This is a genomic window from Bacillus cereus group sp. BfR-BA-01453, assembly GCF_022662915.1.
Taxonomy (GTDB): Bacteria; Bacillota; Bacilli; order Bacillales; family Bacillaceae_G; genus Bacillus_A; species Bacillus_A paranthracis.
On the sequence record NZ_JAKUEN010000004.1, the window covers coordinates 1 to 56,847 of the forward strand.

The following is a 56,847-nucleotide window of genomic DNA, read 5'->3' on the forward strand; positions in this document are numbered from 1 at the left end:
ATCAGTGGACATTAAAAAAGATGGCTCCGATCGAATATCGGAACCATCTTTTAAGTGCTTGATTTTTCAGGGCTTTTTTATTAAACTGTCCATTTTATAGGGTACAGTTCATTGGAGGTAGTATTTTTTATTTCTTGTCATTAACAAGCAGGCATGAAATTTGTATTTGTTTATCTTTCATAATGAACTTAACCACAAAATCGAATGTTTGACTGTTAATTAACTTTTTCTTCTCAATCAATTACATGAATTAATCTAGAAATGCTTGCTGCAATGCTTTCAGTCCATCGCTGTATATACCATGAAACAGATTTATTGCCTCTTCATCACTAACCTCAACAGGAGTGAACGTACCAGACCACTCTACTAAAGATGTATTACTTTCAGTACCTTCTTTCACCTGGATTGTAGATAGATAATTAGTGACTGGAAATGGAGCATTCATGATTGAATACGTGTAATATCGTTCTTTCTCATTGAATACTTCTAAACGTTCTATAATCGTATCACCATCTGGATTAGCTAGGTGACGTACACGACCGCCTTCAGTTAATTTACTGCTAGGTATATAAGGTAACCAGTCTGGAAGGGAGTTGAATCCTCCAATTAATTGCCATACTTGTTCAGGTGAACCGAAAATTTCCATAGATGTAGTAGTGTGTGCCATATTTGTTATGCTCCTTTTTAAACTAAATTTTTTATTTAGTATATAATTTATAAATTAAAACTATATACTTTTTATAACTAAACTATATAATAAATATAGAAACGAAAATTTATGAGCAAGGAAGTTGAAGAATATGACATTAACGATGGGCTTTATTGGATTTGGAAAATCAGCTAACCGCTACCACTTACCGTATGTAAATACACGTAAAAATATAAAAGTAAAAACGATTTTCGTAAGGCAAATTAATGAAGAATTAGCGGCTCCATATAAGAGTAAAGGTGTTTGTTTCACTACTGACTTGGACGAATTGTTGAATGATAAAGAAATTCAAGTGGTGACAATCTGTACGCCAGCACATACGCATTACGAATTAGCGAAAAAAGTTATACTTGCTGGAAAATCGGTTATCGTGGAAAAACCATTTTGCGATACAGTGGAACATGCGAAAGAATTATTAGCTTTAGGACGAGAAAAAGGTGTAGTAGTTATGCCATATCAAAACCGTCGTTTTGATGGTGATTTTTTAGCTGTGAAGCAAGTTGTGAAACAAGGATTCCTTGGTGATATTGTTGAGGTTGAATCACATATTGATTATTTCCGTCCGGGTTCCATCAATCACGAAGGTCCAAAAGAAGAAGGTTCATTTTACAGTTTAGGTATTCATACGATGGACCGTATGATTTCATTGTTTGGCCGTCCAGATACGGTGACATACGATATTCGTAATAATGAAGTGGAAGGTGCGGTTGATAATTATTTCGATGTTGGTCTACATTACGGAAATAGGCTGAAAATTAAACTGAAAACGAACCATGTTGTAGCAAAAGATTATCCACGCTTTATCGTTCATGGAACAAATGGATCGTTTATTAAATATGGTGAAGATCAGCAGGAAAATGATTTGAAAGCGGGTATTATGCCTGAGAGTGCAGGATTTGGTGAAGATTCGCCGATGTACTATGGAATTGCGAAATATCGAAATGCAAACGGTGATTGGATTGAAAAACAAATTAAAACGCCGCTTGGTGATTACGGTCGCTTCTATGATGCAGCGTATGAAACAATCGTAAACGGTGCACCAAAGCTTGTGAAAGATGAAGAAGCAGTAACGAATATTGAAATCTTAGAAAACGGATTTGCTGCACCTTCACCTTCAGTTTATAAACTTGAGGCTTTAAACTTGAATGAATAGAAGAGGGAATACAGCATAAAGGAGGTATAGAAATGGCAAGCGGATCAACACAAGTAAAATACCTCGGTATTTATCAAAAAATGAAACAGCAAATTTTAGACGGCGAATATAAAATTAATGAAAAAATTCCAAGTAGCCCCGTCCTTGCTGAAGAATTCGATGTTTCTGTCCTTACCATAAAAAAAGCGCTGGATCTGTTAGTGAGAGACGGCTACATCATTCGCCGGCGCGGAAGTGGAACTGTCGTTCAAGATTGGCGTCAACAGGAAAAAGCACGAATGATTCAAACTTTAACAGGTACAAAAGCTGTTTATGGTAGCGAGGTAGAAAGTAAAATTATTGAGTTTACGATTGTCGGTGCCGATGAAATTATTGCTGAAAAATTGGGAATTTCAGTAGGAGATTTTGTATATAAAATCATCCGCCTCCGCATCATTCACAGTATTCCAACGATTATGGAGCATACATGGATGCCTATTTCGGTCATACCGGGTGTTGAAGTTTCAGTTTTAGAGGGATCGATCTACTCGCACATTCAAAATAAACTTGGTCTTGAAGTGGGAACATCCGTTGTTAGGGTCAAAGGAGTTCGTCCAGATGATAAAGAAAGGCAGTTTATGAACTTAACAAATCAAGATTTCTTAATGAGAGTTGAACAAGTGGCCTACTTAACGGATGGACGAACTTTTGAATACTCTTACGCTGACCATCTGCCGGAAACTTTTGAATTCGAAACAGTCATTACCGCAAAAAGTTATAAAGAGGCATAAAAAATAGGTTGGGGCACGTATTGCTTCAACCTATTTTCTGTCTTTAATATGATAGGAATAATTATTATTCAGCTGTAATAAGCATGGACGTATTCCCGTTTTTTCAAGATGAACTTCTCCCTAAGTGCAGAGCGAATCAAGTATGGCTCCTAAAGATGAACCGTAATCTGTTAAAGAATACTCTAACAAAAAATGATTAATTAATCCAAGACTTAACATTTGATTAATAGAACTGTAAGGTTTAAAATTACAGTATAGATTTAAGAAGTGAGTTATCATCATCTGTAAAATGTAGTTTCAACTATTTTATAAAAGAAGCATGCAAAGAAACGAGTAGTAAAAATAAACGAAACATTGCCGAATAACTAACATTACGTGAATTTGATTCTAAACTGTAATTTTTTTTAATACATTTCAATAAACGATATTTAAAGTGTACATTTTATAAAGAACATTAAAGGAGTGAGTGAAATATGGTGGTTTTATATACAACAGCAAGCTGCGGTTCATGCCGAAAAGCGAAAGCATGGCTGGAGGAGAATCAAATTGATTATACTGAAAAAAACATCGTATCCAATTCTATGACAGTGGATGAACTTAAGTCCATTCTTCGTTTAACAGAAGAGGGTGCTACTGAAATTATTTCAACAAGATCCAAAACTTTTCAAGACTTAAATATAAATATAGAAGAGCTTTCGCTAAATGAATTTTATACATTAATAATTGAGCATCCACTAATGTTACGTCGCCCAATTATGCTGGACGAAAAAAGATTGCAAATTGGTTTTAACGAAGAAGAAATTCGTAAATTTTTACCACGTAGCGTCCGAACATTTTTAAACATTGAACTGCAAAAGTTGGCTAATTAATAAGTAATATTTTTTAGGGAAAGTGGTATGAAAGGAGGAAGCAGAAAATGATAGAAGTATGTGTTACAGTCAATTATAACGATAGAAATTATCAAACAAATGTTATTGTAAGTAAAGATACGATATGGACAAAAATTAAACAATTGGCAGAAGAACAAGTGAAGAAACAATGGAGTGTTTAATGTATTTTTAATTTAAAAAGCTAAATAAAGTTAAGGAATTTATTTCTTTATGCTAAGTGGTTCTTATATATTTTAACGTTCAACTAACCTATCTGTAATATTTATGGCTACAGTATGTTAATATAGGAGAAATAATATTTTTGATCGTAGGAGGAAAACAATGAGCAGCGACTTTACTTTGGCCATACACAGTTTAACTTATTTAGCTTTACAGCCAGACCGGATGTCAACAAGTAATGCGATTTCAGAAAGTGCGGGGGTTCACCCAGTGCGTATTCGCAAAGTGCTAAGTTTGTTAAAAAAACATAAGTTTATACAATCGAAAGAGGGGACTGGTGGCGGTTTTATTTTCGCTCGAGATTTAAGTGAAGTTAACCTTTGGCATATTTATCAAATAACCTCTGAAGGTGCTTTGCAGCCGAAGTGTCCAGAATCAAACAATCAGTGTGTTGTAGGTTCGAACATGCGAAAAGTTCTTTTCGCTATTTTCTTAGGTGCTGAAGAGCATCTAGGTGAATACTTAAAGAATTATACAATGAAAGAAGTTGTTGACCTTATCAATCAAGAGCGTTAAGCGGCTTACTTGTTATATAGAGCCGTAAGTTCTTTCTATTTAAATGTAATGAAAAATATTACAGTTTAATTTCGTTTTTATTTCTTTTTTATCAGCACAAAAAATATTTATAAGAAGGTGAAAAAGTATGATGTCAAATAATAATCATGTTTTAAAAGTAGGAGATTGGGTTCGTGGAATATCAAATGAAGGTGAATTAATAGTTGGTTATATTGTATCACTTGATGATGTAGAGGATATAGTTACAGTTAGTATTGTGAAACGTGACGGCCAGTACACAATAAACGAAGCGATTTTACTCTTTAGTAAACACGTTAACAAACTCCCTGAATCAAAGGTAATAAATAAGGAACAAATCCTCTATCTTATAGATCTTGCATTATTAACGGGGGATGAAGAATGGTTTATCGAGCTTTCTTCAAAATTAAACTCGATAAAAGAGCTGGTTAACGAGGGGTTTTAAAGATTACATGATTGGCTTTTAATAGTTTGAATCGTGCAATAAGCAATAATATCATCTCTTTTGTTGCACTTTAATAAAAGAGGTGATTGATGGTATGAAAATAAAAATAATTAGCATCATATGTTTTCTGAGTTTTTTATTACCCTGTATTTCCGCTCAAGCAATTGTAAAAATAGAAAAGAATAGAAATGAAAGCTTTGACATAGATTTAACCGGTTATGAACTTTATTCGTTTGGTGATTTTAATCAATTAGGTTATAAGATAACGCCACTTACTCAGCTGTTTTTAGGGATAATTCAAACAGAAGGTGAGTGGATTGATGAACCAAGATTATATATTAAGGGAAATAAAGGTTATTTTCATCTTTGGAAAGCAGACGGTACGAATGTTCTTTATACTGTTGAAAAGAGTGGTGATTTTTGGGGAATTATAGATGTAAAAAGGAAGGAAATTAACAGAATACCTGTACCAAAACAGTTTTTAAAAGAAGTAGTCATGAATCTCTTATTAGAGCCAATAAGTAAAGAAGTTGAAAACTATTATAAGGAACCAAAACTTTGGTATCGAGGTTCTGAAAAAATACTTGAAATAAAAACAGATAAAACGAACAATATTTTTTATGTAACTGTTCAAATTCAAACTTTTGAGGGTGCGCATAATCCACCTTATGGAGAGGACACAATTACTTTTCGTATAAAAGGAAACGATGTAAAAACGATTCGGTATAAACATAGAGATATTCCTGAAGAAGAGTTGAAAAAACTAGAATTAAGATGATATTGCATTGAGTTGTTTGTACACCCCTAATAACGATTATTATGTAAATAAGCTGTCCATATGGGCAGCTTATTATATTTTTGCGCTTAGTTTAGGTTTTACAAAATGTTAGCGATTTTCTCGTTACCATCAAGTTAAAATATGTATTTTCCTAAAAATGTATATCAATACAATTGGTATAATATATATCCTGAAAATTGGTTTGTATATTTAATGAGATATTTATTTTTAACCACATTAATTGTTTGTTAGAATATCTTTTTTGTTTAAAATAAATTTTTAAAACAAAGAAGAATGTAAGTATCTTTATAATGACTAACTTTAATAAGTAATATATGATTGTATTTTATGCTAATTCATTCAGTTTTAAGTGATAGGAATAAGGGTTTCGTGCTAACTGTAAATTATTATCCGTATAAAATTATACCTATTAAATATTTCTGAAAATATAAAAATATTAATTTTATAAATATACACGTTATAATGAGGGCGTCGAGAGAAATTTTATTATCTCTGGAGAAAATATAAAAAATGCGATTATTAGTAAGAAAGGTGTGTGATTTGAGGCGAAATGTATGTAATGTGCTTCAGTGGCTTGTGTAAGCAATATCATCAGTGCTACCGAAGTTATGAAAGTAATGTATAGAATTGAGAAAGAAACGCCTCGCAAATGAAGAGAGGCCGGTTTAGCTAAAATTACTTTTAAAAGTAAAAAAGAGAAACCATTAAAGTAATACACTGTTATTAGAAATGTTGCAACGTATTTATGAAGTCTATTCCATATTGTTCTCTTAAGGGGTCTTTATATAAAGAGCGGATATTACGAGTAAACTTTTTTGTGAACGCTAACAATTATATTAGGACGCTAATTAGCGAATGTTTCAATTTGGATTCATTATGATGAAGGACATACAATGTGGGGCAACTTGTAAGGAATTCATTTTCCAGAAAGGGAATATTTGTTAGGTGCAAAGAGAGATGCAGGAATAGATACAAGGGGGAGTTATTATATGAACGGGAATACTGCAAAGAAAATAGAAGTTCAAGCTGAAAATACCGCACGAAAAAATGAGCAATATGCAGATCCGAAAAAGTGGCATAAGCAGGATACTACATGGGCACTGAGTCTATTTGGAACTGCAATTGGAGCAGGGGTGCTCTTTTTACCGATTAATGCAGGTTCAGGTGGTTTATTATCTTTACTACTAATTACATTGCTTGCATATCCAGTTATGTACTACTCACATAGGGCGCTTGCTAAAATGATATACGCTTCTAATTCTGCTGATGAGGGGATCACAGGTACAATTAGAGAGTATTTCGGAAATAAAGCGAGTATCATTTTTAACATCGTATATTTCGGTTCAATTTATACAATCGTACTAATGTATTCGGTTGCGCTTACAAACACTGCAAGTAGTTTTATCGTGCATCAATTGCACATGCCAGAACCTCCAAGAGCTATTTTATCACTTGTATTAGTTCTTGGTCTTATCGCTATACTGAATTTTGGTCAAGATATTACTGTAAAGGTAATGAGTATGTTAGTGTATCCTTTCATAGTTTCTTTACTGTTTATCGCAATATCTTTAATTCCACAGTGGAATACGTCAATGCTTAGTTTTTCAGCTGTTTCAACTGCTTCAACAGGAACAGGCTATTTTGGGACGATATTGATGATTCTACCAATCATCGTATTCTCATTTAATCATTCACCTATGATTTCATCATTTGTTGTGAAACAGAGAGCTACGTATGGAATCGAAGCCACTGATGCGAAATGTGCGCAAATACAAAAGGTTTGTTATATTATGACATTCGCTGTTGTTATGTTCTTCGTTTGGAGTAGCGCATTGAGCTTGACTCCAGATGATATAAAAATGGCAAAAGAACAAAACTTATCAATTCTTTCATATCTTGCTAATGAGCTTAATTCGCCTGTAATCACGATTGCGGCTCCAATTATTGCTTTTGTGGCTATTACAAAGTCTTTCCTTGGCCATTATATAGGAGCATTTGAAGTAATGCGTGACATGATTATTAAGTTTGGTAAATCACGTGGAAAAGATATTGAAGAAAAAACAATTAAGACAATAATCCTTACTTTCGTTGTATTATCATGCTGGTTTGTTGCTTATACAAATCCAAGTATTCTTGGACTTATTGATTCTCTAAGCGGTCCTTTAGTTGCTGCTATCTTATGTCTATTACCGATGTATGCGATTCAAAAAGTACCGGTATTAGCTAAGTACAAAGGGAAAATGAGTAACGTATTTGTTATTATTGTAGGTGTGCTTACTGTTTTAGCAAGTATTAAGTCATTATTCTAATTCACGATTGTTAGTTCTAATATAAAATAGAACAATTTTGGGACAGGCTTCTCCGTTTGGAGAGTTTGTCCCTTTTTAAATGAGTGATAAAAGGTCATCTTTCACATAGGCTCTTTTTGTACAAAAGGTTGCTTTATTGCGTAATATTTTTATCTTATTGATTTTATGAGATTTTTACGCATAATTGTAACTAAGGGAGATGATTCCAAGTTGAGTAAGCCGAATATAAGTACAACAGTTTCAGGAGATATAATTGTTACCCGTCTTATTGGCAAGATTAAAACAGATGATGTTTATGAATGGTTTAATGACTTCGAGCAGGTATGTCAGCAATTCATTTCCGAGGGACGGAAATACAAATTGTTAGTGGATAGAAAAGGATATACGCCAGATCATTTTTCTGTTCAAAAAGCATGGAAAGATAAATTTTTCAATGAAACGATTTTGAATCACAGTAAGGCAATTGCCTTTCTCCTTGAAGAAGGGGAGATACTGAATTATTTACAACAATCCAATACAAAAGAATGTGTAAAATTTTTTGATGATTATGAACAAGCGGTAGTTTGGTTGAATGAATATCCCATATGACACTTTTAGCGAACCAGTTGCTTAATCAACTGGTATTTTTATGCATGTAATGCTTTCGTTGTCTCTGCACTCGGAATCAAGGAAGTAGAAAACTTCTATATGAAATGTTTCGTACTAAAGGACATACATTTTTAATGCGTTAAATATAATTCATATTAGCACCAAGAAGAAGAGAATACGCTTTACGCTATTAGTAATATTGAAAGGTCGTACGATAGAGTCACATAAATTTAAAAATATGAATGTGGCATAAAGTGATTAAGGAGGATAAAGATATGAGCGCTTCAAATTTGAATGAAATAAGTAAACAAATTTTAAAAGAGGAGGAAACACTTCAATTTTCCTCTTTTACAAATGAAGATGCACTGCAACTAGGTTTATGTATCGTTGAAACAGCAAAGCAAGAGGGAAAAGTGATTGCTGTTGATATAACGAAAAATGGTGTGCAATTATTTCATTTCAAGATGACAGGGACAAATGAGGAAAATACGAAATGGATTGAGCGTAAAAAACGAGTCGTTTCCCTGCATGATCGTAGCTCGTATTATATGCAGATACAAAGTGAAATAACTGGAATCTCATATAATGAAAAATATCTTTTAAATACTTCGGAATATGCTGCGTTTGGTGGGTGCTTTCCTATCAGAGTAAAAAACGTAGGGGTTATTGGAATGATAACAGTTTCAGGATTACCACCAGAAGAAGATCACGAATTGGTAGTAAGAGCGGTTAAAAATCATTTGAAGCAATAGTAAAAGTAAATGTGATGGTTAAGTAAAAGCCAAGAATGAACATATTATTGTTCGTTTTTGGCTTTTTATTATTTTTTCTTATAGTCGGCTAAGAGGGTTCTATTATAGGTGGTATTTGAATTATGCACTGTTCTTTGGATTACATCATCTTTTTCAAGTCTGCGAAATTTCTGTAATTGAAGGTGTTCCAAATTAAGAGGAAATTTTTGGGGAAAGTAGCTACATTTCATATTTGTGTAAATATGAAACACGCAGGATACATGAATAGAGAATGGGTAAAATAGTACCGAATGATCACTAGATTTTATTAATGATGTTATAAGATTTTTTAGAGCAACCGAAGGAAGTAGTGTGTTTAGATTCAGAATGACTGGCAATTGGTGTTATGGAGTTCAATGATTTAAAAATGGACTCATTTAAACGCATATTATCTTCGAGATGTATCATTTTGAAGAATATTAAAACTTGGGAGGAAATGAATTATGACAAAAGATTTTTATACTGCACTGAAAGAAAGACGTACTTACTATGGGATTAATAAAGAGGTACAAGTATCAGATGAAAAAATTAAAGAAATCGTGGAGTTTGCTGTGAAATATACTCCATCAGCTTTCAATTCTCAAACTGCGCGATTAGTTGTATTATTTGGTGAAGCTCATAATAAATTATGGGATATTACAACTGAAACATTAAGAAAAGTAGTTGGAGATGGAGATTTCTCAGGAACGCAACAAAAAATGGATTCCTTTAAAGCTGGTTATGGAACAGTACTATTCTTTGAAGATGAGGCTATCGTTAAATCGCTTCAAGAAAAATTTGCTGCATATGCTGAAAACTTCCCAATTTGGTCACACCAAGCATCAGGTATGCACCAATTAGTCGTGTGGACAGGTTTAGAAGCAGAGGGATTAGGGGCATCTTTACAACATTATAATCCATTAATTGACGATGAGGTAAAACAAGAATGGAATGTCCCTGCTAATTGGAAACTAATTGCACAAATGCCATTTGGTAATCCAACTGCTACTCCAGGTGAAAAAGAATTCCAACCGCTTGAAGAACGTGTGAAATTTCATAAGTAATATTCAAATGTAATAATACAATTTAGTTATAGTAGAGTTATTCGCTCTTTTTCGGGATAGGACTATGCTATTGATGAAATCGGAAAAATACTATTATATTTTTAAAAAGAACAAGGTGATCATTTTTGATCGCCTTGTTTGACATTTGTACAATTAATCTACGCATTACGCTTAATAAGCTAAACAGCATAAATTATTATGTATATTATCTAGTTATAGTTACCAAACATTTTTCAACACTATTTTACCTATTGCATTATTCGACTCCAAATACTCGTGTGCTTGTGCAACTTCATCAAACGTGAAAGTTTTCGAATCTAGCAATGGACGAAGTTTTCCTTTCACGAGTTTAACGAAAAATTAATTGAAGATTTCGATGAAACTGATATTTTTTATATCGATCATTATCTTTGAAAATGAGTGGTAACTAAGGATAAACTTAGAAAAGTATTACGAAATAAATAGTATGTAATGTAAGACATTTTTATTGACGATAATAATTTATGTGGTTAATATACTATACATAATATTATTTAATTACTAAAAGTAATTAAATATATGTTGTTTCGTAAAATATTATAAATAAGTAAGTCGTGGTAGAAACGCTTTGAATTTCCACTATTAATATTGGGGACAATTAGAAAGCGAAAGGTATAAAAAGAATTGGAATTTGATAACTCTTTGTTTTTTATAAAAACATGAGCTTCTGTACAATTCATTTTTAATATATTGACCAGGATTATACAACAAGAGGGGGACTGAAATTGGAATCAATGACCTTTGTTTTATTTGGAGCGACAGGGGACCTAGCGAAACGCAAAATTTACCCCGCACTATATAACTTATATAGAGATCAAAAGCTTCCAAAGCAAATATCCGTTATCGGGCTTGGGAGACGTGAAGTATCTCATGTAGATTTTCAAAAAAGAATAAAAGAATCAATAGAGACGTTTTCTCGTCATAGAGAAGAAGGTACTCCAGAACTCGAAGGTTTTTTAGATAATTTTCGTTATTGTCCATTAGATGTGAGTAAGCCGGAAGATTATGAGAGATTATTACAAGTCGTTCGTGAAAGGGAAGAAGAACTACATATAAAAGGGAATAGAATGTTCTATCTTTCCGTTGCTCCTGAATTTTTTGAGACAATCGCTTTAAATATTAAGGAAAGTGGACTTGATAAAACGGATGGATGGAAACGCCTAATGATTGAGAAACCGTTCGGGCACGACCTTACATCTGCTCGTGAGCTGAATGATAAGCTTAGTCGCACGTTTGAAGAAGACGAGATATACCGTATTGATCATTATTTAGGTAAGCCGATGATTCAAAACCTTGAAGCACTAGAGTTTGCAAATCCTGTTTTACAATCGATTTGGAATAAAGAACATATAGCGAATGTACAAATCACAGCGAGTGAAACAGTTGGGGTTGAAGAAAGGGCAGGATATTATGATCAGGCAGGAGCCATTCGAGATATGGTTCAAAATCATATGTTACAAATATTAATGATGACTGCTATGAATTTGCCGGAAAAGGTTAATGCATGTGAAATTCGAGAGGAAAAGCGAAAGGTAATGGAGGCGCTTCGTAAAGTGAAAAAAGAAGACGTTCAAAACCATATCATTCGCGGACAATATGGTGCAGGTGAGATAAATGGCGGGCAAGTTGTAGCATATAAAGAGGAGCCAGGAGTAAATCCTTCTTCTAATATAGACACATTTGTTGCTGCTCGCTTGTGGATCGATAATCCATTTTGGACTGGCGTTCCTTTTTATATACGAACAGGCAAACGAATGAAAGAAAAGTCTACTCGTATTGTAATCGAATTTAAAAATACGTTAAAACAGCAATATCAAGATAGTAATCCAAATGCAGCACCTAACTTGTTAATAATTGAAATTAGCCCAGGTGAGAACGTTTCATTACAGTTAAATAGTAAAAATCCATTGAAAAATGGAGAAATTGAACCGATCCGTATTAACTTTACTTGTGAGCAAGCGGATGTGGGAGTACCTGAAGCGTATGAAAGACTCATTCATGATGCTGTGAGTGGAGACGCTACATTCTTTGCACATTGGAGAGAAGTTGAATTGTCATGGGAATGGGTACAACCAATTCTTGAAGCATTCGAAGAAAACTTATTACCACTTCATGAATATGAGTCTGGTTCATATGGTCCAGAGGCATCTAATGAATTATTGCAAGAAAGTGGATTTAAATGGTGGTTAGATCAAGAAACGAAAAAATAAGTACTTTCTTTCATGAAAGCATGTAGGGGGACGATTACTATGACACAAAACATAAATCAATTAGCAGTGAATACAATTCGTACGTTATCAATTGATGCTATTAATGCGGCAAATTCAGGTCATCCAGGTCTTCCGATGGGAGCAGCGCCAATGGCTTATGCATTATGGGCGAATCATTTAAATCATAATCCTAATCATCCGAAATGGTTTAACCGTGATCGCTTCGTTTTATCGGCGGGACATGGATCTAGCTTATTATATAGCCTACTTCATTTAGCTGGATATGACGTTTCAATTGATGACTTGAAAAACTTCAGAAAGTTAAATAGTAAAACACCAGGACATCCTGAGTTTGGTCATACTTCTGGAGTTGAAGCGACGACAGGCCCGTTAGGACAAGGGATTGCCAATGCTGTCGGAATGGCAATGGCAGAAGCGCATTTAGCAGCGAAGTTTAATACGGATGGTCACTCTATTATTGATCACAATACGTACGCTTTAGTTGGAGACGGTGATTTAATGGAAGGTGTCGCTTATGAAGCGATGTCAATGGCAGGACATATGAAACTTGGCAAGTTAATTGTGCTGTATGATTCAAATGAAATTTCACTTGATGGTGAATTAAACATTGCTTTCTCTGAAGATATGCAGAAAAGGGTAGAATCTGCACATTGGCAATATGTAAGAGTTGAGGATGGAAACGATGTTGATGCGATTACAAAAGCGATTCAATTAGCGAAAGACAATACGGATCAACCTACTCTTATAGAAATTAGAACCGTTATAGGTTATGGAAGTCCAAAAGTTGCTGGAACGAACAAAGCACATGGTAATCCGCTTGGAGTAGAAGAAGCGACAGCAACAAAACAAGTGTATGGTTGGCATTATGAAGAAGACTTCTTTGTGCCTGAAGAAGTAACAGCTCATTTTAATGAACTGAAACAAAAAGGTATTGAAAAAGAAAATGGCTGGAATGAGCAGTTCAACTTATACAGAGAGTCAAACCCTACACTAGCAGATGAATTAGAAAAAGCGATTACAGGTGAAGTTTTAATTGAAGCGAAAGACATTTTGTCCTTCGATACTGAAAAAACGATTTCTACTCGTGTTGCAAGTGGGGCAGCTATTAACCATTATGTGAAATCGATTCCTTCTATTTTCGGTGGAAGTGCGGATCTTTCTCATTCTACGATGACAGATATAAAAGGTGAAGCAGTGTATGCAGTAGAATCGTATGCTGGTCGAAATATATACTTCGGTGTACGTGAACATGCAATGGGCGCAGCAGCGAATGGACTGGCTCTTCATGGAGGAGTAAAACCGTTCGTGAGTACATTCTTTGTATTTAATGACTATCTTCGTCCATCTATTCGACTGGCTGCATTGCAAAAGTTACCTGTTACGTACGTATTTACACATGATTCGATTGCTGTAGGAGAAGATGGTCCAACGCATGAACCTATTGAACATTTAGCAGCTCTTCGGGCAATTCCTGGTTTAACAGTTATCCGTCCGTCAGATGCAAATGAAACAGCAAGTGCGTGGGCGTATGCTTTACAGCAAACGGAAGGTCCAGTCGTTTTAGTACTGAGCCGTCAAAATTTACCGGTGTTTCATGAAACGAAAGCGAACATAGAGAATCTTTCTAAAGGAGCTTACGTATTAACACAAACGAATGAAAATCCAGATGTAATTTTCATTGCGACAGGTTCTGAAGTATCCTTAGCTGCTAGTGCGAAAGCGAAATTAGAAGAAGATCAAGTTTCTGTTCGTATCGTTGCAATGCCAAGCTGGGAGTTATTCGATCGCCAATCGAAAGAATATAAGGAATCCGTTCTTCCGTCTTCTGTAACGAAACGAGTATCTCTTGAGATGGGCGTATCTCTCGGCTGGGAGCGTTATGTAGGACAAGAAGGAAACATATTATCGATTGAAACATTTGGAGCTTCAGGAACTGGGGCTGAAGTCATGAATCTATTTGGATTTACGACAGAAAATGTTGTTCAAATTACAAAAAATGTATTGAATTCTTAAGCTATGACTGTGAATACCTTTCCGTACATATCAGTGCTGCAAGGTATTCCAGATTGTAGTGATATGAATTTGTAATAAAAGATGATTTGAGGAGGAATTATATTATGCAAGTAGGATTAATTGGTTTAGGTAAAATGGGATTAAACTTAGGGAAAAATTTAATGGATCATAAACATGAAGTAGCAGCATTTGACTTGAATGCAAGTGCAGTGGAAGAAATGAAAGAGTACGGGGCTACAGGTACATCTAGTTTAAGTGAACTTGTTCAGTCATTACAATCACCAAGAATTCTTTGGGTAATGGTACCACACGCTGTTGTAGATTCTGTTATCGATGAGGTTACACCACTTTTATCAAAAGGAGATATTTTAATTGAAGCGGGTAATTCACATTATAAAGAGTCTATTCGCCGATATGAGCAACTAAAGAAAGATGGTATTCACTTTATGGATGCAGGAACTTCTGGCGGAATGGAAGGCGCTCGTAATGGTGCTTGTTATATGATCGGAGGAGATCAAGAAGCTTGGGACATCGTTGAACCTATCTTCCGTGATACTGCTGTAGAAAATGGATACTTATATGCTGGAAAAGCTGGTAGTGGTCACTTCTTAAAAATGGTTCACAACGGAATTGAATACGGTATGATGGCTGCTATTGGTGAAGGATTTGAGATTCTAGAAAAAAGTGAATTTGACTACGATTATGAAAAAGTATCAAGAGTATGGAACAACGGTTCAGTAATCCGTTCATGGTTAATGGAATTAACAGAAAATGCATTTTCTAAAGATGCAAAACTAGATGAAATTAAGGGTGTTATGCATTCTTCTGGTGAAGGAAAATGGACAGTAGAAACAGCATTAGACCTTCAAACAGCAACTCCTGTTATCGCAATGTCGTTATTAATGCGCTACCGCTCATTAGACAATGATACATTTACAGGAAAAGTAGTAGCAGCTCTGCGCAATGAATTTGGCGGACATGCAGTAGAAAAGAAATAAACATCTTAAAAATTTAACTCATTAACGTTTAAAAAATGGAGGGAATTGATCATGAAATTTTTTATTGATACTGCAAATCTTGAGGACATAAAAAAAGCATATAAACTTGGAGTTTTAGCTGGTGTTACAACGAATCCTTCTTTAGTAGCAAAAGAGGGCATTAAATTTGAAGACCGTATCGCAGAAATTTGTCAGGCAGTTCCTAAAGTTGAATCTGTTTCGGCAGAAGTAACGCCAGATGCTGTTACAGCTGAAGAGATGATTGCCCAAGCAGAGGAACTGATTAAGATTAACGGCGGCGATGAAAAAGTTACAATTAAACTTCCGATGACGTTAGCAGGATTAGAAGCTTGTCGCTATCTTACTGAAAAAGGTGTGAAAACGAACGTTACACTTATTTTCACGGTGAACCAAGCACTTTTAGCTGCCAGGGCAGGTGCAACGTATGTTTCTCCATTTTTAGGACGTTTAGATGATATTTCTGAAGATGGTGTATTATTAGTTGCTAAAATTGCTGAATTATTCGATGTTCATCAATTAGATACACAAATTATTGCGGCGTCTGTTAGACATCCAGATCATGTAACTCGTGTAGCGATGGCAGGGGCTCACATCGCAACAATTCCTTATAAAGTAATTGAACAACTTGCTATGCATCCATTAACAGATCAAGGTATTGAAAAGTTCGCTGCAGATTGGGCGAAAGCACCTAAATTATAATGTATAAAAGTGAGAGGATTTCCGAAAATTGCTTTTCATGAGAGGAAAGATTCCTAGGTAACTTCATCGTTTAACTTGGATCCCGAGTTTGGAGTCTTACTATGTGAAAATAGCAAGAGAAGAAAGCGTCATTCACTTTTAAAAAAGGAAAATTTGCTTACGCGAAACGTTTATCACAATAACATTATAATGATGAAAGAGAAATCCTCTTATCAGAGAGATGAGTTAAAGTATATCTCTGATAAGGGAGATTCTTTTTATATAAATTATTATGTTGTGAAGATGAGTTGTATATCGATATATAAATTTTTACTCAAAAAAGAACTATATAGGTTCTTTTCATTGTACAGCATTTTTGAAAGGGTTTACATAAAGGGGGTGGAACTGCGTATGAATATGTACCTTTTAATGATTACATTATTATCAATTGTAATTGTTATTTTAGGGGTATCGTGGTGGAGATGGCATGCGTTTATTAGTTTAACGATTGCAAGTTTGTTTTTAGCAATTATGTCTGGAATGCCAATGGATAAAATAGTGAGTGCTTATGAAACGGGAGTCGGAAGTGTTCTTGGGCATTTAGTAGGTATTTTAGTATTAGGTACAATTTTAGGGAAAATGATGGCAGATTCAGGTGCTGGAATGCAGGTGGCAGAGTTCTTTATTAAATCCTTCGGAATAAAAAACTTACCATGGGCGATGTTAATTGCAGGTTTTATTATTGGAATTCCGGTGTTTTTTGAAGTAGGTATTTTAATATTGTTGCCGTTAGTAATTTCAATTCATAAAACTACGAAACAAAATATTTTATTGATAGCATTACCAGCAATTGCTGGGTTATCTGTCGTACACGGCCTTGTTCCTCCGCATCCAGGGGCAATCGTTGCAATAGGTATTTATAAAGCGAATCTTGGGAAGGTATTATTGTATTCACTCATTATTACATTTTTTGCAGCGATTATTGCAGGTCCTTTATTCGCTAAATGGATTCATAAACGTGTAATTCCTGAAAATGAGCCAGAATTGATTCGTGTAAATACAAAATCAACGAAATTACCAGGAATAGGAGTTTCATTTTTAGTCATATTGTTACCAGTTATGTTAATGGTGTTAGCTGCAGCAGCTCCTTATGTTCCGCTTTCTACTACTTTGATGAAGATGGTCACCTTAATCGGTAGTCCTATCATTGCGCTTTTGATTGCATGTTTTGCAGCTTTCTATTTTCTTGGATTTCGTCAAGGTATCGATAAAAAGGCTATTAAGAAGATAACAGAAGATAGTTTATTACCAATCGGTTCAATCGTTGCGATTATTGGTGCTGGCGGCGGATTTAAGCAAATTCTTATCGATAGTGGTGTAGGCGATGCTATTGCTCAAATGTCTGAGCATTTAGCGCTATCTCCAATTGTATTAGCATTTATGGTAGCTGGATTAATTCGAATTGCGACAGGTTCAGCGACAGTCGCCTTAACAACAGCAGCGGGTATCGTTTCGCCAATCGTTGAAAATACGACAGGTGTGAATGTAGAATTACTCGTCATTGCAACGGGTGCAGGAGCATTAATGTTTTCTCACGTAAACGATGCTGGGTTCTGGATGGTAAAAGAATACCTAGGTTTAACAGTGAAAGAAACATTTAAAACATGGACAGTATTAGAAACATTACTTTCATTTATCGCTTTTGGAGGAGTTTTACTACTCGATATGTTTATTTAAAATAAGGATGTTTTTATGGTGGGATACTGTAGTAATTTTTTGCTAGGAGGAAGAAATGGTGAGTTCAAAATATATGATTGGTGTAGACATTGGGACAACTAGTACAAAATCAGTTCTATTTTCTACAGATGGATCTGTTATTGCAAGTCATGGAATTGAATATCCTTTATATTCTCCTACGCCGGAAACAGCAGAACAAGACCCAGAAGAAATTGTTCGTGCAGTAATACATACGATTAAAGAAACTGTACAGACAAGTAGTGTACAGCCGCATGATATTCTTTGTGTTTCTTTTAGTTCGGCAATGCATAGTATCATTGCTGTAGATGAGAAGGGAAAACCGCTAACGAGATGTATCACTTGGGCAGATAATAGAAGTGCAAGCTGGGCAGAGAAAATAAAGAGTGATATGAATGGTCATGAAATTTATTTGCGTACTGGAACACCAATTCATCCGATGTCACCACTTTCGAAATTAGTTTGGCTACAGAATGAGCAGGCAGAATTGTTCGCAAAAACTTATAAATTTATTTCTATTAAAGAATATGTGTTTTATAAGTTATATAAGGAGTATGTAATTGATTATTCTATAGCATCAGCAACAGGGATGTTTAATTTGGAATCTTTAAAATGGGATGAAGAGGCTTTACATGTTGCGGGAATTACAGATGACAAGCTTTCTAAACTCGTTCCAACAACGCACAGTTTAACAGGATTAGATGAAGAGCTTGCCAAAGAGATGAATGTACTTGTTTCTACGCCTTTTGTAGTAGGAGCGAGTGATGGAGTCCTATCCAATTTAGGTGTAAATGCAATAGATCCTGGTGTTGTTGCTGTGACAATTGGTACAAGCGGTGCGATACGTGCTGTAACAAATCGTCCTGTAACAGATCCAAAAGGTAGAATTTTTTGTTACGCCTTAACTGAAGACCATTGGGTAATTGGTGGACCAGTTAATAACGGTGGTATGATTTTCAGATGGGCTCGTGATCAATTGGGCACTTCAGAGATTGAGCTTGCGAAGCGTTTAGGAAAAGATCCATATGAAGTGCTTACTGAAATAGCAGCAAAAGTGAGTCCGGGGTCCGACGGTTTATTATTTCACCCGTATTTAGCAGGAGAAAGAGCTCCTTTATGGAATGCAAATGCGCGAGGATCTTTCTTTGGACTTGGATTGCATCATAAGAAAGAACATCTTATCCGTGCTGTTTTAGAAGGAGTAATTTATAATTTATACACCGTTCTTCTTGCTTTAAAAGAGCTAATTGGTGAACCGAAAAAAATTCAAGCGACAGGTGGTTTTGCAAGATCGGAACTTTGGAGACAGATGATGGCAGATATTTTCCATCAAGACGTATATGTTCCGGAAAGTTTTGAAAGCTCTTGCTTAGGAGCTGCAATCCTCGGTTTATATAGTTTAGGTGAAGTAGATACGTTGCATGTAGTTTCTGAAATGGTAGGTGCGAATTTCCACCATGAACCAAACATGGAAAGTGTGGAAAAATATAAAGATTTAACACCAATCTATATTCGTCTGTCCCGTCAATTGGAAGAAGAATATGAAAGTATAGCAGCGTATCAAAAAAAGTGGGTTTAAAGGCTATTTTGCAAGAAAATATGGTAACGTATAAAGAGGTACTCCAATTTTTTTAGGATACTCTTTCAACATAAAATATGTTAAGAAGTACGATGAACGAAAAATATAGGGAGAGAGGGTTATGAAAATGAAGGATAACAAAGAGTTTATTGGATATGTTGGAACATACACGAAAGAAAATAGTGAAGGAATATATAAGTTTACGTTAGACACGGAAGCAAAGAAAATTAGTAATGTAACACTTGCGGCCAAGTTGGATAACCCTACATATGTAACGATTAATCGAAATAATGAATATCTCTACTCTGTTGTTAAGGAAGGCGAATCTGGTGGTGTAGCTGCTTATTCGATTGATAGTAAAACGGGAGAGCTAACGGAACAAAACAGACAAGTAGTAGAAGGGGCTTCTCCTTGTCATGTGAGTGTTGATAGTAGAAATCGTGCGGTAGTTACAGCGAATTACCATAAAGGAACGATCGAGTCTTTTGTAGTTAATGAAGAAGATGGAACTGTAAATCCTGCCGCATCGATTATGGCACATGAAGGTTCAGGTCCGAATAAAGAAAGACAAGAAAAACCACATGCACATTATGCGGGATATACTCCTGATGAAAAATATGTAGTTGGTGTTGATTTAGGGATAGATAAAATAATTACGTATGAAATAAAAGATAGTACATTAACAGAAGTGAATCGTTTATCTGTAAATCCAGGGAGCGGTCCAAGACATATTACTTTTCATCCAAATGGAAAGTATGCGTATGTGATGACGGAGCTTAGTTCAGAGGTTATTGTGTTAACATATAATCCGGCAGAAGGATCATTTACAGAATTACAGTATATTTCTACTGTTCCAGAAGAGTTTGATGAAAATAATCAAGGAAGTGCGATTCATATTTCTTCTGATGGTCGCTTTGTATATGCAGGTAATCGTGGTCATAATAGTATTGCTGTTTTCAGCGTAGATGAAAACTCAGGCCAGCTTACATTTATTGAACATACATCTACAGAAGGAAATTGGCCAAGAGACTTTGTATTAGATCCTACTGCAAAGTTCCTTATTGCTTCAAATGAAAAGTCGCATAATCTTGTGCTATTTTCAAGAGATGAATTTACAGGTAAGTTAACACTTTTACAATCTGATGTTGTTGTGCCGGAGCCTGTTTGTGTGAAGTTTTTAAATATATAATTTCAGATGCCTAAATAAAAGCAAAGCGATATCGCTTTGCTTTTATTGTTTCTTTTTCGGTCTACGTACTAACTCGCCGCCGCAGTTTGGGCAAACGTTATGTCTTTCTTCTGTACATGGTGCGCAAAATGTACATTCATATACGCAAATGTATGCTTCAGAATCTTGCTCCAGCGATTGATCGCAAATTTGACAGTTTGTTTTCATTTGTAGTGCCATAGTAATTCTCCTTTTAGTTTGAAAATTTATAATTTAATTATAATTCATTGGTTAGAGTTAGTCCTTTTCAATTGAAAGGAAATCGAATGATAAAGTTGTGATTTGAAATGAAAGATGCTCGTTTATTTTTAAATTGATTATTTTGTGCAGTTAGAATATTATGAAATAGTCAAAAGACAACAGGGGGTATACATTTTGACTAATCATAACGATCATTTAAAAGCAAACTGCGAAAAATGCTTCGGTCTATGTTGCGTTGCATTACCGTTCGCAGCGTCAGTAGATTTTGCAGTGAATAAAGATGGCGGGAAACCATGTTCCAATTTACAATCAGATTTTAAATGTAGTATACATAAAAATCTTCGTGGAAAAGGTTATAAAGGTTGTACAGTATTTGAATGTTTTGGCGCTGGGCAGAAAATTTCTCAAGTTACATTTAACGGGGTAGATTGGCGGAAAGATGCTAAGCACGCGAGGAAAATGTATGATGCTTTTCCAGTTATGCATCAGCTTCATGAAATGCTTTGGTATTTAAATGAGGCTATTTTATTGAAGGCGACACAGTCAATCCATAAAGAATTAAGTAAAGCAATTGAAGAGACGGAGCGACTTTCGAATTTACATGCGGACGAGTTAATGAAAGTAAATATCCCATTACATCGTGCAGAAGTGAATATTTTACTTTTAGAAACGAGTGAGCTAGTTTGGAAGGAAATGAATACTGCGTGTAAGAAACGAATCATTCACCGCGGAGCAGATCTTATGGGAGCAAATTTGAAGAAGAAAGATTTGCAAGGAGCGAATTTAAGAGGAGCGTATTTAATTGCGGCTAACTTAAATGGTGCTAACTTACGCGGTGCAGATCTCATCGGAGCAGATTTGCGAGATGCAGATATTCGTGGTGCTGATTTTACAAATAGTATTTTTTTGACGCAAGTTCAAATTAACGCGGCGAAAGGGGATACACATACGAAATTACCGAAAGTGTTGTCCCGTCCATCGCATTGGAGTGCGTAAAGAATGTGGAGTGAAATAGTTTGGATATGTTTCAGTATTTAGAAGAAATGCAAGAAGATATATTTTTGTTATCAGTAGAGAGAATAGAATTGAAGTATTTTGAAATTTGTAGCATGTTAGCGTCTGCAGAATATGCAGAACGAATTAAAGCAATTGATTTAGAGTCATATAAGGAAGGTATTCGAGGAGGTTTGGATGCAGCTGTAGAAATGACTACTGACGAAGAAGCAAAAGCGATTTATTTTGAGTATGATCTTGATAACGAGTGGAATAGTCAGTTTTATATTTGTGAGGAGTATGCTGCGCTTGAAGAAGAGGATGATGATTGGGCTTCTGAATGGATATATGATGTGGAGGGACCGAAGTGTATAGAATTAGCAGATGTGTATGCTGAAAACGGTTTTGATACAAATGAAAAGGCAATGGGTATCACTTTATATTTAATTGCTAGAACGGTATGTAGTTTTATAAGTGCATGTAGTGTTGTGCAAAGTAGTATACCAATTTGCATTGGTTTTCATGATCAAGACCCAATTATACGAACAGGCAGAGATTCTTAATTATAAAAAGATTACGGAATTTTTAAAACCTAATACAATAATAACCCCGTCCTATATCTAGAACGGGGTTAAAATAATATTATTTAATTTTTGATATAAGATATTTTCAGCTTATATTAGTTAATTCATTTTATTGAATAATAAATTTAATTTGACAGTACACGATCTATAATCATTTGATTTTCATGCCCAACTACAATGGTTGGTAAATCCCTATCTAATTTATTAAAAATAATATTCTCGTAAACTTTGTCTAAAAAAGGATAAAATGCTGGATAATAAGCTTTTGCTTCTAACGATAAAGTTGGAATGGTCTGGGCATATGTTTCAACTTTTATTTCTTCTAGGTTTTCACGTGCTTTGCCAAAAAACAATGTTTTATCATCAATTAAGTTAATGGTTCCAAGATTTCCAAATACTTTTAAGTTTGAACCAAATCCGTGATGAATTCCTGAGATAAGTTGAATTGAAAAGGTACAATTTCCTTCCATTTTACCATGAATAAAAAAGGCATCATCAGAGTCTCTGAGTTCTCCTGGCCCCTCTGGGACATGAGTGTGTATGATACTATTGATAGTTATAATTTCGTCCTGAATGAGCCATCTAAGACAATCAATCATATGTGTTCCAAGAGCTCCTAACATTCCACCAAACTTCTGTTTTTCTCCCATCCACCCACTTTTGTTAGTTTGAAGTTTTTGATATTGAGAGGCGGAAATATGATATTCAAAATGAAGGATGTCACCAACTTCACTTATAAGTTCTTTAACTTTTTGGCGAGCAGGATGATAGCGCCATTCAAAATCAATAAATACCTTTGCGTTAGAATCCTTAGATAGCCTTAGCAACTCTTCTGATTCCACACTATTCATTGTAAAAGGTTTCTCACATACTACGTTTATACCTTTGTTTAATGCGTATTTAACCATTTCAAAATGATAAATCGGAAGAGAACTAACAAATACAAGGTCCAACTCTTCTAAATCTAACATTTTAGTCCAGTCTGTATAATGAACTGGAGAATTGTCTCCGGTAGATAAATCTTTTGGCAATTGATGACGCATCATTGTACTCACAGCAGAAACATTCATCTTAGGATGAGTATTTATTATAGGTGCTTGAACTGTTAAACCAAAGCCACCTCCTATAATTCCTACTCTCATTGCATAGCCTCCCTATAATTATTGATTCGGTAATCCTTCTCTTTTCTATTTCTTTACTACAGAACATGACCCAATTATTGAATAGCATGATCGTGTTTTCGAATGAGATTATTATTTCTTTTCAAAAGTAGTAATAAAAACACTACATACAATAAGAATACCACCAATAAAAAAGTTACTATTTAATGTCTCATTTAATAAGAGCCAACCAAGCAATGACCCAATAATAGGTTGGAAGAAGAAAAATAACGAGCCGATGCTTGCATCCATTAATTCTAATCCTTTATTCCAAAGGAAAAAGGCACCTGCTGTTGAGACGACTCCTAAATATACTACGCCTAATATTACGTACGTGTTTACTGTTTCGATAGAGTTTGATTGTAGTTCCCATAGCATAAAAGGTGTAATGAAAAAGAGTGAAAAGAATATGGCGTATGTTGTAATCACTAAAGATGAAAATCGAGCTGAAGCAATCTTCACATAAATAGATAGTAAAGCCCACGTAATAGCGGCCCCAACTAATATGATTGTGCCGATAAAATAGGAGCCAATTTCAATATCCCATCCAATGACGATAATGACACCGATTGTCGCTATGATAGTAGATAGAAGCCTGCGAGCAGTTAGCTTTTCTTTTAAAATGATCGCTGCAAAAATAATCATAAATGCAGGTGTAGCTGATGTGACTAAAGAGCCTGTATGAGCGTCGGATAATTTCGTTCCGATAAATTGACAAGTAATCGAAATAAAGTAGCCGATAAATCCAATCCAGGCGAAGAGGAGCCAATCTTTTTTACGAATGGTTACTATTTTCTTTTGCTTTTTCTCAGTAATTTTTAAAATCATATACAAAACAACAAAAGCAATGATAAAGCGTAGCCAAACGAGTGTTAGTGGTGGGATAAAGTCGAGTACATATTTGCTAACAACATACATACCGCCCCATATACTAGCTGCTAGTGATAAACATATAGCTCCTAAAATTGTTTGTTTCATGTAAAGTACCTCCGTCTATTTTTAGGGTATGATGAGTCCCTAAGACGAGGCATAGTGCACGTGTTATATGAATGCCCGTCTTAGTTTATAGACGGCCTACAGGTTGATCGTTTTCGAATGAAGTGTTGTAGTACATGTGTATTCCCCCTTCTTAAGTTATAATGATATTATAACTTAATTTTCTGATTATTGGAGGCTGTTATGAAATATATCGTGATAAAATCACATATTAGCAATTATCCTGATCCAATTCGCTTAGAAGAGGGGGATGTAGTGAAAATGATAGAGAGTTACGATGGTCCTGAAAATTGGGGAAACTGGATGTTTTGTCACGAAGAGAAATATGACCGGAAAGGATGGGTTCCGGAGCAACTTATAATGAAAAATACAACTGATGTAGGAATCATTACGAAACAATATACTGCCAAAGAATTAAATGTAAGTATTGGAGAAAGATTGATTGGATTAGAAGAATTGAATGGATGGGTTTGGTGTGAAAAAACAGGTGGTGAGGATGGCTGGGTACCGAAGGAAAACTTACAAAATATTAGTAATACTATTTGGTTATTAATATAGGAAACATATTTTTAGTTTATGAGTATATTGGTTGTAGGATGAAAAATAGATTAATAGAGAAAGAGGAGATTATTATAACTACAACCGTTATTTCTCATTTTTATAACGAAGAGTATTTATTACCGTGGTGGCTTGCTCATCATACGAAACTGTTTGATCATGGCATTTTAATTAATAAAGGCTCAACAGATCGTTCGGTGGAGATTTGTAAAAAATTCGCGCCGCACTGGGAAGTACGAGATTCTGCAAATCCAGAATTTGATGCATTAGCGACAGATCATGAAGTAATGAGGGTGGAACAAGAAGTAAAGGGATGGAAAATGATTTTAAATACGACCGAGTTTCTTTGTGTGCAAGATAAAAATCAGTTTTGGAAATCACTAAATGAATTGGGAGGAAGAATGTATTGGCTAGAAGGGCTTATTATGGTAGATGATCCTAACTACAATTATCCGGACCTTAACTTTGGACTACCTTTAATGAAACAGCGATTTCACGGTTATTTACCAGAAGATTGGCCGCTATGGAGAAGAGGTAGATTTATTCATAATCATGAACACGGAAGTTATACGGTTGGAAGACATTTATCCGCGCATGAATCTATGATTTATCCCCCTCTTGCTTGTATATTATGGTTTGGATTTAGTCCGTGGAACGATGCGATGAGAAAGAGAAAGTTACAAATTGGTCCGACTCTTTCTGAAGCTAGTAAGCATGGGGGAATGGGTACACACCATATTATTACGCTGGAAAGATTAGAAGAATGGTATAAGGAATTAGCAAGAGGGACGAAGGATTTACGTTTTAGTGATGCGTACCGTTATGCTTTTGTATAAATGATTCCCACCATGAAATTGTTTCTTCGATTCCTGTATTTAGATCGTATGTCGGTTTCCAGTTTACTTCAGTTTTTAAACGTTCTACATGAACCCCGACAAATAAAGGTTCATCTTTAGAGAAAGGGATTGCACCCAGTTTAATTAAGTGCTCTTTTCCTATCTTTTTCGCAATGATAGATGCTAATTCTTTAATTTGTACAGATTGACCAGAAGCGATATTGATTGTGCCTGTAACATCGTGTTCTAATATCGTTACGAGAGCATGAGCGACGTCGCTCACATGGAGGAAATCTCTTGATTGTTTTCCATGTGTACATAGTGCCTCCTCATTTTTTAATAAAGAAGTGATAATGTTAGAAACGAGCCGATTCCCTTGTTCGTGAGGGCCATACATATGAAAAATGCGACCCCAACACATGCTGAGACCGGTTTGCTTGGCGTACGTTTGGAGCCAGGAGTGTAGTGCATTTTTACATAATGAATACGGGGTTTTATAAGAAAGAAGCTGTGAATCTTCAAATAATACACCGTTAAACCATTCATACTCTGCGCCAGTACCGGCAACGACGACTCGCTTTCCGCCGCATGTTGTGAAGTGTTGAATCAATGAGATGCTGGAGGTTAGCCAATAGTAATTATTAATGGATACGTAGCATGCTGGAGGCACTGCTTCCCAAGCTAAATGAATGAGATGACTAGGTTTTATGTCGTAAATGAGTTTTTCTATTTCTTCATCGCAAAGTAAGTTAACTTTATGCCAATAGCAAGAAAGGTGAGAAGGCTTATTTGTATTGTAAGTGGCGTGCACTTCATAGCCCTTTTGTATAAGAAAATGTACAACATATTTACCAATCCATCCGCTACCGCCTGTTACAAGGATTTTTTTCATGGCTCAATTACCTCAACTTCTGGTATTGTTACTAAAAATTTGCCGCCCCACTCACGAATGAAAGAGCATTCTTTCATAATCTCGTCTTTTAAATTCCAAGGAAGTATAAGAATGTAATCAGGTTTTGTACGTTTTATTTCTTCTGGAGATTTTATTGGAATGCGGGTTCCTGGTAGAAGGAGATTTTGTTTATGAGGGTTTTTATCTACTGTATAAGCTAGAAATTCTTTTCCTATCCCGCAATAATTTAAAAGGGTGTTTCCTTTAGCTGGCGCACCGTAACCGATAATTTGTTTGTTTAAAGCTTTCGCTTCGATAAAAAACTGTAAAATATTTATTTTCAATTGTTCGATGCGTTTAGAAAAAAGGAGATAACAATCTAATGTATTTAGCCCGTGATCCACTTCTTTTTGGATTAATTTTGTAACACTAGAATGGATAGTTGATTCGTCACTATGATGTTTTACAAAAATACGTAAGGAACCACCGTGCGTTGCAAGTTCTTCTACATCGACAATTTGTAAATGATGGTGAGATAAAACTTTTTGCAGGCTTATAAGTGAGAAATAGGAGAAGTGCTCATGGTATATCGTATCAAACTGTTTAAAGGATATGAGATTTAATAAGTGCGGGAATTCAATTGTTATTGTTCCGTCTTGTTTTAATAACGTTTTTAAACCTGCCACAAAATCATGTAAGTTCGGAACGTGTGCTAATACGTTATTAGCAATGATTAAATCTGCTTGCGGTAATTTTTTTGCTAAGTCGTTGCTGAAAAAATTCACTTCAGTAGGAATTCCTTTTTGGATAGCGATTTCTGCTACATTTTTTGCTGGTTCAATTCCCAATGTTTCGATATTTTCTTTTTGAAAGTATTGTAATAAGTACCCATCGTTACTCGCGATTTCAACCACCTTGGAGTCTTTCTTTAAATAGAAACGCTTAATCGCCATTTCTACATATTGTTTAGCATGCAGTAGCCAGCTTGATGAGTAAGAGCTAAAGTATAAATAGTCATGAAAAATATTGTGCGGAGATTCAAATTCATCTAATTGTACGAGTAAACAAGAGTGACAAACAAATGTGTGCAATGGATAAAATGGTTCCATTTTATATGAGTTTTCTGGAGAAACAAATGAGTTAGCGAGAGGAGAAACACCTAAATCTAAAAAAGTGTTGCTGAGTAATGAGTGGCAAAAACGGCATTTTTTCTGTTCCATTTTATAGCCCCCTTATAAATTTTTGAATGCATCAATTTGTTGTCGCGTGAAAGATTCCATATTTTCACCAGATGCATATTTTTTGTACCAATCAACAGTCCAAGTGATAGCCTTATCTGTTGATAACTTAGGAGTCCAGCCGAGTTTAGTTACTGCTTTTGTACTATCAAGTGTTAAAACAGGCGATTCATAAGGAGTGTTTGTAGGGGGGGAAGTGATTGTTAGTTGTTTATTCCATAATTTTATTACAGATTGAATGACATCATGAACGGTTCTGTTAGGTTCGTTCAACGGGCCGAAATTCCATGCTTCTGCATATGCAGCGTCTGTCCAAAGTTTTTCAGCTAAAAGGATATAGCCGTGTAAAGGATCTAATACGTGTTGCCACGGGCGAATAGCCTTTTTGTTTCTAATCGTTAATGTACCATCTTGTAAATATGCACGAATGACATCTGGGAATAATCGGTCTTCTGCCCAATCCCCACCACCGATGACGTTACCTGCTCTTACTGAGGCGAGTTTCTGAGTATTAGTGTGGAAGAATGATTTTTGATAGGATGTTGCCACTATTTCAGCGCAAGCTTTACTAGCACTATAAGGGTCGAAACCTCCTAGCCGGTCAATTTCCACGAATGCCCGGTTACCGCTCCCGTCATTTTCATAACATTTATCACTTGTAACATTAATGATGCCACGTATACTTTCTATATGTTTTGCAGCTTCCAATACGTGAACAGTGCCTAAAACATTCGTTTTAAATGTTTCGATAGGATCTTTGTATGAAGTTGTGACGATTGGCTGGGCAGCTAAATGAAATAGTATGTCAGGGTTATGATGTTTTAGGGCGTGTAATAAAGAATCGTAATCTGTAATGTCGCCTTTAATTGTTATGCACTCTTTTGCTACGTTACATTGTTCAAAAAGATTAGGAATCGATGGGGGATGAGAAGAAAAGCCAACTACTTCTGCACCTAAAGAAGTTAAGAAAAGGGTGAGCCAAGAGCCTTTAAATCCAGTATGTCCCGTGATAAATACTTTTTTCTTATTCCAAAAAGATGAAGAAGCCATATTACCAAACCTTCCACGGAGCGTTATTACTTTCCCATAGCTCGACTAATTTATTTTTATCGCGCAATGTATCCATCGGATGCCAAAAACCAGTATGTTGATATGCTGATAGTTCGTTTTTGTTTACTAACTGAACTAAAGTGTCTGTTTCAAAAACAGACTTATCTCCACTAATGTAATTGAAAACTTCAGGGTTTAAAACGAAAAATCCACCGTTAACCCATCCGCCATCCCCGAGTGGCTTCTCTTGAAAAGATGTTACAGACTGTTTATCTAATATGAGAGAACCGAATCTACCAGGAGGTTGTACGGCGGTAACAGTTGCCATTTTTCCATGTTTTTTATGAAATGCAATAAGTTCTTTTATATTTACGTTACTTAATCCATCACCATAAGTGAGGCAGAAAGGTTCGTCTCCAACAAAATTTTGAATTCTTTTCACTCGTCCTCCCGTTTCGGTATTTACACCAGTATCGATTAATGTAACTTTCCACGGTTCTACACGATGAGAATGGCTAGTAATTGTATTATCTCTTAAATGTATCGTGAAATCTGACATGTGTAAGTTGTAGTTTAGAAAGAATTCTTTAATTGCATATCCTTTATAGCCTAAGCAAATAATAAATTCAGTAATACCGTAATGGCTATACAAACTCATAATGTGCCATAGAATAGGTTTTGTTCCAATTTCAATCATAGGTTTCGGTTTTAAATGTGTTTCTTCCCCAATCCTTGTCCCGTATCCACCAGCAAGAATAACAGCTTTCATTTTTTCCTCCTAAAATAAAAATTTATAATATATACAGTATTCATATTGTATACAAATGGTTTTGTTTTTGACTAAGTGCGTAAAAATGTGTGGAAAATGATGGTGTGAGAAATATTAAGGTTTAAATTTAGGGAATAATTGTTGATATTCAGGGTGGTTACGAAGATCTTGGGTTATGCTACTAAGCTCTAAAAATCGAGTTTCGAGTTGCTCAGGGGATTGACCATAATGTGTTTGAAGTCCCATTCGAACGCCCTTTTTTGAAAGGGTGGGTGTAATTTGTAATTTTCTTGCCTTTGTATGTTCGTTCCAAGGACTAAAGTAAAATTTAACAATGAATGAAGGGGAGTTATAAACGACATGTTGATGCCGCGTAAAATGTCTGCCTGGTAAATATGCGCCATCAAGATGGTTGTGTATAAATCTCCAGGCACAGCCGATTTCTGGGTTATAAGGAAAAAGCCCATGATATCGTTGTTCTACTAAAGGAATGGAATATCTTAGTTTTGAATAATTGTAATCATGCTTATCAATCATGACAATCATTCTAATCGCATACATATTTTGACCTAACGTATAAAGTGATGAGAAAAATTCTTCTACATTGTTACAGCAAAGAAATTCTGTAGTATTTAATACCATCTTCCAACCTGAAACTTCTCTTTCAATTTCCATTACCTCAATATCAGTATTAGTGGGATCGAATTCAAGGAATCTTGAATCTCGTACTTCCCAGTGGGGAGCAAATAATTTACAAATTTCAACGGAACGATCTGTAGAACCTCTATTAATTAATATACCGTGATCAAATATTTTTGTATGATGCATAAGCCACCATGGTAATAAATACTCTTCGTTATAAAAGTGAGAGATAATAGTTTTAGTAATTTCAATCTCCTCCAATAGCATGAATAATAATTTTAATTAAATATTATTATCATATGTTTTGTATTAAAAAAGGTTGAAAGGAATATGCGATTCTATGATGATATTTTCATAGTAATGTAGTATGGGGAAAATAATTCGATTATAAGAATTAAGTAATGTATTGTTAATTTACAAAATGATAAAATGGTAAGTGGAATTGTGTATAAATTATGAATAATAAACCGTCACGTTTGACTGTACAGTTTATGTATTGTATGATGTTAGTAATATAAACAAGGGGGGAAGATCGTTGGGAAGGTGTATCGAATCGGACAGTTGGCTCTCATGGCTCACGTGTCGAAACGAACGATTGATTATTATACGAATCTAGGTATCTTAAAAGCGGAGCGATCTCAATCTAATTATCGCTATTACGACGAAACAGCATTTGAGACATTACAATTTATTGAGAAGTGCAAAGAAATGCATATGCCGCTTTGTGAGATTAAAGAGAAAATCGAGGAGAAGAAGAAGCTGCTCGGTATCAATGAACACGTTTCGAAACAAGTGAATGAAGTGACAGACCATATTCATCGATTAGAAGTAGAGCTAACGGAATTAAAGCCGCTTTTAGATGGATTGACTGATTCACAACGTGAAAAAATATCGAAATCTTTATCTGGTCAAACGACAGCTTTAATACAGACACTTGCTCTATTATTATAGAAAAAGTGAAATCCGACCTCTTTAATTTTTGTATCGGGCTATGTTTTCTAAGAAAGAAATAAGAAAACATTATAGTATACAGGAGGTGGACACCTTAGTTTTTTAACTAAGGGGATTCATTGGAAATATTTAATTTAGTCATGGTTGCGATTTTAATCGCATTTACTGGATTTTTCGTAGCAGCTGAGTTTGCGATTGTAAAAGTACGTTCAAGTCGTATTGATCAGCTTGTTGCAGAAGGAAAACGCGGTGCTTTAGCAGCGAAAAAGGTAACAACAAATTTAGATGAATATTTATCTGCTTGTCAATTAGGTATTACAGTTACAGCTATGGGATTAGGTTGGTTAGGTGAACCGACAATTGAAAAGTTATTACACCCGTTATTTGAGAAATGGAACTTAAACCCTTCTATTTCATCAGTATTAACATTTGGTCTTGCTTTTATGATTATGACGTATTTACACGTTGTAGTAGGAGAATTAGCTCCGAAAACGATGGCAATTCAAAAGGCTGAAAGGGTAACGTTATTATTGGCAGGTCCATTAATGATGTTCTACAAAGTAATGTATCCATTTATTTGGGTATTGAACGGTTCAGCGCGTGTTGTAACTGGCTTATTCGGTTTAAAACCAGCTTCAGAACATGAAGTAGCTCATACAGAGGAAGAATTACGCCTTATCCTTTCAGATAGCTATGAAAGTGGCGAAATTAATCAGGCTGAATACAAGTATGTAAATAACATTTTTGAATTTGATAATCGTATTGCAAAAGAGATTATGGTACCGCGAACAGAAATCGTTGGTTTCTACCTGGAAGATTCAGTAGAAGAACACATGAAAGTAATCCAAAATGAGCGATACACACGTTATCCGATTTTTGGAGAAGATAAAGATGATATTATCGGTATGGTCAACGTAAAAGATTTCTTTATTCGATATATGACCGAGGATCAAAAAGATTTATCATCAATTCGCTCATATATGCGTCCGATTATTGAAGTGATGGAAACAACTCCAATTCACGATTTATTACTTCAAATGCAGAAGAAGCGAATTCCGATGGCTGTTTTATATGATGAGTACGGAGGAACAGCTGGAATTGTAACGCTTGAGGACATCTTGGAGGAAATCGTCGGCGAAATTCGTGACGAATATGATGAAGATGAAGCACCACCAATTCAACATGTGAACGAGCAGCATATCATTGTTGATGGAAAAGTGCTTATCTCAGAAGTGAAAGATTTATTTGGATTACACATTGAAGAAGATGATGTGGATACAATCGGTGGATGGATTATGATGCAAAATCATGAAATCGAAGAAGGACAACACGTTGAGGCGGAAGGTTATGAATTTAAAGTGTTAGAAAAAGACGCTTACCAAATTAAACGTGTTGAAATTCGTAAGATGGAACAAGAACAAGAAGAAGAGAAAGCAGCAACTGTGTAAGTTGCTGCTTTTCTTCTAAAGTACAAAAAATGAGAACTTAGGAGCGGATATTTTGATTCAAGAAGCCTTACGTGTATATCGATTACAATTGTATGTGATCTTTAGTGGTTTACTACTTATGTGGACGATTACTCCGTTTGGAAAACAAGTAACAGGGTTTGGAATTGGATTAGCTGTAAGTGCATATTGTCTTTGGCTATTAGCTCGCAGAATAGAGAAAATAGGGAAAAGTATCGTAATGAAAGAAAAGGCTCCTGGATTAGGAGTTTTAAACCGATTTGCAGCTGCCATTTTAGGAGCTATCATCATGTATGAAATTGAGCATGAAATGGAAATGTGGGCATTTGGTACAGGCATTTTAGGTGGTCACTTTTTAATGATTGCGAATTTAGCTTATGCAAATATGCAGGTAGTGAAAGAAGAAGAGAAGAAAAGGGAACATACTTCGAAAAACATAGAGCTATGATGAGAGGGACCTAATACGGTTCCTTTTTTATTTTATTGAAATGATACAAGTAACCAAATTAACGACAAATATAATACGCTTCTTTTTTACGTTTTTCAATAGTATGAAAAATAATAAAAAAAATTTTAAAAACCCATCGATTTCTAAAGGTTATGTATGTTATCATGACAAAAGACTTTTTGAAAGAGGTGGATACCAATGTTACAAGCGCTACTTATTTTTGTGCTTCAAATTATTTACGTTCCCATTTTAACAATTCGTACGATTTTGCTTGTAAAGAATCAAACAAGATCCGCTGCTGGCGTAGGATTGTTAGAAGGAGCTATTTACATTGTCAGTTTAGGTATTGTGTTTCAAGATTTATCAAATTGGATGAACATCGTTGCCTATGTCATTGGCTTTAGTGCAGGACTGTTATTAGGCGGTTATATAGAGAATAAATTAGCAATTGGTTATATTACGTATCAAGTTAGTTTACTAGACCGTTGTAATGAATTAGTAGATGAATTACGTCACTCTGGATTTGGCGTTACCGTATTTGAAGGTGAAGGTATTAATTCCATACGTTATCGCTTAGATATCGTTGCAAAGCGCTCTAGAGAAAAAGAACTGTTAGAAATTATTAATGAAATTGCACCGAAAGCCTTTATGTCTTCTTATGAAATCCGTTCATTTAAAGGCGGATATTTAACGAAGGCGATGAAGAAAAGAGCGTTAATGAAGAAGAAAGATGAACATGCATCGTAAAAAGAGAAGTAGTGCTGCATGAAAAGCGCAGTATAAGTCCAAATGTAAAAGAGAGGAATCTATTTTGATATAGATTCCTCTCTTTTTTACTGTTAATTGAAAAACTAAATCGTATAATTATTTTTTTTACTCATTCTCAAATTAATGATTAGCCAAATAATTTGAAAAAATACAGGTATGATAAACGCGATTAATATAACGATAAGTGATATGGATTTAATTTCGGGTGTTTGAATAACACCAGCACCATCAACATCTCGTAGCCAAATAATAGCGGCCCATATTCCAAAAACGATAATCCAAAATAGGTTACCAATCCACCAAGAAATCCATCGTTTTTTCATGTTAACACTCCTTATATGTATCCACTGTTAAAAGTATATTTTCGTTCGTTACATTTATAATGAAACAACTTTAAAATTAGTTTTTAACTGTATATCTAACTTGTTTGAAGGTGACTATTTCTCCATCATCATTATCATCTTTCGTTTGCAAAAGTTGAACTTTTGGTTTGTAGTCCGTCCTATGAGCGTGTTTGATATCTTTAATGTTAAGCTTGTAGGATTCATCATTCTTTATCTTTTGTTCCAACACTTTTTTATTCGCAACATAAATAAAAGTCACTTTATTTTCATCAATGCCCTCGGTCTTAATTTCTAATTCATTATCTTTTGTTGTAATCGTTGGTGTTAATAATTCTATACTGCCGTTTCCAGTTTCTAAAGAATGTTCTGCAATAGCTGAACATCCGGATAATATGATTCCGGTGAATAGAAGAACAATTAATTTCTTTTTCATAACATCCCCCCGATTCTATGTGATTTTTGATTTTGGCATTGTTAGACTGCTAGTGTGGAGTGTAAATGTTTAGATCGTACTCTTATTAATTGTACCATAATATGTAAATTAAAACAGGTTATCTATCCAATTTAAGAGAGATTGAAAAGTTTACTTATTGTTGAGTATCAGTATTTTTCTAGTAGGTCTATATTTTCTCTAGAGCCCTTCTTTTTTATATTTAAAATATGAAGTGAAATAAAACCTATAAGCCCTATTCCGCCGAAAATAAGCCAGGTTGTATACATTCCGTTTAAGTTGGATGTAAACCATGTACCGGTATAATTACCGATGATAAAACCAAATGCGAGTGATAGTTGATAAAATCCGAAGAATGTAGCTGTATATGATTCATTACTGTAATTTGCAATAGCGATATCAGCGTTAGGTAACACGAGTGTTTCACCAATTGTAAAGAAAATTACACAAATAAATAGCCAATATGGTTGTTGAAATAAAGGTATGAGTAAAAAGGAAATACCCATTAATAAAATACCGTATTTAATAAATGAAAGCGTGTTGTATTTGTGGAATAGTTTTCGGAATAACACCATAAATATGACGCCTGTTATTGCATTTATCGTAATGACTAATGTAGCAAGTTGATTGCTATTACTAATGTTTTTCATATGAAGTGGAAGTGCGACAGTAAGCTGAGTAAACATAATATAGAAGAAAATCATGATAAAGGAAAACAGAAGAAAAGACTTGTTTTGTAAGATGGCCTGTATTCCTAATGTAATAGACGTGTTTTCAGTAGTGACTTGGAAGTGATTTTTAAGTAAGTAAAAGATTAAAGCAAATAGCAGCATAAGAGATCCTGTTAGAGAGAAAGCATAGATTGGATCGAGTAAGAGTAAAAACCCTCCTGCAATTGGTCCGATTATTGCACCGCAATTAAAGCTAAGGTTTAAATATGTAAATAAATTTTTTCTCAAATGAGCTGGCTGTGAGCCAAATATAGCGCGAGCGGCAGGTTCGTAAAATGCTGTTCCGAAGCCAATAAGTGCAGAAGAAATAGAAATTGTATAGAAATCAGAGCATATTCCTAAAGCGATAAATCCGATTCCTCTCAAAAATAAACCGGCTACCATCATAATGATATAGCCTATTTTGTCAGCAATTAATCCTGAGAATAAAGGGATAACTCGTGATGTAATTATTATAACTGTCAACACTGTTCCGACTTGAAAAGTTGAAAAATGAAGAAAGGTTAATAGATAAATAGCTAAAAATGCGTATACTGCAAAATAACCAAAAGACATAAAAAATGAAGAAATAAGCATGAAACGTATCGGTGTTGAGAAACTTTTCATAGAAATCCTCCTAATTATGTAACCAGTAAAATTATTTGATGGTTAACTATTTTATATTATAATTATACATAAAGTCAGAAAAAAGTAAATTTTAAGAAGAAGGTGGATCGAATTGAATCAAAACGCTCCAAATGAACTAGAATATATTCGGGAATTTTTAAATACATGGAGAATACCAAACGATACGAGAGAGCCAATTGATTTGCTGCAAACAGAAGAGGATATAAAGAAATTTATGAAAGAAACTTTTCATGAAGAGCTTCTATTTCATACGATAGAAGAATTAAAAAGTTTTCGAGAAGATATTCGGGCGGCAATTGAAGGTGAGGGATCATTGCAAAAATGGTTAGAGGAATACCCATTTCATGTACATATAAAGGAAGATATGAAAGGTATTACATATGAACCAGTATACGAAGAGAATGTGTATACAAAAATATTAAGCATTGTGTTTATCTCGATTCAAGAAAATTTGTGGGGAAGGTTAAAAGCATGTCCAGATTGTCGCTGGGTATTTTATGATCATTCGCGAAACGGAAGCAAAAGATGGTGCGGTATGTATGCTGGTGAAGAAGGAGGCAGAGCATGCGGTACAATTGCAAAAGTGAAAAATTACCGAGCGAAGAGAAAAGGAAGAAGGGGTTATAATGTGTAATTAATAGTAGGGGAAGAAAATGGATGGGGGAATGTAGCATATGAAAGGTACACAAATGTTAGCTTTAAATAAAAAGTGTTGGGATACAGTTGCACCTTATTTCTTTCAAGTGGATTGTTTACCGAAATATGGCCCGTATACAGCGTCTGAAGATGAGATTCATTTGTTCGATTCAATTAAAGGTAAAAAGGTACTTGATATTGGATGCGGAAGTGGGCATTCGCTGCAATATATGGCGGAACATGGCGCAGAAGAATTGTGGGGACTCGATCTTTCGAGCACACAAATCGAAACGGCACATAAAACATTACAGTCGTGGAATCCAAAGTTAATATGTGGAGCAATGGAAGAGGAAGTGGATATTCCGAAAGGGTATTTTGATATTGTATATTCCATTTATGCATTAGGTTGGACTTCAGATTTAAGAAAAACGTTGGAATTGATTTATTCGTATGTAAAGCCAGGAGGAAGCTTTGTTTTTAGCTGGGAGCATCCCGTATATTCAAACTTAATGTATGGAACAGAGGAGATTGCTTTCAGCTCGTCTTATCATGAAGAAACTCCTATTACGTTTGAAACATTTAAAGGGGAAAATGTACAAGCAACGTTATATAAAAGAAAAATGAGTACATACATAAATGAGTTACATAGAGCTGGATTTACAATTGAGAGAATAGAAGAGCCTGAACCATCGAGCTTGTTTGATGAAGAACTAGCTGAGCCGTCTACGAAATATTATTCTTTACATAAAGCTAGGATGGTGCCGACTACTTTTATTATTAAGGCAAGAAAATGAAAAATACAGCGTACACTTTTTTCAGTGTACGCTGTATTTTATTACAGGTTAGTACTTATCTCTTCGGTTGAAAAATATGTTGAAAGAAGTATTTGTGATGTAAGTTATCTACAATTTTATTTGCTTGATATGTGCGATGTTGTTCGAGTCGAAGTCTTTGCTCCATCATTTTTATTGCGTGATCAGATAAACGTAACATTATACATTTCTCCTTTTCTATAAATATAGGTGACTTATTTGGTATCGATCCCATATTTATTATTAAGGAGGCAAAATGTGTAACATAGGCAAAAAGCACCTTCCTCTCCCATTACGCTTACGAGGTTAGCTGTCGGACTCGGGAAGTGAGAGTTTCCCTACTTAAATAAGATTCGCCCCAAGTAGCAAAGCTACAAAAATGGTTCCCCCGCTCCAAATTTTGGACTCAGCAAAAGGTTTTATAAAGTAAAAGATAACATAAATAAACCAATGAGTCAAACTATTTGTTGTTTTCTGATTTTTTTAAGTGAAGTTAAAACCACTCCATCGGGTAATATGATCTCCTTTATTTCAATAAAGCCATGTTTTTTATATAAAGACAGAGCAGGGGTATTTTCTTTTCCTGTTTGTACAATATATGTTTTGGAAGGGGAGAACATGTCAAATACATAAAGTAGTAGTTTTGTTGCAATCCCTTTATGAAAATGATCGGGGGATACTACTAAACGATGAATATCTACTTCCTCTTCATCCATTTTAAAAGAAATAAACCCAGCAAGTGTATCTTCAAAAAAATAGCCGTAAAAAATTTCATCACAAGATTGAATATCGGCTACAGTATCATAAAGGCGAGGGATAGCTGTACTATTTATATATTTCGCCTCAATTTCATAAGCGGGTATTTGAATGCTTAAAATAGAAGTTGCAGTTTTGTGAGAAGTTGTTATTAATTTTTGAATCATAGAATAGAAACCTCCTTGTTGGCTGTATTTTCATAGATTTGACAAGATTTTTCTTTTTTGGATATAATAATTACATAGTTACACAATAAGTTAGTAGCTAAATTGAATTACACTATAATAGAAATGGAGGACTAAAGATGGGGTGGATTATCACATTAATAGTTGGTGCTATTATAGGTGCAATTGCAGGTTCTATTACAGGTAAAGACTTTCCTGCTGGCATGTTTGGAAATATAATTGCTGGTTTATTAGGAGCTTGGTTAGGCGGTAAATTATTTGGAGATTGGGGTCCATCACTAGGTGGTATTCATATTGTACCAGCTTTATTAGGATCAATTGTTCTCGTTCTTATTGTATCATTTGTAGTGAAAGCTGCAAGGAAATAAAGAGTTATATTATGATAAAAAGCCCTATATAAGGGCTTTTCATCATTCGAAGAGGTGGTTTTATTGGAGAAAGTAAGTTTAAGAAAACGAGATAAGTTGAAAAAATTTTTTAGAGAACACAATTATTTAGCAGTGTTACTTGGGTTTGCATTATTGTTCATTAATATTTTATTACTAACAAAAATATCATTTGTTTTTACACCGTTTATCGTCTTTTTAAAAACAATTTTCTTCCCAGTATTATTAGCGGGCGTACTATTTTACATTTTGCATCCATTCGTTTCGCTTTTAGAAAAGAAAGGTGTTTCAAGAATCGTATCAATAGCCTCGATATACTTAATCGTAATTGGATTATTTGTGTTTTTAGTTTTAACGGTTATTCCAATTATTAAAGATCAAATTGATGCATTAATAGATAACTTACCGTATTTCGGTCATGAAATTGAACGAGCAGCACGTAGATTTGGGGAAAGTAATTTACTAGGAAAAATTCAGGAGAATTTAAATATTGATGTAGCGAGTATGGTAAAAGACTATACAGTTGATTTTACGAAATCTTTATCATCAGTAACAGGAAATGTAACTGGATTTTTAAGTACTATTACAGAGGTCGTTTTAACGTTTGTAATGGTTCCGTTTATCTTGTTCTATCTTTTAAAAGATGGTGAGCAATTACCAAATCACTTTTTAAAGTTTATTTCAGAACAAAGACGACCAGCAGCGATGAGAATACTAGACGATATGCATTATGCGATTAGCTCGTATATTAGAGGACAAATTATCGTTAGCTTATTTATCGGTATTATGCTATTAATTGGTTACCTTATTATCGGTATTAAATATGCAGTACTACTCGCTATTTTAGCGATGATTGTAAATATCGTTCCGTACGTAGGACCAATTATCGCAATTACACCAGCGTTAATTATTGCGTTTATTGATTCGCCGGGGATGGTTTTAAAGGTAATTATTGTAATGATGGTTGTACAATTAGCAGAAGGTAAATTTATTTCTCCGCAAGTCATGGGGAAAAAGCTAGATATTCACCCGATTACTATCATTTTTATTATTTTAACTGCCGGAAATTTATTTGGAATTATGGGGATTATTTTAGCGATCCCAGGATATGCGATACTAAAAGTGTTAGTTACGCACGGTTATCGATTTGTTAAGTTGAATACGTAGGAAAAAGAGCTAAAACAGTATTATCTGTTTTAGCTCTTTTTTATTAACAATTGATGTGCATATTGGCGTGCCCATTGATCCGCTTCTAATATAGCATCTAGTGAAGGATCTTTTACGTTATGATGGGCTTCAACTGTTTTGTAAATTGTTTTTTCAATATCGAAAAAGGCAATTTCATTTTTTAAGAATAGTGCATTCGCAATTTCATTTGCTGCGTTTAATACAGCAGGAGTAGTACCACCAATTTTGCCACATTCATATGCGTATTGTAGACAAGGAAACTTCTCTAAATCTGGTTTTTCAAAATGTAAACTACCTATTTTTAATAAATTTAATTTTTCAATGGATATATATTTTACCATGAAAAAACCTCCAAAGTTGTTTCGAGTATTTCTGCAAACCTATATAATATTAGACAATTGAAGTGGAAATTCCTGCTATATAAAATAGAAAATTTTGGTTTGTTCAGAAGTGAAATGTGATAAACTGTAAAAAAATAACGAAAAGCGATGAAAGAGAAGAGTACATATTCGAAACTTTTCAGAGAGCTGATGTGTGGTGGGAATCAGCAAGGAATGAATATGGAATGGGCTCTGGAGCTTCTAACTGAAATGAGTAGGTAAAGACGGTTACTTCCCGTTATTGAAGTGTGAAGTGAGCTATAAAGATAGCTAATTAAGGTGGTACCGCGGGAGTCTCTCGTCCTTTTTTTAGGATGAGGGGCTCTTTTGTTTTGAGAAAGGAGGAGTTAGGATGAGTGACAAAATAATGTTAACAGGAATTAAGCCGACAGGTTATCCGCATTTAGGAAATTATATTGGTGCAATTAAACCTGCGTTGCAAATGTCAAAGAAGAATGAAGGAAAAGCATTGTATTTTATAGCAGATTATCACGCGTTAAATGCTGTGCATGATCCGAGCCAGTTTAGTAGTTATACGAAAGAGGTAGCAGCTACTTGGTTATCGCTTGGACTTGGGGAAGATGTTATTTTTTATCGGCAAACAGAAGTACCAGAGATTCTAGAATTAGCTTGGATATTAGCTTGTCTAACTCCGAAAGGGCTTATGAACCGTGCCCATGCATATAAAGCAAAGGTAGAGCAAAATAAAGAGGCGGGTTTAGAGGTCGATGCCGGAGTGAATATGGGGTTATATACGTATCCGATCTTAATGGCAGCTGACATATTGCTATTTCAGGCTACGCATGTGCCAGTCGGAAAAGACCAAATTCAGCATATTGAAATTGCGCGTGATATTGCGACGTATTTTAATCATACTTTTGGCACGACATTTACACTTCCGGAGTATGTCATACAAGAAGAGGGTGCAATATTACCAGGGCTTGATGGAAGAAAGATGAGTAAAAGTTACGGGAATGTGATCCCATTATTTGCAGAGAAAGAAAAACTACGCAAGTTAATATTTAAAATCAAAACAGATTCTTCACTTCCAAATGAACCGAAAGAACTAGAAACGTTATATACAATATATAAAGAATTTGCGACAGAAGATGAAATGCAGTCGTTACGTGAAAAATATGAGACTGGAATCGGATGGGGCGATGTGAAAAAAGAGTTATTTCGCGTTGTAGACCGTGAATTAGCTGGGCCACGTGAGAAATATGCTATGTATATGAATGAACAGAATTTATTATATAAAGCGTTGGAAAAAGGTGCTGAGCGGGCGCGGACTATTGCGAAGGTAAATTTAACAGAAATTAAGAAACGGATTGGATTTGAGAGGGAGCACTGAGCGTTCCCTCTTTTTTCTCTGTAACTTATTCGTCATATCGATGAGTAAAGCAAGGAGTTCGCATATTCTTTTGAAACTTATTAGTTGCATATATTAAAAAGTATGCTACTATAGGGTTGCTTATTAAACGTGTTTAATAAGTATAATGAAAGTCACTTAATAAAGATGTTTAATAAGTAGGGTTCATTTGATTACGAAGGAGATGATTCTATGAAAACAGAAAAAGAAAAGATGTTAGCGGGAGAAATGTATATTGCGGATGACGAAGAATTAGTAGCTGATAGGGTGGAGGCAAAACGTTTAACACGCCTTTATAACGAGGCGATGGAGACAGGAGATGAGAGGCGTTTTACATTATTAAATCAGCTTTTAGGTTCTTCAGCTGATGGGAAAGCGCAAATTAATCCTGATTTTCGTTGTGATTACGGCTACAATATCCATGTTGGAAAGAGCTTTTTCGCAAATTTCAATTGTGTGATTTTAGATGTTTGTGAAGTTCGAATCGGTGATAATTGTATGTTTGCACCTGGTGTCCACATTTACACTGCTACACATCCTTTACACCCAGTAGAGCGGAATTCTGGCAAAGAATATGGGAAGCCTGTAAAGATTGGTAACAATGTTTGGGTTGGCGGGGGCGCTATTATTAACCCTGGTGTTTCAATTGGAGACAACGCTGTAATTGCTTCAGGGGCGGTTGTGACAAAAGATGTACCTAATAATGTAGTAGTTGGAGGTAATCCAGCTAAAGTTATTAAAACGATAGACTTGTAGAAAACGTTTTTTATGAGTGCATGAATAAACAGATGTCGTATCGTATAGAAAAGGTGAAAGATGTTTCATATAAAGAAAAATAGTGCGGAAAATCGTACGAAGACATTACTTACTTCTTGAAACGCTCTTTTTCTTATTTGTTTTGCCGATTTTTTCGTTTGCTGTAAGTTTCTCTCATCGGTTATACAGCCTTTTTAGTCGGCTAGGTATACTAGGGGAGTCATTCGGAATACGTAATGCCTTGCTAGCTGTTTTATTATTTGTTCTCTTATCTGGAATTGTATGAATGCATCAAGCAAAACAGAGAGTGCGTGCAGCGGAAATATATCATCTCTATTGCTTTAGAAAATGATGTATGATATATTGTCAACGCAACTTATTAAAAGGGTTTAATAAGTATGTTGATTAAGGTGGTGAGCGATTTGAATGAACAATTTGTTACTCAAAAATCGATTAAAGAGACGATCCTTCGCGGCATTCGTAAAGTTCTTCTAGAGCGAGGTAGTGCAACGAAAGTTGAGCTTAGTAATACATTAGAAATTAGTTTTCCAACGATAAGTAAATTTATAGAAAAAATGAAACAAGACGGTGAAGTCACTTTAGCTGGTTTAGATGATTCAAGTGGTGGAAGAAGAGCGAAACGATATGAATATAATCCAGAATATATGTTAGGTTTAGCGATATTTTTAGAAAAAAATGAAACAAACTATACAATTTTCAACTGTTTAGGGGAAGTAAAAGAACAAGGAAGTACTTCAAGTATGTTAATTGATACGGGCGTAAATCTATTATCTAAACATATTGAAGGTCTTATCGCTACCTTCCCGAAAATAAGCTCTATATCAATTGGTGTGCCTGGTTCGGTTGATAATGGTCGTATTTTTTATATTCCTGGATATGAAAAGTTCCAAAATTTTAATTTGAAAAGTCATTTGGAGGAACAGTTTTCTATACCAGTAGTAATAGAAAACGATATGAATGCTGCAGTGCTTGGTTATTATAAAAACACTGGAAACTATGATAATTCCTCTCTTGTATATTTGTATTCAGGTCAAAATGGTCCAGGTGCGGGGATTATGGTAAATGGAGACGTCGTACGAGGGAGTACGTTTTTCTCAGGAGAGATATCTTTCATTCCGCAGTATGATAATAAAAATTTCTTACAAGCTTTGAGAAGTGAAGATTCGAATAATCCAGAGGAATATAATATAGATGCTATTACTCGTTTAATCGCTACATGTATAGCTATTATTAACCCTCATGCCTTTATCTTCTGTGATGATGAAGTGAATCAATTTGTAATAGATCAAATTGTAAAAAGTTGTCCGCAGTACATCCCGGCGGAACATATTCCGAAAATAACAGTGAGTAATTGGAAAGAAGATTATTTATATGGATTAAAAAGTCTAGGACTTGATCTTATGATTACGAGAACGAATAAAGAAAATTAAATGTCCTGGCAATGAAGCATCCAATTGTCAGTTGAATAACATAAAAGAAAAGGTGTCGATTATGAAAATTGAACATGTAGCAATTTGGGTGAATGATTTAGAAGGAATGCGTGATTTTTATAAACAGTATTTTAATGGTGAAGAAAATAGCTTATATGATAATCCGAAAAAGCAATTTAAATCTTATTTTATAACTTTTGAAGGTGGTGCGCGTCTAGAACTTATGAAGCAGGTAGGGTTAGATGATGCATTACAAACACAAACAATAGGATATGCACATATTGCTTTTTCTGTAGGTAGTGAAGAAAAAGTGAACGAATTAACGAATACATTAAAAGAAGCAGGATACCCTGTGTTAAACGGCCCACGAACTACAGGGGATGGTTACTATGAAAGTGTAGTAAGTGATCCTGAAGGAAATCAGATTGAGATAACGATCTAACATGAACAACCTCATTTCGCATTATCATGACGGGAGATGAGGCTGTTTTATTTTTATCTTTAATTGGAGTGATGAAAATCGCGAAGAATCCCCTCAATAACTGGATGAAGAGTACTAGGTAATTCATCAAGCGGAAAGAAACGTAATTCTTTTGATTCTGTTTGATCACATACAAGCTCACCGTGAAATTCTCGGCAAATATAAACAACGAGTACACCGTGTACTTGATCGCCGTTTGGGTAGATTTGAAAGAAATCTGGTCCTGAATATGTACGGAATAGTTCTGGATTTTTAATAATAAGTCCAGTTTCTTCATATACTTCTCGCTTTAAAGCATCTTCTAACGTTTCGTTATATTCTAAGGCGCCGCCAATGATGCCCCAGCGGTTGAAGTCTGTACGGAGCTGCAATAATATTTCATTTTTCTCATTTACTATAATAGCGTGTGAACCTATTAAAATCAGTGGATGATTTCCTACTAAATTTCTCATGTCTTCGATATACCCCATAGTTGTTCTCCTTATAGCTAATAATAATTAGGAAGTTCTTTTAACATTCTTTCTGTTTTCCGTGCTGTAAAGGCTAAGTTATGATCATCTTTCGTTCTGAAAAATAAAGTGCGTAAAAAGGTTTTAATGTTGGCACATAAAATACAATATTCATTTAACGAAAGGCGTTTTCTAATTTGGGGAAGCCTTTTTATTTTTTTATGAATAATAGAAATTAACTCGTCTTGCGGAAAGTCATGATACAACATCGCTAGTAAAGGAGTAACGATGCGTTCATCTTCGTTATTATGAAAAAGGTCAGATGGAATGAAGATTTTATTTAATAAACAATGAATTAACTCTTCGTACCATTCAAAAGTTGTATACGTATTATGAACAATTTCCGTAAAGGCATCAGATACGTGAGCAAGACAATGAGCCCATCCTTTATTTTCGATATAGCCCCGAAAATCCGTTTCTAAGTTTGTGTATGTAATGAGTTTGTTTTTTATTTCTTCGATATCCTCCTCCGTACAAAAGTAGTGCGAATTAGCGAATTGGAGTATTAACGCAAGTAACGAAACAGTGTAAGAACGTGTGAAAACCCCATCTGAATGCGGGGAGTATATGTCACAATATAAATACTCATCACTTAAACAAGTTTGCAACAGTAATTTTAGTTGATCGTCCATAAGGAATTCATGATGAATAAAATGTGCAAAACATTTATATATAAGTTGGTAACGAACGTAACTATCAGTCGTTCCGATATACTGAAGCATGTTCAAAGTTAACTCATTAATATCTATATGTTGCAGTTGCGTATAGTCATTTTGTTGTATAAGCTCTAACTGTTGTTGCAATGCTGTAATATCCAATGGAGAACCTCCTCCGCACTTTAAAGATGCGATGTTTTCTAGTATTCTATATATTCAAGGACAATCCTGCTCATGCAAGGAGAACAAGTAGAAATTCAAGTATGACATAGATGAGGGAAGTATATGAAGACTATAGAACAGTTAGAAAAACATTTTAAAATAAGAAGAAATGATTCTTCAATCATGATAAAAGAAAATAATGCAGAAGTTTTTACAGAAGAGCAATTAAAGGAAATGATGCAGTATTGCGTTGCTGAGGCTGAAAAAGAGGGAATAGAAAACATACATTTTGAGATTTCTTCAAAAAGCCCAAATTATGATGTGTATAAGAAATGTTTCGAAACGTATTCGTTTGAATATGTTACGGAAAACATGATTGTATGTAAGGATATATATGAAGTAGAAGATGTAGAAAGTGACATTGATTTTAAGTTGATTGAAGAAGTAGGTGAAGATGCTTTTTATTCTCTTTGGAGTGAGATGACGGAAGAACAAGTCACTTATGATCAATTTGTAAATATGATGCTACAGGAAATTGGGGAGCAATGGAAAGAACATTGTTTAACTGCGAGTATTAATGAAGAGCCGATCGGAATTGTAATCCCGCATATTGAGAGAGGTACGTTAGAAGAAGGAAAACTTATGTATTTCGCAGTCGCTCCAAATATGCGAAATAAAGGATACGAAGCAGCATTCTTTACAGGAGCAATGTTTGTCTTAAAAGAAATAGGAGCATCTTATTATATCGGTGAGACAAATGTACAAAATGAGTGGATGAAGGATGTTTTTGAAAAGAACGGATGTCAGCTGCTTAGTTGTACTGAGCGATATGTGAGGGTGTTTTAGGAGGAGGAATGGTCTATATTCTCGAACTCGTATAGCGGGAGGGGACTATTTATGTTAAAACAATCCATGCATTCATTCGTTTTACTGTATCCAAAGGTATTGTTAGAAGGCTGGAAAATTGAAAGAGTTTCAGAACGTTATGAAGGCGAAAAGTGGGAAACTTTTTGGTTTCAGGTTGTTACTCCAAATGGAATGTTTCGGGTAAAAGAGTTTTTCCTCGATATAATGGAGCCAGTATTTCCAGATAGTTGTATTTCTCAAGCAAAAGGAGAATGCTTTCAATATAAATGGCTTGTGTATTGGAAAGGTGTAAATTATAAGGGAAAAGAAAGTTACGTTACATCTAGATGGAAAACACAAATTGAAGTTTCTGTTGATCGTGGATATGTAAACCAAGATGAAATGGAACGATTTCTATTTGAATTACAACCGGTAAATATGGAGCTTGGGAAAACGATATTATATACACCATTTCACCTATTAAGCTTTCAAGCGAAGAGAGGTGAAATGGGTGAGATAGGAAGATGTCGTGGGTGGAATGCTCCCGGAGACGTATCCTATGTAAAATTGCCAATTCATGAAAAGGTAAGTTGGAGACTTGAATCAGTCGGTTTTGGAAATGATGAAATACAATATGTATACTGGGATGAAGATAATGAACTATATGCACTTTGGGTTTGTCGGCATAAAAACAAAGCGTATTATCCTGTTTCTTCTTGGACAATGAATTATGGCCCAAAACAAATTATAAATGGATTAGAGTGTTATTCGCATCCTGATCGCGGGACAGTGGTATATGAAGATTTAGGTGATGAACAAATTGCATATGTATTTCGAGGGAATCCATGTACAAATTTTGAACAAGTAAAAGAACTTTTTGCCTCTTTGTAAGATAAAAAGAAAAATGAGAACGACAAAATAGATATTTCTATAATACAATAAAGAAAGATTCGATTATATGAGGAAGCGTTGGTGAAAGAATGGAGCAGCAAAGAAATGGGTTACAAGCAACTGTAGAAAGAAATGAAGATAATACGTTACAAATAAAGTGGGAAAATAATATAGAAGAAGTTCGCATTTATTGGAGTACTTCACCAGATCATATTGAAGAAAATGGAGAATTACTTGCAACGGTAAATGGAGAATCATCATGTACAATTGAAAACCCGAGTGAAAATGAGCGTCCATATTTTAGAATAGTAGGAAGTAATGGACAAGCAGTAACAGTAGCTGAGCGTAGATTGCCATTACAAGGCGCGTTTAACTTCCGTGATATGGGAGGCTATGAAACGACTGAAGGCCGTAAAGTAAAATGGGGCAAGTTGTACCGTTCTGAAGAATTAGCAGGACTAACAGAGTGGGATATCGACTATTTACAAAAGTCTGGATTAAAGTTAATTTGTGACTATCGTACAGACTTTGAAGTGAAGCATAAGCCAAACCCTGAGATTACAGGAGCTCGTCAAGTGTGCTTACCAGTTATGCAAGACTTAGCGAAAGACTTGAACATAAATGAGTTTTTCCAAGTTGGTGACCTTTCTATGTTAGGGAAACCAGGTGAATACCTTGTGAAAATGAATCAAGATTTCGTAAGTGGTAATGAGGCATTCGTGAGCTTCTTAAACTTAGCGCAAAACCCGGAAAACTTACCGTTAGTAAACCATTGTACAGCTGGAAAAGACCGTACTGGATTTGGATCAGCATTATTATTACTTTTACTAGGTGTACCAGAGAAAACAGTAATGGAAGATTATTTACTAAGTAACGGTTTCCGTGAAAAGTTAAACGAGAAAATGATGTCCTTTTTAGGTGCAAAACTACAAAACGATGAGAGTAGAGCGATATTAGGTGCGATGTTCGAAGCTCGTGCTGAGTATTTACAAGCTGCGATTAATGAAATTAAGAAGCAATATGGTTCAGTTGAAGCGTATGCTGAAAAAGCACTTGGCTTTACGAAAGAGTCGTTAGAGGAAATGAAAGTGTTATTGCTAGAGGATAAATAATGAGGGGGGAGGCTAATTGGATTAGCCTCCTGTTTCTATTATGAAATTTTTCGTTGCCTTATTATCCCTATGACAATTGGAATAACTGTCCCAATTAACAATATCGGTAAAAATAATTTTCCGAAACCGCCGCTCCATTTTAAAGCTATTGAAATGGTTTCAAATTGGATGAAAGCAAAAATAAGTAAACAGACATTTTTTAATTGATTTAACACTTTTCTACTATTTAAATAAAATTCTTTAGCATTTGACTCATCCAGTCTTTGTGGATAGTTATGAACTTCTGGAAACTTTTCTAAAGTCTGCATGAGAAGGAGTATGAATGCTCCTATTCCTGGTAGAAGTAAAAGCTCCCACTTTGATCCCCAACGATCTACAGCCCCATATGCGTTATAATGTGCGGGTACTTCCTCAGGTAATCTTCCCCAAATGATAATCAAAAAAATGATGGATCCAAAGAACAATAAATATCCAATAATATCTCCAACCCATTCACTTTTTGTTTTTCGAATTTTTATTTTAGGTCTTTCCCATGAATTTACTATATTTTTCCGCTCCCTTCCTAATAAGTAGAGTAATACAGTTCCTGGATTGCCAGTTTATAATTTGAATCTATTATCCAAATTATCTCAAATTTATAGTGTTTTCACAATTAATTATTTTTGAATAACATGACTCGTGTGTTTTACACAACTGTAAGATCTCTGGATAGTAGCTGTTTGTAAAAGAAAAAATTCGACTTAAGAGTTGATTAATGAGAAAATACAAGTTGTAAATAACGTACTAGTTGAGGAGAAAGAAACAGTAAACAAAAACATAGACAAAATTAGGCATATATAGTGAAAAGTAATTATGAAACAATATAAACCAAAAGAATTTTCAGAAATGCTTAATGTCTCTGTTAAGACATTACAAAGGTGGGACAATCATGGTGTTTTACCTGCTTACCGAAACCCAAAAGGAAGAAGATACTATACAGAAGAACAGTATAAGGAATATATGAGTATTCAAGAAGAAAATAAAGTAGGCGAAGTAGTTATTCAAATCCAGGTCAGAAAGATGATTTAGAAAATCAGGTTGAGTTTCGCAAATGCACGAGGGATAATTGTAGATAAAGTTATCAAAGGTATTGGTAGCGAATTAAACTACAAAAGAAAACAGTGGAATAAACCTGATTGACAGTTGTATGGAAAGAAATATTTCGACGATCATCATTGCACACAAAGATAGATTTGTACGTTTTGGATATGATTGGTTTGAAGAGTTTCTTCGTAAAATGGGAGTGGAAATTATGATTGTTAACAATGAAAAACTATCTCCTCAAGAAGAACTTGTTCAGGATTTAATATCTATTATTCATGTATTTAGCTGTAGAATATATGGGTTGAGAACATACAAAAAGAAAATCTCGGACGATGAAGACCTATGAAAAGAGCATATTTAATAGAAATCAAACCGACAACTGAACAAGTTAGTAAAATCCGTCAAACTATTGGGGTGTGTCGATATGTATATAACCTGTATATCTCTAAAAATAAAGAGGCATATGAGTCGGAGGGGAAATTTCTTAGTGGCTATGACTTTTCTAAATGGCTAAACAACATTCATACAAAAGAGTGTGACCAGTGGATTAAAGAAGTGTCGAGCAAAGCGGTAAAACAAGCGATTATGAATGGAGATAAAGCTTTTAAGCGATTTTTTAAAGGTTTATCTCAGTTTCCAAGATATAAAAAAAAGAGGAAGCAAGATGTGAAGTGCTACTTTCCGAAAAACAACAAAACAGATTGGACAGTAGAAAGACATAGAGTAAAAGTCCCTACAATTGGTTGGATAAGGTTAAAAGAGTATGGATATATCCCTAAAAATGCAACTGTAAAAAGTGGCACAGTATATCAAAGAGCAGGAAGATATTTTGTATCTGTACTTTGTGAAAGAGCAGAAATAAGGGTAAAACCAATGCTGAATAAAGTAGGTTTAGGGATTGATTTAGGACTGAAGGATTTCGCTGTACGTAGCGATGGAAAAACTCATAAAAATATAAATAAAACAGTACAAGTAAAAAAGATAGAAAAACGGTTAAAACGTGAACAACGCTCTTTATCACGCAAATTTGAAAATCTAAAAAAGAGAGGTGAACAACCTGTTACTAATAAAAGAGCGAATATAAACAAAAATATTCTTAGGGTGCAACAACTACATGCTCGATTAGCGAATATTCGAATAGAGTATGTAAAGTCTATTGTAACGAATGTGGTGAAAACCAAGCCAACGTTTATTACAGTGGAAGATTTGAATGTGAAAGGTATGATGAAGAATAAACATCTATCTAAAGCTGTAGCACAACAATGTTTCTATGCTTTTAAAACATGGTTATCAACGAAATGTAGGGAATATGGAATTGAACTACGGCAAGCGGACAGATTCTATCCATCTTCTAAAATATGTTCATGTTGCGGTCAAAAAAAGACAGATTTAAAGCTGTCTGACCGAGTATATACATGTGATTGTGGCAATGTAATGGATAGAGATTTGAACGCAGCGATTAACCTTTTACAAGCAAAAGAATATACAATACTAACGTAAATAGATTGTATATATGTACGGTGGGCTACATCGGAATTTACGCCTGTGGAGTGTCACAGCAAACTGTAGTAGCAAGTGATTAGCGAGGCAGGGCACGTAGAAGCAGGAATACTCTAAGAATATACATTTGTCTATATTTTTAGTAGCAGAACATCATGAAATACAAAGTTATATTATTCGACGTAGACGATACATTATTAGATTTCCCTGAAACGGAAAAACACGCATTACATAATGCGTTTGTACAGTTTGGTATGCCTACAGGGTATAGTGATTATCTTGCAAGTTATAAAGAGATTAGTAATGGGTTATGGAGAGATTTAGAAAATAAAATGATTACGTTAAGTGAATTAGCGGTAGATCGATTTAGACAATTGTTTGCACTGCATAATATAGAAGTAGATGCACAGCAATTTAGTGACGTATATCTTGAAAACTTAGGGAAAGAAGTACATCTTATTGAAGGTGCAGTGCAATTATGTGAGAATCTACAAGATTGCAAGCTAGGCATCATTACGAATGGATATACGAAGGTACAACAATCTAGAATTGGAAATTCGCCTTTAAGTAACTTCTTTGATCATATTATTATTTCAGAAGAGGTTGGTCATCAAAAACCAGCACGTGAGATTTTTGATTATGCATTTGAAAAGTTTGGGATTACGGATAAATCAAGTGTACTAATGGTTGGAGATTCGCTCACTTCTGATATGAGAGGCGGAGAAGATTACGGCATTGATACGTGTTGGTATAATCCGAGTTTGAAAGAGAATAAGGCAAGTGTTAAGCCGACTTATGAAGTGGAGAGTCTGCTGCAAATTTTAGAACTTGTAGAAGTAGCGGAAGAAAAGGTAGTTTCATTTTAATTGTGTCGATATTTGTTGATAAATCGATATTCTTTGTCGGATCGTCGATATATCGAAAAAATCGTTGATATATTTTGAATTGCTGCGGTCAATTTAGGAAAGAGCTGTGTAACAACTAGAGGTGAAAAAAGGATGTTAACGTTTTTATTTGAGTTAGACAAGAATATCCCACAGAAGGATGAGCCACGGTATGATGCTTATGTAAAGGGCTTTATCGAAGGGGATATAACGATTCGCGTGAGTGACAGCGTACTTTTTCAAAAGTCACGTATGAAGATTGCAGAGCTCGGTATTTATTTAGGACAGTGGATGGAGCAAGTGCAACACGGGCAGAATGTACATATGAATTATGAAACGCCTGACCGTGATGAGACAATTCTTAGTTTCTCCTATGAAGAGGACAATCAATGGAGAGTTTCTTCCAGTTGGCAACAATTTGAGGTTCAGGAATGTATTTCTACTACAGCATTAGTGGAGAGTGTTCAGCGTTATTTATATGAGTTAAATAAAGAACTGCGCGCGTTAGAATATCCTGTGACGTTTGATCAGTACTTAAGAGGAGAGCGGGTGATGCAGCTTTCTTACAAACGACTGTGTGATAGTAAAGCGGATACGGTGCCTATTGAGGTTTACAATGAAAGCGACAGAGTAGGCACAGTACGGGGGTATTATAAAAATACGTTGATGAGAGTGCTAGATTTCATTCCGAAAGTCGGTAGTAATATCATTTATGAAATAAAGGATAGTAAGGACAATATTCGCGTCATTGCAAAGGATGTAAGTAGGCAGCGCCAAAGAAGGATTTTAGTAACGTACATTGATCGTCATGATGCAGAGCATGAAATACTTGTATGTGACGGAAAGTTATTAGATGCAAATTTCTTATTTACCTTTACATATAAGAGGGAAGAATATGTTGTTCACAAAACTACAATTGGGATTGGAAAGTTATTACGAAAAGGATATGTAATCGCAGATTGGAACATTCGTCTTGAGGAAGATATGTATGATATTGAGATGAATGCATATGATGAGAATTATATAGAGGATCAATACTTACTATTAGGCGTATTTCATGCTGTTTTGTATGGGTGATAAATGAGAAATACCGGCATTCTTCATGGGAAGGATGCCGGTATTTCTATTTATTCTCAAAAATAAAAATCTCATCAATCGTACTATGAAGAGCCTTCGCTATATCGTGAGCGAGCTGTAAGGAAGGATTATATTTTCCTTTTTCGAGATGGCTAATTGTTTCACGGCGTACACCAACACTCTTTGCTAAATCTTCTTGTGTCATGTTCAACTTGGCGCGGTATTCTTTTATTTTCGTTACGAACGCCATGGCGCATCTTCCATTTCATCAACAGGTTTATCGTAAAAGAACATAGAGAAGCCGAACGTAAGAATGAGTGTGCCGAAAATAAGAGCGATATCAATCTCTTGTAGTGCCGGGTTTGGAAACAGCATTTCAATAAACATAATAATAGCGGTAGTTAGTAATGTAACGATAAAGGCATTGCGGCAAGATTTATTGACGATTTGTTCAAATAGTTCATCGTGTTGAACCGTTCTATACGTTGTGAAAAAAGAGAAGAAACAGAACATAGTAAACAATCCTTTGTCGTAAAAAAAGCCGAGGAAGCCAAAGAAACCGAGAAATCCTAAATATTTAATCCAAGTTGTTTTCACGATAGATTCTCCTTTCAATGTTAGAAATAATTCACGTTATGTTATAAATATATCACATATAAAAATGTATAGTAATAATAGTTTTCCAATTCTTTTCATAATAATAGTAAAAAGAGGAAATATACTGCGAAATAAAGAGGATAATATTGTAAAATGGTTGTAAGGAGGGGGAGGAAGGTATGCTAACTTGGATCATGATCGTTGTATTACTTGTAGTCATTACTGTAGTGGCGACGGTGTTAATTGGGCGAAAGGGTGATGCAAATTATAGTAAAGCGACAAAGGGGAATATTAGAAGGCTTACGATGATTTATATGATACTAGCTATCGTTTTAATCGTTGGATTAGGTCTGTATATTTATTTCAAAGGTTAAAAACTGAAAAATACAAAAATAAAAAAATATAAGTATGCTATAATATTAATATAGTTATTTGGTAATTAAGGAAGGGATTGGATGTAATGATTGAAATTACGAATGTGTCAAAAAGTTATAATGGGTCTACCTATGCAGTAAAAGATTTAAGTTTATCAGTGCCTAGCGGAGAAATCTTTGGATTTTTAGGACCGAATGGTGCGGGTAAATCAACGACAATTAAGATGATTACTGGTATTCATGGGGTGGACAAAGGGACGATTACGATTAACGGTATAGATATTATGAAAAATCCGATGGAAGCGAAAAAGACGTTTGGTTATGTCCCAGATAGTCCAGATATGTTTTTACGATTAAAGGGAATTGAATATTTAAACTTTATGGCAGATATGTATGAAGTGCCGAAAAAAGTACGCCAAGAACGAATTGAGTCTTTAGCGAAGAAATTTGATCTTTATAATGCATTATCGGATCAAATTCAAAGTTACTCGCACGGTATGAGACAAAAGATTGTTATTATTGGTGTGCTCGTGCATGAGCCAGATGTATGGATTTTAGATGAACCGTTAACGGGGCTTGATCCGAAATCTGCATATATTTTAAAAGAAATGATGAGAGAACATGCGGATAAAGGAAAGATTGTATTCTTCTCTACACACGTATTAGAAGTGGCAGAAAAATTATGTGACCGCGTCGCGATTATTAATAAGGGAAATCTGCAGTTTAAAGGGAATTTAGATGAAATGAGAGATCATTTTAAATCCAACGAATCACTTGAAAAAATGTTCTTGGAGATGACGGGCAATGAGTAAAATTTGGACGTTAACGAAAGTATTATTAAAATTAAATTATGCAGATTTTATAACAGATAAGAAGAAGCGATGGGCGTATGTATTTTCATTTGCAGCCATTTTATTTGTCGGCTTTTTACTATTTGGTTCTATCACGCATGCAATGTATGAGGGAATGATACATTTAGGGCAAGATCCAGGAATGATTATCGCAATGGGACTTGCGATTGCGAGTATATGGGTATTTTTAATGAGTATTACGAACATTTTAACTGTATTTTACTACAGCAATGACATTGAAATGTTACTACCGTTACCATTAAAACCAGCGCAAATTATTTCGGCGAAATTTTTAACAGTCTTAATTACACAATACGTAATGAGTTCATTTATTTTATTACCAATCTTTATTACGTACGGGTTAAAAAGTGGCGCATTTATTACATATTACATATATATGATTTTTATTTACTTACTCTTCCCAATTGTGCCGTTAGTATTAGCTTCGTTACTGATGACAGTTATTATGAGGTATACGAATATAGCGAAAAATAAAGACCGAGGCAATATATTTATTGGAATCGTAAGTATACTATTTATTGTAGGAATTAATGTGTTTTTACAGTGGAAAAATAAAAGCTCGTTTTCTGAAGATGCAATTGCGGATTACCTTGCAAACAACCAGTCTTCTCTTTTAGTACAAATGACAAACTATTTTCCAACTACATATTTTGGAGCAGTAGCATTAGTAGAAAATGCAAATTGGAAGGGTCCTTTATACGTAATCATCTTTGCAGTTATTTCATTTGTATTTTTTGTGTTGTTTTATTACATTGCAGAGCGTACATATTTAAAAGGGGTTATTGGACTTTCAACGAGTACAGCAAAAAAAGAAGTCATTTCAGCAGAAGGCTTACAGAAATCTACGGTACAAAGTTCACATTTGAAAGCATATGTGAAAAAAGAATTTAAAACGTTATTCCGTACACCACAATTTTTCTTAAATTGTATCGTACAAACTTTCGTTATGCCGATTATGTTGTTCTTCATTTTATTCGTGCAAGATGGGAATTTAAAATGGATCACGGGATATATTGATAATCCAAAATCAGCAGGACTTGCAATTGGTGTTGGCCTTTGTGCCTCTCTATTTTTAATGGGAAGTAACGTCATCGCAACAACTTCATTCTCACGTGATGGAAGCTCTTGGTTTGTGAATCGATATTTACCTGTAAAAGCTTCGGATATCTTTTTTGCGAAAGCAATCACGGCTTGGTTAATTAATGTAATTATTTTAGCAGTGTTCGGTATTACGATGGCAGTTGTAGCGGGAATTTCTCCAGTATTTATGGTTCTTTGGTTCTTATTAAGTGCGAACGGTTTATTGTTAATTAATTTAATCGGCACACGCTGGGATGCACAAACTGCAGATATACATTGGGATACAGAGCAGAAATTATTTAAGAGT

The 56,847-nt window shown here is 34.9% G+C and carries 61 protein-coding genes, 7 pseudogenes, 1 riboswitch and 1 other annotated feature (1 of these 70 only partly in view); of the genes and pseudogenes, 46 read left to right on the top strand and 22 right to left on the bottom strand.

Features of this window, described 5'->3' with window-relative positions; genetic code table 11:
• Nucleotides 1–250 precede the first annotated feature (250 nt).
• Complete coding sequence (locus tag MR070_RS10135) at nt 251–667, bottom strand: SRPBCC family protein (protein WP_070806561.1); 417 nt, start codon at nt 665–667, stop codon at nt 251–253.
• 133 nt (nt 668–800) lie between these two features.
• Between MR070_RS10135 and MR070_RS10140 the strand changes: the two genes are divergently transcribed.
• Both MR070_RS10140 and MR070_RS10145 read left to right on the top strand, forming a co-directional pair.
• A complete protein-coding gene (locus tag MR070_RS10140) occupies nt 801–1,862 on the top strand; it encodes an oxidoreductase (RefSeq protein ID WP_242261182.1) in 1,062 nt (353 codons plus the stop codon).
• Nucleotides 1,863–1,894: 32 nt separating this feature from the next.
• Nucleotides 1,895–2,632 carry a GntR family transcriptional regulator gene (locus tag MR070_RS10145; protein WP_242261183.1) on the top strand — a complete coding sequence of 246 codons (738 nt, stop codon included), beginning with the start codon at nt 1,895–1,897 and terminating at the stop codon, nt 2,630–2,632.
• A gap of 120 nt (nt 2,633–2,752) precedes the next feature.
• Here MR070_RS10145 and MR070_RS27295 read toward each other — a convergent pair.
• Nucleotides 2,753–2,818: pseudogene (locus MR070_RS27295) on the bottom strand (winged helix-turn-helix transcriptional regulator); the annotation flags it as partial.
• A gap of 287 nt (nt 2,819–3,105) precedes the next feature.
• On the opposite strand from MR070_RS27295, the gene spxA reads away from it, so the two are divergent.
• The 9 genes and pseudogenes from spxA to MR070_RS10195 all read left to right on the top strand — a co-directional run bounded on the left by spxA (nt 3,106) and on the right by MR070_RS10195 (nt 10,250).
• Complete coding sequence (gene spxA / locus MR070_RS10155) at nt 3,106–3,501, top strand: transcriptional regulator SpxA (protein WP_000261185.1); 396 nt, start codon at nt 3,106–3,108, stop codon at nt 3,499–3,501.
• 47 nt (nt 3,502–3,548) lie between these two features.
• A complete protein-coding gene (locus MR070_RS10160; RefSeq protein ID WP_000573532.1) occupies nt 3,549–3,683 on the top strand; it encodes a BA3454 family stress response protein in 135 nt (44 codons plus the stop codon).
• A 160-nt stretch (nt 3,684–3,843) separates the two neighbouring features.
• Nucleotides 3,844–4,257: an Rrf2-family transcriptional regulator SaiR gene (gene saiR, locus MR070_RS10165; protein ID WP_139895160.1), complete on the top strand. Its 414-nt coding sequence runs from the start codon at nt 3,844–3,846 to the stop codon at nt 4,255–4,257.
• Nucleotides 4,258–4,384: 127 nt separating this feature from the next.
• Nucleotides 4,385–4,720, top strand: coding sequence for an IDEAL domain-containing protein (locus MR070_RS10170; RefSeq protein WP_000987462.1), 336 nt, complete (start codon nt 4,385–4,387; stop codon nt 4,718–4,720).
• 94 nt (nt 4,721–4,814) lie between these two features.
• A complete protein-coding gene (locus tag MR070_RS10175) occupies nt 4,815–5,498 on the top strand; it encodes a DUF3888 domain-containing protein (protein WP_044793223.1) in 684 nt (227 codons plus the stop codon).
• Between the two features lie 1,010 nt (nt 5,499–6,508).
• Complete coding sequence (locus MR070_RS10180) at nt 6,509–7,828, top strand: aromatic amino acid transport family protein (RefSeq protein ID WP_001014189.1); 1,320 nt, start codon at nt 6,509–6,511, stop codon at nt 7,826–7,828.
• Between the two features lie 136 nt (nt 7,829–7,964).
• A pseudogene (locus tag MR070_RS10185) lies at nt 7,965–8,416 on the top strand (SpoIIAA family protein).
• Between the two features lie 242 nt (nt 8,417–8,658).
• Complete coding sequence (locus MR070_RS10190; protein ID WP_242261185.1) at nt 8,659–9,168, top strand: heme-degrading domain-containing protein; 510 nt, start codon at nt 8,659–8,661, stop codon at nt 9,166–9,168.
• A 482-nt stretch (nt 9,169–9,650) separates the two neighbouring features.
• A complete protein-coding gene (locus MR070_RS10195) occupies nt 9,651–10,250 on the top strand; it encodes a nitroreductase family protein (RefSeq protein ID WP_000158945.1) in 600 nt (199 codons plus the stop codon).
• Nucleotides 10,251–10,469: 219 nt separating this feature from the next.
• On the opposite strand, the pseudogene MR070_RS10200 reads toward MR070_RS10195, so the two are convergent.
• Nucleotides 10,470–10,592, bottom strand: a pseudogene (locus MR070_RS10200) (zinc-binding dehydrogenase); the annotation flags it as partial.
• On the opposite strand from MR070_RS10200, the pseudogene MR070_RS10205 reads away from it, so the two are divergent.
• The 8 genes and pseudogenes from MR070_RS10205 to MR070_RS10240 all read left to right on the top strand — a co-directional run.
• A pseudogene (locus MR070_RS10205) lies at nt 10,587–10,664 on the top strand (glucose-6-phosphate dehydrogenase); the annotation flags it as partial. The pseudogenes MR070_RS10200 and MR070_RS10205 sit on opposite strands and share 6 nt — an antisense overlap.
• A 350-nt stretch (nt 10,665–11,014) precedes the next feature.
• Complete coding sequence (gene zwf, locus MR070_RS10210) at nt 11,015–12,499, top strand: glucose-6-phosphate dehydrogenase (protein WP_000445343.1); 1,485 nt, start codon at nt 11,015–11,017, stop codon at nt 12,497–12,499.
• Between the two features lie 39 nt (nt 12,500–12,538).
• Nucleotides 12,539–14,533, top strand: a complete 1,995-nt coding sequence (tkt, locus tag MR070_RS10215) for a transketolase (protein ID WP_242261186.1) — start codon at nt 12,539–12,541, stop codon at nt 14,531–14,533.
• 104 nt (nt 14,534–14,637) lie between these two features.
• A complete protein-coding gene (gene gnd, locus MR070_RS10220) occupies nt 14,638–15,531 on the top strand; it encodes a phosphogluconate dehydrogenase (NAD(+)-dependent, decarboxylating) (RefSeq protein WP_001195912.1) in 894 nt (297 codons plus the stop codon).
• Between the two features lie 51 nt (nt 15,532–15,582).
• Nucleotides 15,583–16,251, top strand: a complete 669-nt coding sequence (fsa, locus tag MR070_RS10225; protein WP_000667676.1) for a fructose-6-phosphate aldolase — start codon at nt 15,583–15,585, stop codon at nt 16,249–16,251.
• Nucleotides 16,252–16,641: 390 nt separating this feature from the next.
• Nucleotides 16,642–17,967 (top strand): gluconate permease GntP, encoded by a 1,326-nt coding sequence (gene gntP, locus MR070_RS10230; protein WP_242261187.1) that lies wholly within the window; start codon nt 16,642–16,644, stop codon nt 17,965–17,967.
• Nucleotides 17,968–18,022: 55 nt separating this feature from the next.
• Nucleotides 18,023–19,564: a gluconokinase gene (gene gntK, locus MR070_RS10235; protein WP_139895163.1), complete on the top strand. Its 1,542-nt coding sequence runs from the start codon at nt 18,023–18,025 to the stop codon at nt 19,562–19,564.
• Nucleotides 19,565–19,691: 127 nt separating this feature from the next.
• Nucleotides 19,692–20,753, top strand: coding sequence for a lactonase family protein (locus tag MR070_RS10240; RefSeq protein ID WP_242261406.1), 1,062 nt, complete (start codon nt 19,692–19,694; stop codon nt 20,751–20,753).
• 42 nt (nt 20,754–20,795) lie between these two features.
• On the opposite strand, the gene MR070_RS10245 is transcribed toward MR070_RS10240, so the two are convergent.
• Nucleotides 20,796–20,972 carry a DUF1272 domain-containing protein gene (locus tag MR070_RS10245; protein WP_001207874.1) on the bottom strand — a complete coding sequence of 59 codons (177 nt, stop codon included), beginning with the start codon at nt 20,970–20,972 and terminating at the stop codon, nt 20,796–20,798.
• A 195-nt stretch (nt 20,973–21,167) separates the two neighbouring features.
• On the opposite strand from MR070_RS10245, the gene MR070_RS10250 reads away from it, so the two are divergent.
• Nucleotides 21,168–21,989 carry a pentapeptide repeat-containing protein gene (locus tag MR070_RS10250; protein WP_044793217.1) on the top strand — a complete coding sequence of 274 codons (822 nt, stop codon included), beginning with the start codon at nt 21,168–21,170 and terminating at the stop codon, nt 21,987–21,989.
• A gap of 20 nt (nt 21,990–22,009) precedes the next feature.
• Nucleotides 22,010–22,549, top strand: coding sequence for a hypothetical protein (locus MR070_RS10255; RefSeq protein ID WP_044793216.1), 540 nt, complete (start codon nt 22,010–22,012; stop codon nt 22,547–22,549).
• Nucleotides 22,550–22,695: 146 nt separating this feature from the next.
• Here the strand turns inward: MR070_RS10255 and MR070_RS10260 are convergent, their stop codons facing one another.
• Nucleotides 22,696–23,712: a Gfo/Idh/MocA family protein gene (locus MR070_RS10260; RefSeq protein WP_138321508.1), complete on the bottom strand. Its 1,017-nt coding sequence runs from the start codon at nt 23,710–23,712 to the stop codon at nt 22,696–22,698.
• Between the two features lie 111 nt (nt 23,713–23,823).
• Nucleotides 23,824–24,708: a DMT family transporter gene (locus MR070_RS10265; protein WP_138321510.1), complete on the bottom strand. Its 885-nt coding sequence runs from the start codon at nt 24,706–24,708 to the stop codon at nt 23,824–23,826.
• Nucleotides 24,709–24,909: 201 nt separating this feature from the next.
• Here MR070_RS10265 and MR070_RS10270 point away from each other — a divergent pair, with 201 nt between their 5' ends.
• Nucleotides 24,910–25,284, top strand: coding sequence for an SH3 domain-containing protein (locus tag MR070_RS10270; RefSeq protein ID WP_070806552.1), 375 nt, complete (start codon nt 24,910–24,912; stop codon nt 25,282–25,284).
• Between the two features lie 38 nt (nt 25,285–25,322).
• Entirely contained in the window at nt 25,323–26,120 is a 798-nt protein-coding gene (locus MR070_RS10275) for a glycosyltransferase family 2 protein (RefSeq protein WP_138321512.1), read from the top strand.
• Here the strand turns inward: MR070_RS10275 and MR070_RS10280 are convergent.
• The 5 genes from MR070_RS10280 to MR070_RS10300 form a co-directional block, all read right to left on the bottom strand.
• Nucleotides 26,089–27,012, bottom strand: a complete 924-nt coding sequence (locus MR070_RS10280) for an NAD-dependent epimerase/dehydratase family protein (RefSeq protein ID WP_242261188.1) — start codon at nt 27,010–27,012, stop codon at nt 26,089–26,091. The genes MR070_RS10275 and MR070_RS10280 overlap by 32 nt on opposite strands.
• Nucleotides 27,009–28,232, bottom strand: a complete 1,224-nt coding sequence (locus MR070_RS10285; RefSeq protein ID WP_000435755.1) for a class I SAM-dependent methyltransferase — start codon at nt 28,230–28,232, stop codon at nt 27,009–27,011. Before MR070_RS10285 ends, MR070_RS10280 begins: the two co-directional genes overlap by 4 nt.
• 12 nt (nt 28,233–28,244) lie before the next feature.
• Complete coding sequence (gene rfbG / locus MR070_RS10290; protein WP_242261189.1) at nt 28,245–29,300, bottom strand: CDP-glucose 4,6-dehydratase; 1,056 nt, start codon at nt 29,298–29,300, stop codon at nt 28,245–28,247.
• Between the two features lies 1 nt (nt 29,301).
• Nucleotides 29,302–30,069: a glucose-1-phosphate cytidylyltransferase gene (gene rfbF / locus MR070_RS10295; protein WP_000648792.1), complete on the bottom strand. Its 768-nt coding sequence runs from the start codon at nt 30,067–30,069 to the stop codon at nt 29,302–29,304.
• Nucleotides 30,070–30,183: 114 nt separating this feature from the next.
• On the bottom strand, nt 30,184–30,978 hold the full coding sequence (locus tag MR070_RS10300; protein WP_242261190.1) for a glycosyltransferase family 2 protein: 795 nt from the start codon (nt 30,976–30,978) through the stop codon (nt 30,184–30,186).
• A 276-nt stretch (nt 30,979–31,254) separates the two neighbouring features.
• Here MR070_RS10300 and MR070_RS10305 point away from each other — a divergent pair, with 276 nt between their 5' ends.
• The 4 genes from MR070_RS10305 to MR070_RS10320 all read left to right on the top strand — a co-directional run bounded on the left by MR070_RS10305 (nt 31,255) and on the right by MR070_RS10320 (nt 34,323).
• Nucleotides 31,255–31,662 carry a MerR family transcriptional regulator gene (locus MR070_RS10305; protein WP_000285640.1) on the top strand — a complete coding sequence of 136 codons (408 nt, stop codon included), beginning with the start codon at nt 31,255–31,257 and terminating at the stop codon, nt 31,660–31,662.
• 119 nt (nt 31,663–31,781) lie between these two features.
• Nucleotides 31,782–33,110 (top strand): hemolysin family protein, encoded by a 1,329-nt coding sequence (locus MR070_RS10310; protein WP_000402271.1) that lies wholly within the window; start codon nt 31,782–31,784, stop codon nt 33,108–33,110.
• A gap of 52 nt (nt 33,111–33,162) precedes the next feature.
• Nucleotides 33,163–33,576 carry an ATP synthase subunit I gene (locus MR070_RS10315; protein WP_242261191.1) on the top strand — a complete coding sequence of 138 codons (414 nt, stop codon included), beginning with the start codon at nt 33,163–33,165 and terminating at the stop codon, nt 33,574–33,576.
• 198 nt (nt 33,577–33,774) lie between these two features.
• Nucleotides 33,775–34,323 (top strand): DUF2179 domain-containing protein, encoded by a 549-nt coding sequence (locus MR070_RS10320; protein WP_000938438.1) that lies wholly within the window; start codon nt 33,775–33,777, stop codon nt 34,321–34,323.
• Nucleotides 34,324–34,427: 104 nt separating this feature from the next.
• On the opposite strand, the gene MR070_RS10325 is transcribed toward MR070_RS10320, so the two are convergent.
• The 3 genes from MR070_RS10325 to MR070_RS10335 form a co-directional block, all read right to left on the bottom strand.
• A complete protein-coding gene (locus MR070_RS10325; RefSeq protein ID WP_000747689.1) occupies nt 34,428–34,667 on the bottom strand; it encodes a DUF3923 family protein in 240 nt (79 codons plus the stop codon).
• Nucleotides 34,668–34,743: 76 nt separating this feature from the next.
• Nucleotides 34,744–35,121, bottom strand: coding sequence for a hypothetical protein (locus MR070_RS10330; protein WP_000727887.1), 378 nt, complete (start codon nt 35,119–35,121; stop codon nt 34,744–34,746).
• Between the two features lie 167 nt (nt 35,122–35,288).
• The gene (locus tag MR070_RS10335; protein ID WP_242261192.1) at nt 35,289–36,476 is read right to left on the bottom strand and encodes an MDR family MFS transporter; all 1,188 of its coding nucleotides are present in this window, start codon (nt 36,474–36,476) and stop codon (nt 35,289–35,291) included.
• A gap of 112 nt (nt 36,477–36,588) precedes the next feature.
• Here MR070_RS10335 and MR070_RS10340 point away from each other — a divergent pair, with 112 nt between their 5' ends.
• Together MR070_RS10340 and MR070_RS10345 are read left to right on the top strand one after the other, a co-directional pair.
• Nucleotides 36,589–37,131: a CGNR zinc finger domain-containing protein gene (locus MR070_RS10340; RefSeq protein ID WP_044793208.1), complete on the top strand. Its 543-nt coding sequence runs from the start codon at nt 36,589–36,591 to the stop codon at nt 37,129–37,131.
• Nucleotides 37,132–37,171: 40 nt separating this feature from the next.
• Entirely contained in the window at nt 37,172–37,927 is a 756-nt protein-coding gene (locus MR070_RS10345) for a class I SAM-dependent methyltransferase (protein WP_070806547.1), read from the top strand.
• 55 nt (nt 37,928–37,982) lie between these two features.
• Here MR070_RS10345 and MR070_RS10350 read toward each other — a convergent pair whose 3' ends face one another.
• Nucleotides 37,983–38,126, bottom strand: a complete 144-nt coding sequence (locus MR070_RS10350; RefSeq protein ID WP_000945244.1) for a hypothetical protein — start codon at nt 38,124–38,126, stop codon at nt 37,983–37,985.
• A gap of 98 nt (nt 38,127–38,224) precedes the next feature.
• Nucleotides 38,225–38,367, bottom strand: a riboswitch (cyclic di-AMP (ydaO/yuaA leader).
• Between the two features lie 33 nt (nt 38,368–38,400).
• Entirely contained in the window at nt 38,401–38,868 is a 468-nt protein-coding gene (locus MR070_RS10355; RefSeq protein WP_242261193.1) for a GNAT family N-acetyltransferase, read from the bottom strand.
• Nucleotides 38,869–39,005: 137 nt separating this feature from the next.
• Here MR070_RS10355 and MR070_RS10360 point away from each other — a divergent pair, with 137 nt between their 5' ends.
• Together MR070_RS10360 and MR070_RS10365 are read left to right on the top strand one after the other, a co-directional pair.
• Nucleotides 39,006–39,254, top strand: coding sequence for a GlsB/YeaQ/YmgE family stress response membrane protein (locus MR070_RS10360; RefSeq protein ID WP_000539717.1), 249 nt, complete (start codon nt 39,006–39,008; stop codon nt 39,252–39,254).
• A 63-nt stretch (nt 39,255–39,317) separates the two neighbouring features.
• A complete protein-coding gene (locus MR070_RS10365) occupies nt 39,318–40,439 on the top strand; it encodes an AI-2E family transporter (protein ID WP_000416969.1) in 1,122 nt (373 codons plus the stop codon).
• Between the two features lie 29 nt (nt 40,440–40,468).
• Here the strand turns inward: MR070_RS10365 and MR070_RS10370 are convergent.
• A pseudogene (locus MR070_RS10370) lies at nt 40,469–40,786 on the bottom strand (1-deoxy-D-xylulose-5-phosphate reductoisomerase); the annotation flags it as partial.
• A 153-nt stretch (nt 40,787–40,939) separates the two neighbouring features.
• Nucleotides 40,940–41,149, top strand: a binding site (T-box leader).
• Nucleotides 41,150–41,192: 43 nt separating this feature from the next.
• Between MR070_RS10370 and MR070_RS10375 the strand changes: the two are divergent.
• The 5 genes and pseudogenes from MR070_RS10375 to MR070_RS10395 all read left to right on the top strand — a co-directional run bounded on the left by MR070_RS10375 (nt 41,193) and on the right by MR070_RS10395 (nt 44,858).
• On the top strand, nt 41,193–42,191 hold the full coding sequence (locus MR070_RS10375; RefSeq protein WP_242261194.1) for a tryptophan--tRNA ligase: 999 nt from the start codon (nt 41,193–41,195) through the stop codon (nt 42,189–42,191).
• Nucleotides 42,192–42,401: 210 nt separating this feature from the next.
• On the top strand, nt 42,402–42,965 hold the full coding sequence (locus MR070_RS10380) for a maltose O-acetyltransferase (protein WP_044793200.1): 564 nt from the start codon (nt 42,402–42,404) through the stop codon (nt 42,963–42,965).
• A gap of 167 nt (nt 42,966–43,132) precedes the next feature.
• Nucleotides 43,133–43,251: pseudogene (locus tag MR070_RS10385) on the top strand (MFS transporter); the annotation flags it as partial.
• A 136-nt stretch (nt 43,252–43,387) separates the two neighbouring features.
• Entirely contained in the window at nt 43,388–44,416 is a 1,029-nt protein-coding gene (locus MR070_RS10390) for an ROK family transcriptional regulator (RefSeq protein WP_242261195.1), read from the top strand.
• 61 nt (nt 44,417–44,477) lie between these two features.
• Nucleotides 44,478–44,858: a VOC family protein gene (locus MR070_RS10395; RefSeq protein ID WP_000687562.1), complete on the top strand. Its 381-nt coding sequence runs from the start codon at nt 44,478–44,480 to the stop codon at nt 44,856–44,858.
• 59 nt (nt 44,859–44,917) lie between these two features.
• Here MR070_RS10395 and MR070_RS10400 read toward each other — a convergent pair whose 3' ends face one another.
• Both MR070_RS10400 and MR070_RS10405 read right to left on the bottom strand, forming a co-directional pair.
• Nucleotides 44,918–45,367 (bottom strand): NUDIX hydrolase, encoded by a 450-nt coding sequence (locus MR070_RS10400; protein WP_000540479.1) that lies wholly within the window; start codon nt 45,365–45,367, stop codon nt 44,918–44,920.
• Nucleotides 45,368–45,384: 17 nt separating this feature from the next.
• The gene (locus MR070_RS10405; RefSeq protein WP_242261196.1) at nt 45,385–46,224 is read right to left on the bottom strand and encodes a DUF2785 domain-containing protein; all 840 of its coding nucleotides are present in this window, start codon (nt 46,222–46,224) and stop codon (nt 45,385–45,387) included.
• Nucleotides 46,225–46,347: 123 nt separating this feature from the next.
• On the opposite strand from MR070_RS10405, the gene MR070_RS10410 reads away from it, so the two are divergent.
• The 3 genes from MR070_RS10410 to MR070_RS10420 all read left to right on the top strand — a co-directional run bounded on the left by MR070_RS10410 (nt 46,348) and on the right by MR070_RS10420 (nt 49,073).
• Complete coding sequence (locus MR070_RS10410) at nt 46,348–47,070, top strand: GNAT family N-acetyltransferase (protein WP_044793196.1); 723 nt, start codon at nt 46,348–46,350, stop codon at nt 47,068–47,070.
• Nucleotides 47,071–47,121: 51 nt separating this feature from the next.
• A complete protein-coding gene (locus MR070_RS10415; RefSeq protein ID WP_000917823.1) occupies nt 47,122–47,961 on the top strand; it encodes a hypothetical protein in 840 nt (279 codons plus the stop codon).
• 89 nt (nt 47,962–48,050) lie between these two features.
• Complete coding sequence (locus tag MR070_RS10420) at nt 48,051–49,073, top strand: tyrosine-protein phosphatase (RefSeq protein ID WP_242261197.1); 1,023 nt, start codon at nt 48,051–48,053, stop codon at nt 49,071–49,073.
• A gap of 38 nt (nt 49,074–49,111) precedes the next feature.
• Here the strand turns inward: MR070_RS10420 and MR070_RS10425 are convergent, their stop codons facing one another.
• Nucleotides 49,112–49,537, bottom strand: coding sequence for a DUF1648 domain-containing protein (locus tag MR070_RS10425; protein WP_000464976.1), 426 nt, complete (start codon nt 49,535–49,537; stop codon nt 49,112–49,114).
• A gap of 388 nt (nt 49,538–49,925) precedes the next feature.
• On the opposite strand from MR070_RS10425, the pseudogene MR070_RS10430 reads away from it, so the two are divergent.
• The 4 genes and pseudogenes from MR070_RS10430 to MR070_RS10445 all read left to right on the top strand — a co-directional run bounded on the left by MR070_RS10430 (nt 49,926) and on the right by MR070_RS10445 (nt 53,617).
• Nucleotides 49,926–50,502: pseudogene (locus MR070_RS10430) on the top strand (IS607 family transposase).
• The gene (locus tag MR070_RS10435; RefSeq protein ID WP_242261198.1) at nt 50,499–51,656 is read left to right on the top strand and encodes an RNA-guided endonuclease InsQ/TnpB family protein; all 1,158 of its coding nucleotides are present in this window, start codon (nt 50,499–50,501) and stop codon (nt 51,654–51,656) included. The pseudogene MR070_RS10430 and the gene MR070_RS10435 overlap by 4 nt, the downstream one beginning before the upstream one ends.
• Nucleotides 51,657–51,811: 155 nt before the next feature.
• Entirely contained in the window at nt 51,812–52,522 is a 711-nt protein-coding gene (locus MR070_RS10440) for a YjjG family noncanonical pyrimidine nucleotidase (RefSeq protein WP_242261199.1), read from the top strand.
• 132 nt (nt 52,523–52,654) lie between these two features.
• On the top strand, nt 52,655–53,617 hold the full coding sequence (locus MR070_RS10445; protein ID WP_242261200.1) for a tubby C-terminal domain-like protein: 963 nt from the start codon (nt 52,655–52,657) through the stop codon (nt 53,615–53,617).
• A gap of 46 nt (nt 53,618–53,663) precedes the next feature.
• On the opposite strand, the gene MR070_RS10450 is transcribed toward MR070_RS10445, so the two are convergent.
• Both MR070_RS10450 and MR070_RS10455 read right to left on the bottom strand, forming a co-directional pair.
• Entirely contained in the window at nt 53,664–53,867 is a 204-nt protein-coding gene (locus MR070_RS10450; RefSeq protein ID WP_044793191.1) for a helix-turn-helix transcriptional regulator, read from the bottom strand.
• The gene (locus MR070_RS10455; protein WP_048525167.1) at nt 53,855–54,214 is read right to left on the bottom strand and encodes a DUF3796 domain-containing protein; all 360 of its coding nucleotides are present in this window, start codon (nt 54,212–54,214) and stop codon (nt 53,855–53,857) included. The genes MR070_RS10450 and MR070_RS10455 overlap by 13 nt, the downstream gene beginning before the upstream one ends.
• Before the next feature lie 179 nt (nt 54,215–54,393).
• Between MR070_RS10455 and MR070_RS10460 the strand changes: the two genes are divergently transcribed.
• The 3 genes from MR070_RS10460 to MR070_RS10470 form a co-directional block, all read left to right on the top strand.
• A complete protein-coding gene (locus tag MR070_RS10460; protein ID WP_242261201.1) occupies nt 54,394–54,588 on the top strand; it encodes a hypothetical protein in 195 nt (64 codons plus the stop codon).
• A gap of 86 nt (nt 54,589–54,674) precedes the next feature.
• Entirely contained in the window at nt 54,675–55,400 is a 726-nt protein-coding gene (locus tag MR070_RS10465; RefSeq protein ID WP_242261202.1) for an ABC transporter ATP-binding protein, read from the top strand.
• Nucleotides 55,393–56,847: the 5' portion of a putative ABC transporter permease subunit gene (locus MR070_RS10470; RefSeq protein WP_138321552.1), read on the top strand. Its footprint extends 204 nt past the window's final position; the window shows 1,455 of its 1,659 coding nt (coding positions 1–1,455); it begins with the start codon at nt 55,393–55,395; the stop codon falls past the right edge of the window. The genes MR070_RS10465 and MR070_RS10470 overlap by 8 nt, the downstream gene beginning before the upstream one ends.

What these genes read in the sequence shown, in the direction of transcription:
- MR070_RS10135 (WP_070806561.1), bottom strand. Translation starts at nt 667, where the DNA reads ATGGCACACACTACTACATCTATGGAAATTTTCGGTTCACCTGAACAA.
- MR070_RS10140 (WP_242261182.1), top strand. Translation starts at nt 801, where the DNA reads ATGACATTAACGATGGGCTTTATTGGATTTGGAAAATCAGCTAACCGC.
- MR070_RS10145 (WP_242261183.1), top strand. Translation starts at nt 1,895, where the DNA reads ATGGCAAGCGGATCAACACAAGTAAAATACCTCGGTATTTATCAAAAA.
- spxA (WP_000261185.1), top strand. Translation starts at nt 3,106, where the DNA reads ATGGTGGTTTTATATACAACAGCAAGCTGCGGTTCATGCCGAAAAGCG.
- MR070_RS10160 (WP_000573532.1), top strand. Translation starts at nt 3,549, where the DNA reads ATGATAGAAGTATGTGTTACAGTCAATTATAACGATAGAAATTATCAA.
- saiR (WP_139895160.1), top strand. Translation starts at nt 3,844, where the DNA reads ATGAGCAGCGACTTTACTTTGGCCATACACAGTTTAACTTATTTAGCT.
- MR070_RS10170 (WP_000987462.1), top strand. Translation starts at nt 4,385, where the DNA reads ATGATGTCAAATAATAATCATGTTTTAAAAGTAGGAGATTGGGTTCGT.
- MR070_RS10175 (WP_044793223.1), top strand. Translation starts at nt 4,815, where the DNA reads ATGAAAATAAAAATAATTAGCATCATATGTTTTCTGAGTTTTTTATTA.
- MR070_RS10180 (WP_001014189.1), top strand. Translation starts at nt 6,509, where the DNA reads ATGAACGGGAATACTGCAAAGAAAATAGAAGTTCAAGCTGAAAATACC.
- MR070_RS10190 (WP_242261185.1), top strand. Translation starts at nt 8,659, where the DNA reads ATGTGGCATAAAGTGATTAAGGAGGATAAAGATATGAGCGCTTCAAAT.
- MR070_RS10195 (WP_000158945.1), top strand. Translation starts at nt 9,651, where the DNA reads ATGACAAAAGATTTTTATACTGCACTGAAAGAAAGACGTACTTACTAT.
- tkt (WP_242261186.1), top strand. Translation starts at nt 12,539, where the DNA reads ATGACACAAAACATAAATCAATTAGCAGTGAATACAATTCGTACGTTA.
- gnd (WP_001195912.1), top strand. Translation starts at nt 14,638, where the DNA reads ATGCAAGTAGGATTAATTGGTTTAGGTAAAATGGGATTAAACTTAGGG.
- fsa (WP_000667676.1), top strand. Translation starts at nt 15,583, where the DNA reads ATGAAATTTTTTATTGATACTGCAAATCTTGAGGACATAAAAAAAGCA.
- gntP (WP_242261187.1), top strand. Translation starts at nt 16,642, where the DNA reads ATGAATATGTACCTTTTAATGATTACATTATTATCAATTGTAATTGTT.
- gntK (WP_139895163.1), top strand. Translation starts at nt 18,023, where the DNA reads ATGGTGAGTTCAAAATATATGATTGGTGTAGACATTGGGACAACTAGT.
- MR070_RS10240 (WP_242261406.1), top strand. Translation starts at nt 19,692, where the DNA reads ATGAAGGATAACAAAGAGTTTATTGGATATGTTGGAACATACACGAAA.
- MR070_RS10245 (WP_001207874.1), bottom strand. Translation starts at nt 20,972, where the DNA reads ATGGCACTACAAATGAAAACAAACTGTCAAATTTGCGATCAATCGCTG.
- MR070_RS10260 (WP_138321508.1), bottom strand. Translation starts at nt 23,712, where the DNA reads ATGAGAGTAGGAATTATAGGAGGTGGCTTTGGTTTAACAGTTCAAGCA.
- MR070_RS10265 (WP_138321510.1), bottom strand. Translation starts at nt 24,708, where the DNA reads ATGAAACAAACAATTTTAGGAGCTATATGTTTATCACTAGCAGCTAGT.
- MR070_RS10270 (WP_070806552.1), top strand. Translation starts at nt 24,910, where the DNA reads ATGAAATATATCGTGATAAAATCACATATTAGCAATTATCCTGATCCA.
- MR070_RS10275 (WP_138321512.1), top strand. Translation starts at nt 25,323, where the DNA reads ATGAAAAATAGATTAATAGAGAAAGAGGAGATTATTATAACTACAACC.
- MR070_RS10280 (WP_242261188.1), bottom strand. Translation starts at nt 27,012, where the DNA reads ATGAAAAAAATCCTTGTAACAGGCGGTAGCGGATGGATTGGTAAATAT.
- MR070_RS10285 (WP_000435755.1), bottom strand. Translation starts at nt 28,232, where the DNA reads ATGGAACAGAAAAAATGCCGTTTTTGCCACTCATTACTCAGCAACACT.
- rfbG (WP_242261189.1), bottom strand. Translation starts at nt 29,300, where the DNA reads ATGGCTTCTTCATCTTTTTGGAATAAGAAAAAAGTATTTATCACGGGA.
- rfbF (WP_000648792.1), bottom strand. Translation starts at nt 30,069, where the DNA reads ATGAAAGCTGTTATTCTTGCTGGTGGATACGGGACAAGGATTGGGGAA.
- MR070_RS10300 (WP_242261190.1), bottom strand. Translation starts at nt 30,978, where the DNA reads ATGCTATTGGAGGAGATTGAAATTACTAAAACTATTATCTCTCACTTT.
- MR070_RS10320 (WP_000938438.1), top strand. Translation starts at nt 33,775, where the DNA reads ATGTTACAAGCGCTACTTATTTTTGTGCTTCAAATTATTTACGTTCCC.
- MR070_RS10325 (WP_000747689.1), bottom strand. Translation starts at nt 34,667, where the DNA reads ATGAAAAAACGATGGATTTCTTGGTGGATTGGTAACCTATTTTGGATT.
- MR070_RS10330 (WP_000727887.1), bottom strand. Translation starts at nt 35,121, where the DNA reads ATGAAAAAGAAATTAATTGTTCTTCTATTCACCGGAATCATATTATCC.
- MR070_RS10335 (WP_242261192.1), bottom strand. Translation starts at nt 36,476, where the DNA reads ATGAAAAGTTTCTCAACACCGATACGTTTCATGCTTATTTCTTCATTT.
- MR070_RS10345 (WP_070806547.1), top strand. Translation starts at nt 37,172, where the DNA reads ATGAAAGGTACACAAATGTTAGCTTTAAATAAAAAGTGTTGGGATACA.
- MR070_RS10350 (WP_000945244.1), bottom strand. Translation starts at nt 38,126, where the DNA reads ATGTTACGTTTATCTGATCACGCAATAAAAATGATGGAGCAAAGACTT.
- MR070_RS10355 (WP_242261193.1), bottom strand. Translation starts at nt 38,868, where the DNA reads ATGATTCAAAAATTAATAACAACTTCTCACAAAACTGCAACTTCTATT.
- MR070_RS10360 (WP_000539717.1), top strand. Translation starts at nt 39,006, where the DNA reads ATGGGGTGGATTATCACATTAATAGTTGGTGCTATTATAGGTGCAATT.
- MR070_RS10375 (WP_242261194.1), top strand. Translation starts at nt 41,193, where the DNA reads ATGAGTGACAAAATAATGTTAACAGGAATTAAGCCGACAGGTTATCCG.
- MR070_RS10380 (WP_044793200.1), top strand. Translation starts at nt 42,402, where the DNA reads ATGAAAACAGAAAAAGAAAAGATGTTAGCGGGAGAAATGTATATTGCG.
- MR070_RS10395 (WP_000687562.1), top strand. Translation starts at nt 44,478, where the DNA reads ATGAAAATTGAACATGTAGCAATTTGGGTGAATGATTTAGAAGGAATG.
- MR070_RS10400 (WP_000540479.1), bottom strand. Translation starts at nt 45,367, where the DNA reads ATGGGGTATATCGAAGACATGAGAAATTTAGTAGGAAATCATCCACTG.
- MR070_RS10410 (WP_044793196.1), top strand. Translation starts at nt 46,348, where the DNA reads ATGAAGACTATAGAACAGTTAGAAAAACATTTTAAAATAAGAAGAAAT.
- MR070_RS10415 (WP_000917823.1), top strand. Translation starts at nt 47,122, where the DNA reads ATGTTAAAACAATCCATGCATTCATTCGTTTTACTGTATCCAAAGGTA.
- MR070_RS10420 (WP_242261197.1), top strand. Translation starts at nt 48,051, where the DNA reads ATGGAGCAGCAAAGAAATGGGTTACAAGCAACTGTAGAAAGAAATGAA.
- MR070_RS10435 (WP_242261198.1), top strand. Translation starts at nt 50,499, where the DNA reads ATGAAAAGAGCATATTTAATAGAAATCAAACCGACAACTGAACAAGTT.
- MR070_RS10440 (WP_242261199.1), top strand. Translation starts at nt 51,812, where the DNA reads ATGAAATACAAAGTTATATTATTCGACGTAGACGATACATTATTAGAT.
- MR070_RS10445 (WP_242261200.1), top strand. Translation starts at nt 52,655, where the DNA reads ATGTTAACGTTTTTATTTGAGTTAGACAAGAATATCCCACAGAAGGAT.
- MR070_RS10450 (WP_044793191.1), bottom strand. Translation starts at nt 53,867, where the DNA reads ATGGCGTTCGTAACGAAAATAAAAGAATACCGCGCCAAGTTGAACATG.
- MR070_RS10460 (WP_242261201.1), top strand. Translation starts at nt 54,394, where the DNA reads ATGCTAACTTGGATCATGATCGTTGTATTACTTGTAGTCATTACTGTA.
- MR070_RS10465 (WP_242261202.1), top strand. Translation starts at nt 54,675, where the DNA reads ATGATTGAAATTACGAATGTGTCAAAAAGTTATAATGGGTCTACCTAT.